General features: G+C 68.5%; 52 protein-coding genes and 1 pseudogene (1 of these 53 only partly in view). 36 read left to right on the forward strand and 17 right to left on the reverse strand.

Translation table 11 applies throughout. The annotated features are described in order from the left end of the window. The 8 genes and pseudogenes from ED92_RS32555 to ED92_RS32585 all read left to right on the forward strand — a co-directional run. Positions 1-1012: trans-acting enoyl reductase family protein (locus ED92_RS32555; protein ID WP_063777636.1), on the forward strand; the 1012-nt coding region annotated here is incomplete at its 5' end. A 32-nt stretch (positions 1013-1044) separates the two neighbouring features. Further along, a complete protein-coding gene (locus ED92_RS32560; RefSeq protein WP_052120990.1) occupies positions 1045-2004 on the forward strand; it encodes an NAD-dependent epimerase/dehydratase family protein in 960 nt (319 codons plus the stop codon). An 88-nt stretch (positions 2005-2092) separates the two neighbouring features. Further along, positions 2093-2494 (forward strand): RIP homotypic interaction motif-containing protein, encoded by a 402-nt coding sequence (locus tag ED92_RS32565; RefSeq protein ID WP_037345033.1) that lies wholly within the window; start codon positions 2093-2095, stop codon positions 2492-2494. Positions 2495-2550: 56 nt separating this feature from the next. Continuing rightward, a complete protein-coding gene (locus ED92_RS32570; protein ID WP_152611074.1) occupies positions 2551-4815 on the forward strand; it encodes a tetratricopeptide repeat protein in 2265 nt (754 codons plus the stop codon). Between the two features lie 278 nt (positions 4816-5093). Continuing rightward, a complete protein-coding gene (locus ED92_RS32575; protein ID WP_235213414.1) occupies positions 5094-6449 on the forward strand; it encodes a NucA/NucB deoxyribonuclease domain-containing protein in 1356 nt (451 codons plus the stop codon). A gap of 18 nt (positions 6450-6467) precedes the next feature. After that, positions 6468-7031, forward strand: coding sequence for a hypothetical protein (locus ED92_RS32580; protein ID WP_037345037.1), 564 nt, complete (start codon positions 6468-6470; stop codon positions 7029-7031). A gap of 205 nt (positions 7032-7236) precedes the next feature. Beyond that, positions 7237-7398, forward strand: a pseudogene (locus tag ED92_RS43460) (transposase); the annotation flags it as partial. A gap of 394 nt (positions 7399-7792) precedes the next feature. Further along, positions 7793-8392 (forward strand): dihydrofolate reductase family protein, encoded by a 600-nt coding sequence (locus ED92_RS32585; RefSeq protein WP_037345039.1) that lies wholly within the window; start codon positions 7793-7795, stop codon positions 8390-8392. Between the two features lie 6 nt (positions 8393-8398). Here the strand turns inward: ED92_RS32585 and ED92_RS32590 are convergent, their stop codons facing one another. The 3 genes from ED92_RS32590 to ED92_RS32600 are packed head-to-tail and all read right to left on the reverse strand — an operon-like array spanning position 8399 to position 9707. After that, positions 8399-9019 (reverse strand): hypothetical protein, encoded by a 621-nt coding sequence (locus tag ED92_RS32590; RefSeq protein ID WP_235213442.1) that lies wholly within the window; start codon positions 9017-9019, stop codon positions 8399-8401. A 37-nt stretch (positions 9020-9056) separates the two neighbouring features. Continuing rightward, positions 9057-9281, reverse strand: a complete 225-nt coding sequence (locus ED92_RS32595) for a hypothetical protein (protein ID WP_235213415.1) — start codon at positions 9279-9281, stop codon at positions 9057-9059. Positions 9282-9320: 39 nt separating this feature from the next. Then, positions 9321-9707, reverse strand: a complete 387-nt coding sequence (locus tag ED92_RS32600) for a Dabb family protein (protein WP_200882772.1) — start codon at positions 9705-9707, stop codon at positions 9321-9323. Positions 9708-9821: 114 nt separating this feature from the next. Between ED92_RS32600 and ED92_RS32605 the strand changes: the two genes are divergently transcribed. Next, positions 9822-10433 (forward strand): TetR/AcrR family transcriptional regulator, encoded by a 612-nt coding sequence (locus ED92_RS32605; protein WP_037345049.1) that lies wholly within the window; start codon positions 9822-9824, stop codon positions 10431-10433. A 12-nt stretch (positions 10434-10445) separates the two neighbouring features. Here the strand turns inward: ED92_RS32605 and ED92_RS32610 are convergent, their stop codons facing one another. Next, positions 10446-11429: an Lrp/AsnC family transcriptional regulator gene (locus ED92_RS32610; protein ID WP_037345050.1), complete on the reverse strand. Its 984-nt coding sequence runs from the start codon at positions 11427-11429 to the stop codon at positions 10446-10448. Between the two features lie 160 nt (positions 11430-11589). Between ED92_RS32610 and ED92_RS32615 the strand changes: the two genes are divergently transcribed. The 7 genes from ED92_RS32615 to ED92_RS41485 all read left to right on the forward strand — a co-directional run bounded on the left by ED92_RS32615 (position 11590) and on the right by ED92_RS41485 (position 22837). Continuing rightward, positions 11590-13098, forward strand: coding sequence for an AbgT family transporter (locus ED92_RS32615; protein ID WP_037345051.1), 1509 nt, complete (start codon positions 11590-11592; stop codon positions 13096-13098). 51 nt (positions 13099-13149) lie between these two features. After that, positions 13150-14244: a M20 family metallopeptidase gene (locus tag ED92_RS32620; RefSeq protein WP_052120994.1), complete on the forward strand. Its 1095-nt coding sequence runs from the start codon at positions 13150-13152 to the stop codon at positions 14242-14244. 83 nt (positions 14245-14327) lie between these two features. Continuing rightward, complete coding sequence (locus ED92_RS32625) at positions 14328-15278, forward strand: universal stress protein (protein ID WP_235213416.1); 951 nt, start codon at positions 14328-14330, stop codon at positions 15276-15278. A 96-nt stretch (positions 15279-15374) separates the two neighbouring features. Beyond that, positions 15375-16310, forward strand: coding sequence for a glycoside hydrolase family 43 protein (locus ED92_RS32630; RefSeq protein ID WP_037345053.1), 936 nt, complete (start codon positions 15375-15377; stop codon positions 16308-16310). A gap of 62 nt (positions 16311-16372) precedes the next feature. Further along, positions 16373-16606 carry a DUF6480 family protein gene (locus ED92_RS32635; RefSeq protein WP_037345055.1) on the forward strand — a complete coding sequence of 78 codons (234 nt, stop codon included), beginning with the start codon at positions 16373-16375 and terminating at the stop codon, positions 16604-16606. Positions 16607-17045: 439 nt separating this feature from the next. Then, entirely contained in the window at positions 17046-21902 is a 4857-nt protein-coding gene (locus ED92_RS32640; RefSeq protein WP_081975974.1) for a caspase family protein, read from the forward strand. Positions 21903-22243: 341 nt separating this feature from the next. Beyond that, positions 22244-22837, forward strand: a complete 594-nt coding sequence (locus ED92_RS41485; protein WP_152611075.1) for a hypothetical protein — start codon at positions 22244-22246, stop codon at positions 22835-22837. Between the two features lie 163 nt (positions 22838-23000). On the opposite strand, the gene ED92_RS32650 is transcribed toward ED92_RS41485, so the two are convergent. Continuing rightward, a complete protein-coding gene (locus ED92_RS32650) occupies positions 23001-24059 on the reverse strand; it encodes a M20 family metallopeptidase (RefSeq protein ID WP_037345057.1) in 1059 nt (352 codons plus the stop codon). Continuing rightward, a complete protein-coding gene (locus tag ED92_RS32655; RefSeq protein WP_037345058.1) occupies positions 24056-25045 on the reverse strand; it encodes a LacI family DNA-binding transcriptional regulator in 990 nt (329 codons plus the stop codon). The genes ED92_RS32650 and ED92_RS32655 overlap by 4 nt, the downstream gene beginning before the upstream one ends. A 111-nt stretch (positions 25046-25156) precedes the next feature. On the opposite strand from ED92_RS32655, the gene ED92_RS32660 reads away from it, so the two are divergent. From ED92_RS32660 to ED92_RS32690, 7 genes are all read left to right on the forward strand, one after another. Then, a complete protein-coding gene (locus ED92_RS32660; protein ID WP_037345059.1) occupies positions 25157-25909 on the forward strand; it encodes a glutamine amidotransferase in 753 nt (250 codons plus the stop codon). 31 nt (positions 25910-25940) lie between these two features. Then, positions 25941-26936: a DMT family transporter gene (locus ED92_RS32665; RefSeq protein ID WP_037345060.1), complete on the forward strand. Its 996-nt coding sequence runs from the start codon at positions 25941-25943 to the stop codon at positions 26934-26936. Continuing rightward, entirely contained in the window at positions 26929-27963 is a 1035-nt protein-coding gene (locus tag ED92_RS32670) for a phosphotriesterase (protein ID WP_037345062.1), read from the forward strand. Before ED92_RS32665 ends, ED92_RS32670 begins: the two co-directional genes overlap by 8 nt. Further along, entirely contained in the window at positions 27960-28907 is a 948-nt protein-coding gene (locus tag ED92_RS32675; protein ID WP_235213417.1) for a ribokinase, read from the forward strand. The genes ED92_RS32670 and ED92_RS32675 overlap by 4 nt, the downstream gene beginning before the upstream one ends. 323 nt (positions 28908-29230) lie before the next feature. Continuing rightward, positions 29231-29542, forward strand: coding sequence for a hypothetical protein (locus tag ED92_RS32680; protein ID WP_037345064.1), 312 nt, complete (start codon positions 29231-29233; stop codon positions 29540-29542). Between the two features lie 14 nt (positions 29543-29556). Then, complete coding sequence (locus ED92_RS32685; protein WP_037345752.1) at positions 29557-30804, forward strand: nucleotide sugar dehydrogenase; 1248 nt, start codon at positions 29557-29559, stop codon at positions 30802-30804. Between the two features lie 78 nt (positions 30805-30882). After that, positions 30883-31419, forward strand: coding sequence for an EF-hand domain-containing protein (locus tag ED92_RS32690; RefSeq protein ID WP_037345065.1), 537 nt, complete (start codon positions 30883-30885; stop codon positions 31417-31419). A 40-nt stretch (positions 31420-31459) separates the two neighbouring features. On the opposite strand, the gene ED92_RS32695 is transcribed toward ED92_RS32690, so the two are convergent. From ED92_RS32695 to ED92_RS32720, 6 genes are read right to left on the reverse strand one after another with little or no spacing between them, the layout of a single operon-like run. Continuing rightward, a complete protein-coding gene (locus ED92_RS32695; RefSeq protein ID WP_037345066.1) occupies positions 31460-31861 on the reverse strand; it encodes a hypothetical protein in 402 nt (133 codons plus the stop codon). After that, positions 31794-32738: a Gfo/Idh/MocA family protein gene (locus ED92_RS32700; RefSeq protein ID WP_037345067.1), complete on the reverse strand. Its 945-nt coding sequence runs from the start codon at positions 32736-32738 to the stop codon at positions 31794-31796. Before ED92_RS32700 ends, ED92_RS32695 begins: the two co-directional genes overlap by 68 nt. Further along, positions 32735-33784 (reverse strand): Ldh family oxidoreductase, encoded by a 1050-nt coding sequence (locus ED92_RS32705; protein WP_037345069.1) that lies wholly within the window; start codon positions 33782-33784, stop codon positions 32735-32737. The genes ED92_RS32700 and ED92_RS32705 overlap by 4 nt, the downstream gene beginning before the upstream one ends. Next, complete coding sequence (locus ED92_RS32710; protein ID WP_369797452.1) at positions 33781-34974, reverse strand: M20/M25/M40 family metallo-hydrolase; 1194 nt, start codon at positions 34972-34974, stop codon at positions 33781-33783. Before ED92_RS32710 ends, ED92_RS32705 begins: the two co-directional genes overlap by 4 nt. A gap of 23 nt (positions 34975-34997) precedes the next feature. Then, complete coding sequence (locus ED92_RS32715) at positions 34998-35816, reverse strand: sugar phosphate isomerase/epimerase (RefSeq protein ID WP_037345073.1); 819 nt, start codon at positions 35814-35816, stop codon at positions 34998-35000. Beyond that, complete coding sequence (locus ED92_RS32720; RefSeq protein ID WP_037345074.1) at positions 35806-36825, reverse strand: Gfo/Idh/MocA family oxidoreductase; 1020 nt, start codon at positions 36823-36825, stop codon at positions 35806-35808. Before ED92_RS32720 ends, ED92_RS32715 begins: the two co-directional genes overlap by 11 nt. A gap of 182 nt (positions 36826-37007) precedes the next feature. On the opposite strand from ED92_RS32720, the gene ED92_RS32725 reads away from it, so the two are divergent. The 9 genes from ED92_RS32725 to ED92_RS32765 are packed head-to-tail and all read left to right on the forward strand — an operon-like array spanning position 37008 to position 47235. Continuing rightward, positions 37008-38141, forward strand: coding sequence for a DegT/DnrJ/EryC1/StrS aminotransferase family protein (locus tag ED92_RS32725; RefSeq protein ID WP_037345754.1), 1134 nt, complete (start codon positions 37008-37010; stop codon positions 38139-38141). Further along, the gene (locus ED92_RS32730) at positions 38138-39259 is read left to right on the forward strand and encodes a DegT/DnrJ/EryC1/StrS aminotransferase family protein (RefSeq protein WP_037345075.1); all 1122 of its coding nucleotides are present in this window, start codon (positions 38138-38140) and stop codon (positions 39257-39259) included. The genes ED92_RS32725 and ED92_RS32730 overlap by 4 nt, the downstream gene beginning before the upstream one ends. Further along, positions 39259-39900 carry a class I SAM-dependent methyltransferase gene (locus ED92_RS32735; RefSeq protein WP_037345076.1) on the forward strand — a complete coding sequence of 214 codons (642 nt, stop codon included), beginning with the start codon at positions 39259-39261 and terminating at the stop codon, positions 39898-39900. The genes ED92_RS32730 and ED92_RS32735 overlap by 1 nt, the downstream gene beginning before the upstream one ends. Continuing rightward, the gene (locus tag ED92_RS32740) at positions 39897-40820 is read left to right on the forward strand and encodes a UbiA family prenyltransferase (RefSeq protein ID WP_037345077.1); all 924 of its coding nucleotides are present in this window, start codon (positions 39897-39899) and stop codon (positions 40818-40820) included. The genes ED92_RS32735 and ED92_RS32740 overlap by 4 nt, the downstream gene beginning before the upstream one ends. Continuing rightward, entirely contained in the window at positions 40817-42109 is a 1293-nt protein-coding gene (locus tag ED92_RS32745; RefSeq protein ID WP_037345078.1) for an NAD(P)/FAD-dependent oxidoreductase, read from the forward strand. Before ED92_RS32740 ends, ED92_RS32745 begins: the two co-directional genes overlap by 4 nt. Then, positions 42106-43599, forward strand: a complete 1494-nt coding sequence (locus tag ED92_RS32750; protein ID WP_200882773.1) for a class I adenylate-forming enzyme family protein — start codon at positions 42106-42108, stop codon at positions 43597-43599. The genes ED92_RS32745 and ED92_RS32750 overlap by 4 nt, the downstream gene beginning before the upstream one ends. Then, on the forward strand, positions 43590-44381 hold the full coding sequence (locus tag ED92_RS32755) for a class I SAM-dependent methyltransferase (protein ID WP_037345080.1): 792 nt from the start codon (positions 43590-43592) through the stop codon (positions 44379-44381). The genes ED92_RS32750 and ED92_RS32755 overlap by 10 nt, the downstream gene beginning before the upstream one ends. Next, positions 44378-45751, forward strand: coding sequence for a CoA transferase (locus tag ED92_RS32760; protein ID WP_037345082.1), 1374 nt, complete (start codon positions 44378-44380; stop codon positions 45749-45751). Before ED92_RS32755 ends, ED92_RS32760 begins: the two co-directional genes overlap by 4 nt. Then, positions 45748-47235 (forward strand): class I adenylate-forming enzyme family protein, encoded by a 1488-nt coding sequence (locus ED92_RS32765; RefSeq protein ID WP_037345083.1) that lies wholly within the window; start codon positions 45748-45750, stop codon positions 47233-47235. Before ED92_RS32760 ends, ED92_RS32765 begins: the two co-directional genes overlap by 4 nt. A 14-nt stretch (positions 47236-47249) precedes the next feature. Here ED92_RS32765 and ED92_RS32770 read toward each other — a convergent pair whose 3' ends face one another. Beyond that, positions 47250-48071 carry a trypsin-like serine protease gene (locus ED92_RS32770; protein ID WP_037345085.1) on the reverse strand — a complete coding sequence of 274 codons (822 nt, stop codon included), beginning with the start codon at positions 48069-48071 and terminating at the stop codon, positions 47250-47252. 210 nt (positions 48072-48281) lie between these two features. Here ED92_RS32770 and ED92_RS32775 point away from each other — a divergent pair, with 210 nt between their 5' ends. Genes ED92_RS32775 through ED92_RS32785 form a run of 3 tightly spaced genes read left to right on the forward strand, consistent with a single transcriptional unit; the run spans position 48282 to position 50403 of the window. Beyond that, positions 48282-48971: a helix-turn-helix domain-containing protein gene (locus ED92_RS32775; RefSeq protein ID WP_235213418.1), complete on the forward strand. Its 690-nt coding sequence runs from the start codon at positions 48282-48284 to the stop codon at positions 48969-48971. 38 nt (positions 48972-49009) lie between these two features. Continuing rightward, complete coding sequence (locus ED92_RS32780) at positions 49010-49420, forward strand: VOC family protein (RefSeq protein ID WP_037345088.1); 411 nt, start codon at positions 49010-49012, stop codon at positions 49418-49420. A gap of 5 nt (positions 49421-49425) precedes the next feature. Further along, positions 49426-50403, forward strand: a complete 978-nt coding sequence (locus ED92_RS32785) for an RNA polymerase subunit sigma-70 (protein WP_037345091.1) — start codon at positions 49426-49428, stop codon at positions 50401-50403. Between the two features lie 39 nt (positions 50404-50442). Here ED92_RS32785 and ED92_RS32790 read toward each other — a convergent pair whose 3' ends face one another. After that, positions 50443-51027, reverse strand: coding sequence for a dihydrofolate reductase family protein (locus ED92_RS32790; RefSeq protein ID WP_037345092.1), 585 nt, complete (start codon positions 51025-51027; stop codon positions 50443-50445). 168 nt (positions 51028-51195) lie between these two features. Next, positions 51196-53724 (reverse strand): tetratricopeptide repeat protein, encoded by a 2529-nt coding sequence (locus ED92_RS32795; RefSeq protein WP_037345094.1) that lies wholly within the window; start codon positions 53722-53724, stop codon positions 51196-51198. A gap of 144 nt (positions 53725-53868) precedes the next feature. Here ED92_RS32795 and ED92_RS32800 point away from each other — a divergent pair, with 144 nt between their 5' ends. Continuing rightward, positions 53869-56376, forward strand: a complete 2508-nt coding sequence (locus ED92_RS32800) for a tetratricopeptide repeat protein (RefSeq protein WP_161791128.1) — start codon at positions 53869-53871, stop codon at positions 56374-56376. Between the two features lie 101 nt (positions 56377-56477). On the opposite strand, the gene ED92_RS32805 is transcribed toward ED92_RS32800, so the two are convergent. Together ED92_RS32805 and ED92_RS32810 are read right to left on the reverse strand one after the other, a co-directional pair. Next, entirely contained in the window at positions 56478-56990 is a 513-nt protein-coding gene (locus ED92_RS32805) for a hypothetical protein (protein ID WP_037345096.1), read from the reverse strand. Positions 56991-57138: 148 nt separating this feature from the next. Further along, positions 57139-57671, reverse strand: the end of a protein-coding gene (locus tag ED92_RS32810) for a tetratricopeptide repeat protein (RefSeq protein ID WP_037345098.1). Its footprint extends 1915 nt past the window's final position; the window shows 533 of its 2448 coding nt (coding positions 1916-2448); its start codon lies beyond the right edge, outside the window; it ends in the stop codon at positions 57139-57141.

Consider the following 57671-nt stretch of genomic DNA (forward strand, 5'->3'; position numbering starts at 1 on the left):
GGGGGGGGGGGGGGGGGGGGAGGACATCGCGCTTCTCCACGCGGACTCCTCGGATCCTCTGTCACTGGCCCGCGTCGCGGAGTCCGCGCGGGTCGTGATCACCACGGTCGGCCCCTACCTGGAGTACGGCGCACCGCTCGTGGCCGCCTGTGCCGCGGCCGGCACGGACTACGTCGACCTCACCGGCGAGCCCGAGTTCGTCGACCGGATGTACGTCGAGCACCACGCGACGGCCGAGCGGACCGGCGCTCGTATCGTCCATGCGTGCGGCTTCGACTCGATCCCGCACGATCTCGGCGCGCTCTTCACCGTCCAGCAGCTGCCGTCCGGGGTGCCGGTGACCCTTCGGGGCGTGGTCCGCACGAACGCCACCATCTCCGGCGGCACGCTGCACTCCGGTCTCGGCCAGCTGTCGCGACCGCGCGCCATGCTGCTGGCCGCGGCCGGACGCCGCCGGCTCGAGCCGCGACCGCGGGGACGACAGGTTCGCGCCCGTGTCGGCCGCCCCCATCGCGACCGCGTGCTCGGGACCTGGCTGATCCCGCTGCCCACGATCGACCCCGACGTCGTCCGGCGGTCCGCGCTCGCTCGCCCGGACTACGGGCCCGACTTCACCTACTCCCACTACGCCGGGGTCCGACGCGCCACCACCGTCGCCGGCGCGGTCGCCGGCTTCGCCGCCGCCCTGGCAGCAGTGCAGATCCCGCCCCTGCGCCGCGCCATCGGCCGACGCATCCCGCAAGGCGAGGGGCCGTCGGCGGAGCGGCGCGACCGCACGTGGTTCACCGTCGACTTCGTCGGCGAGGGCGGCGGTGAGAGCGTGCACACCCAGGTCAGCGGCGGAGACCCCGGCTACACCGAGACAGCCAAGATGCTGGCCGAGTCGGCGCTGTGCCTGGCCTTCGACGACAACCCGCCCACCGCCGGCCAGGTCACCACCGCCGCCGCGATGGGCGAGAACCTGACGCGCCGGCTCCAGGACGCAGGCATCGGCTTCACCGTGATCACCTGAGCTGCCCCCCCGACACTTCAAAGGAGACCCGAATGCAGACCGTTCTCGGCGCCGGCGGACCGATCGCCGACGAGCTCGTGAACGAGCTCCACCGCAACCACACCACAGACATCCGGCTCGTCAGCCGCAAGCCGAAGCAGGTCAACGACACCGACGAGCTCGTGGCCGCGGACCTTACCGATGCCGCGGCCACCAGCCGTGCTGTCGCGGGCAGCGAAATCGCCTACCTCACCGTCGGGCTGCCCCTGGACTCGCAGCTGTGGGAGCGGCAGTTCCCCGTCATCATGCGCAACGTCATCGACGCCTGCGCCGAACACGGAACGAAGCTCGTCTTCTTCGACAACACCTACATGTATCCCGGAACGTCGGCGCCCCAGACCGAGTCCACGGCATTCGCGCCGGGCGGCCGCAAAGGACGTGTCCGCGGCGAACTCGCCACCATGCTGCTGGAGGCCATGCGAACGGGCCGGGTCCAGGGCCTCATCGGCCGCGCCCCCGAGTTCTACGGGCCCGGCCGGACCACGAGCTACACGAACTCGTTGGTGTTCGACCGGATCCGGGCGGGCAAGCGGCCGTTCGTCCCGGTCGACGCCCGCGCCAAGCGCTCCCTGATCTGGACTCCCGACGCGAGCCGGGCACTGGCCCTGCTCGGCAACACCCCGGACGCCTACGGCCAGACATGGCATCTGCCGGTCGACCCGAACCGGCGAACGTACGCCCAGCTCGTCGAGATCGCCGGCGAGGTCACCGGCCGCAAGATCGGCTACACGGTGCTGCCGATGTTCGCCTTCCGTCTCGGGCGCCGCTTCGTCAAGCCGCTCGACGAGATGTACGAGCTGCTCGCCCGCTACCGCGACGACAACATCTTCGACAGCTCGAAATTCGCGGCCCGTTTCCCGGACTTCCGGGTCACCACGTACCGGGAGGGCGTGGAGCGGATCCTCGCGCCGACGGCTTATGGGGATACGAGAGCACCCTGGCCTCCCTGCTGACCTCCGAAGTCCTGCCAGATCGCCGGTCTGGTCGAAGGGCGGTGGTGCGGGGCAGACTGGTCGTCTGGCTCGGGCGTAGGGAGGCGCGATGGTGGGGGATCTGGTGGATGTGGTGGCAGCCGCGCTGGTCGCGGGAGCGGCGGTCGGGGCCAAGGACACCGCCTCGCTCGCGGTCAAGGATGCTTACGGTGGCCTGGTCGGCGGGCTACGTCGGCGGCTGGGGAGGAAGGCGGCCGAGGAACTCGAAGAAGCGGCCCGCGACGATTCCGTACCCGACCGGGAACAGCGGATCCGGGCCGAGCTCGCTCGAGCACTGGACGGAGTGGACCTCGAACCCGATGACGAGTTGGTCGCCGCCGCGCGAGACCTGCTTGATCGACCCGGTTCGGCCGGCGGCAAGTTCGCCGTCGATGCCCGCGAGGCACAGGGCGTGCAGGTCGGCGACCACAACTCGATGACGCTGAACTTCGGCTCGCGATCGTCGCAGTGACCACGTCGGCCGACGAACCGAAGCCCACGGCGGTCGACGCCCGTTACGGGCAGGGTGTGCAGGTCGGCGACCACAACATGCTCTACCTCCAGGTTCAGGGCGCTGTCCCGGAAAGCGCCGCGGTGGTGACGGCGATTCACGCCGAGCCCGACGCCGAGGTGTTCGTGGGAAGGGCCCCGGATTTCGAGCGGCTGACCGGGCTTCTGGCGCCCACCGAACCCGGCGTCGCCCGCCCGGTGGCCGGCGTGGTGCAAGGTATGGGAGGGATCGGCAAGACCGCGCTGGTCCGACGGGTCGCCGCGGAGGCGGTGGCTTCGGGGTGGTTTCCCGGCGGTGCGGTTTTCGTGGATCTGCGCGGCTATGAACCCACTGTGGAGAACCGGATACGGCCCGGTCAGGTGTTCGCGTCGGCGTTGCGGGCGCTGGGCGTGCCGGCCGAGGGGATCCCGACCGACGTGGCGCAGCAGCCGACCGCTTATCACCGGCACCTCGATCTGCTGGCCGCTCGGGACCAGCGGGTGCTGGTGGTGCTGGACAACGCCGCGGATCCCGATCAAGTCCGCGATCTGCTGCCGACACCGTTCGCTGCCCGCGCTCACCGGGTGCTGATCACGTCGCGTGACACTCTGCCTCTGGCCGGCGCCGATCGAGTGGAGCTGGGTGTGCTGGCGCCCGATGAGGCAGCGGAGCTGCTGCGGGCCGTGCTGCACCAGCGGGCCCGGAGCCGCGGCCTGCCTGCTGATCCTCGGGTGGCCGATGCCGCCGCTGTGGCGGAGGTGCTGCGGTGGTGCGGGTGGCTGCCTCAAGCCGTGGCGATCGCCGCGGGCGTCTTGGCCGAGGAACCGGACTTCACCCTGGGGGAGCTCGCCACCGACCTGGCTGACACGCGAACCCGGTTGGACGTACTGGATGACGGTGTCGGCGGGATACACGCCGCGTTCGCGACGTCTTGGCACCGGCTGCGCACCCGAGATCCCGAGGCGGCCCGGTTGCTGTGCCTGCTGACGATCGCGCCCGGCCCGGACTCCGGTTCGGCGGCCGCGGCGGCGGTGCTGGGTGTGGACGAGGTGGTCGCGAGGGTGCGGTTGCGGGTGCTGACCCGCGCCCACCTGCTGTTGGGTGGCCCGCGGCGCTGGCAGTTCCACGACTTGCTGCGCCTCGCAGTCGCCCGGCACGCCGTGGCCGATCTCGGCATCAGCTCGGCGCAGCTCGCCGCCGCGACCGACCGGGTGCTCGACCACTACCTGGTGACGACGCGAGCCGCGCTGGACTGGATGGCGACGGTGCGCTCCCAGGCACCGCACCCTCACGGCGGGCCGTTCACCGGCTGGCAGGACGCACTGACCTGGCTGGACACGGAACAGGCGTGCCTGGTCGCCGCGGTGGCGACAGCCGAGGAGGCCGAACAACATCAGAAGGTGGTGGATCTGGCTTTCGCCCTGTCGAATCTCTGGTCCTGGCGGCGTCAGGTGGCCGACTGGGGCGCCGTCGCCCGGATCGCCGACCGATCGGCGCGCCGGTTGCGTGACCCGGTAGCGACGGTGCTGGCCATCGACAATCTGGCGGCCGCCCTGACCGAGGCCGGACGGTTCGAGGAGGCCCTCCACAATCTGAACACCGCGCTGCTGGCCGGCCGCGTACTCCTCGACGATCTGGCCATCGACGGCCGGATGATGGACGACATGGGCTTGGCGTTGCAGGGCGTGGGCGACGCCGGGAGAGCGGCAAGCTACCACCTCTATGCCGCTGACCTTTTCCAGGAACTCGGTGACCGCCGCAGCGAAGCCGCCGCGCGAAGCAACGCCGGTTCCGCGCTCCAGAAAAGGGGCGATCACATCCGCGCTCTCGACGAGCACACCGCGGCGGTGGCGATCTTCCACGAAATCGGCGACCGACCTCATGCGGCGATGGCGCGAGGCAACTTGGCGATCACCTTGTACGAGCTCCAGCAGCGTGGCGACGCGATCGATGTGTTCCTCGCTGCGGGAACTGCCTTCGAGGAAGTCGGCGACAGGCGCAGCGCGGCGCAGACGTGGCGCAACCTGGGTGTGGTGTTCCGCGAGGCGGGTTGGCTTGCCGACACCGTGCAGGCGTTCGTCGCCGCCGCCGTGACCTACGCGAAGATCGGTGACCGTCGCGCGGAAGTTCAGGTATGGCGCGAACTGGAACGCATCTTCACCGCCGCCGGCCGACCCGACGACGCCCGTGACGCCGCAGAACGGGCGGCCCCGGCCCCTGAGACCGCCGGCTGCGACGAGCCGGTTCAGGGTTTGCTCGGTTGGCGGCTCCGCCCGGATTTCGAAGACGAACCGACGCGGTAGCGCCAGGGCCCGACGCATCGAACGTCAGGTCCTGGGGCACGCGGAGCGAAATCCGGAATCGCGGACACGGGCGACTATCAAATCGTGTGGCGAATACCCCTTCACTCCGCGGAGGACGCAGGTTTCCAAAGAACAAGGACGCCCTGCGAATATGACGTTCGATACCGCAATCGGCCAAATGGCGGTTGCTTTCACTTCTGCGTCACGGAACCGTAGCCGCCGACGGTGAGAGATCGCCTCTCGCTGAAACTGGGTCAGCATTTCCAATCAGGTAATACGTGCCGAATCACGTTCACCGTGAATTCGATACACAGCCAGAGGGGAAATATATGCGATCGAAAGTGAGGAAACTTCTCGGCGCTTTGACGATGTCTGTCATCGCCGCGTTCGCAGTGCCCGCTCCGGTCACGGCGCAGGCGGACGCCATCGCGGACGAATATGCTGGGGGAACAGTCTCAGATCTGCTGCGCGCGGATGGCGCGGTCAGCACGCTCCGACCGGAAGCGCGGAACGGGACAGTCGAGGAGGCCCGGCGTTACGCCGCGAGGAACCACGACAATGTTGCGGACACGAACGCCGATGAGCTGAAGAACGTGGACGCACTGCAGGCCCAGCTCGCCACCGCGGCGGTAGAACCGCCGCCCGAGTGGCTGCTCAACGAATGCCTGAGCCGTCCTGGAGCGGACGGAATCGGTGGCCATGTCCTGTTCCGTGGTTACTGGTGTCAGAAGAACAAGGTCCATGGCGAGTACATCTACAACGGGAAGAAGGAAGGCGAGTTCACCGTCGAGTACCGGGCGCAGGCGGTGGCCAATCCCTTCACCCGCCAGGTCCATTACTGGTTCCATGGCGACGACTACGACACCAGCGGCAGCTTCTCCGGCTGGTCCACCCTGAGCCTCAAAGTCGAGTGCGTCGACTTGACTGTGGGCTGCTCCGCCGATCGAAAGTATGTGACGATGGACGTCGGTGACTGGGACGACGGGGAATGGGTCAACTGGAACCTCAGCTCCGACGAAGCCGCCGCGACCCAGCAACCCGAGAAGGTGCTCCGGAACCTTTTCGTCCTGCGAGGAAGCGCTCTCGATGACTTCAACCGGCCCGTGGAACTGGACTCCCTCACCAGACCGGGGTTCCGCTGCGACTCCGCGGACTATTTCGCCGGAGCCCCGAAGGCCTGCGTGTTCACCGACGTGATCCCTCGTCTCAACTACGAATACGGCCAGGGCTACAACGAGGTCGTCGACCACATCAAACTGGCACACCTCAACCCCGGGGCCACGCATCCGCCCAGGCCGGGGAAACTGATTCCCGGCCACTGGGGCGGCATCCCGAACTCGGCAGGGCTGAACAGGGTTCCCTACGGTCTCGACACTTGGACGAAGAACCGCAACGCCAAGGACGCGGCCTGTAGAACGCTGCCACCGAAACAACCTGGGCAGGAATGCGACGAGTACCCGTTCGCGACCACTGTGCAGGGCGACGGGAACTTCTCCGTCAAATACGTCAACGGAGGCCAGAACGGGCTCGCGGGCAACGCTCTGCAAACCTACCTGCGCTGGGACCGGATCCTCTACGACGAGGACCCCGTCGCCGACGGAACCCTCGATGAGTACTGGGTGAAGGCCGGCTAACCGCTACAGTTACCGGCCATGGCGACACTCCTGACCCAGCCAGTCCACGGCCTGGTCGGTATCGACTACAAACACTTCACCATCCAATCGCGGGGGCTCACCGAGCCGCCGCGATTCCCCTTCGACCAGCCGCACAACCTGACATTGCCGATACGAGACGCCCTCGCGATCTTCGTCGCCGGCGACTACACCGCCTACGCCCTGGTCCACCTCGAAGCCTGGGACAGCGAACCCACAGCCGGTGCCCCGGCCCACAGCGACACCGAAACACAGACCGTCAGATTCACCGCCGCGGACATCTCCGCCCAGGGCGCCATGGCCACAGCGCCCGACACCGGCGCACTCCGGCTCTCCGCTCCCGGCCCGCACCACGTCCGCGTCCACCGCTGGGGTGTCGAAGACGTGAACAGCGTTTTCGACGCCGACCCGAACGCGATCATCCACCGCAGCGAACGCTTCATCGTGCAGTTCTGGCCGGCCGACGACCGCAATACCGTGCGGCACCACGAACCACCCGCTCTCAGCCACGACCAGCAACTGCATACCGCGATACGTACCTGGGCAACCGGGCACCAGTCCTGAACCGAGCCAAGTTCCGCACTCCCCATCACCCCGATCTCGAACAAGAGACGGAACTGTAAAACGAGCGGTGGAGAACGCCGAGGATTCGAAGTCCGAGACCGGCTTGGATGCGCTGGATGAGCAGCTCGTCGAGCAGCTGCTGAGCCGTGCCAAGGCCGGGGCTGAAGCTGATCGGTGATCCATGTCGCGTTGACGGGTGACCTGCGAGGGCGCCAAATACCGGTTGCATGTGCTCACCGAGCTGAACAACCGGTGCGCGGCCGACGTGCTCATGGCCGTCTGCGACGGCCTGATCGGCCTGCCCGACGCGATCACCACCGTCTGGCCGCAGACGATCACCCAGACCTGCGTGGTTCACCTGCTGCGCACTGACTGTCGTGCGAGTCGTGGCTGCTGCGGAAGAGACCGGGTTTCTGGCGTTGCGCGACTCCCAGCAGGAAGGAACGCCGGTATGGCCTTACCTTCGCGAGTTCGCGCTGATCGCGCGATCCCGGTCGCACTTGTACCTGAATCCATTGCGTGTAGCCGGCTTCCGGAGAAGACCGCGGTTCAAGGCGCAGCTCGCTCCGGTTGCCGACCACGATCACGAGGTGGTCTTCCGGCCGCCTGCTGCACGTGATGTATTCGCGGACGTCCGACCGGTACGCGGCGAAAGACCGATCGCGTGGTCGCGGTGTTGTCGAGCACGGGAGAAGTGGACAACGACCGGTGACGCTGCCAGGGTCGCAAGTCTCGATTCCTCGTGCTGGAAGGGATTTCTCATGCCAAAAGTGGCGACTCAGGCGTCCGTCTCGCTGGACGGTTTCATCGCCGGTCCGGAGAACGGGGGGTTCGAGTACCTTTTCGCGTGGTGCCGTGCCGGCGATGTCGAGGTGCCCACCGCGTCGGGCCGGTCGTACCTGGTCTCCGAGGCGTCCGCCGACTATGTCCGCGACATGATCGAGGGCTACGGGGCTCTGGTGGTCGGGCGAAACCAGTTCGACGGCATGGACGGCTGGGGCGGACAGCACCCCATGCGCGTGCAGGTCTTCGTGGTCACTCATTCGGTGCCTGAAGGCTGGGCTCCCGAAAGCGCCGAGTTCGTCTTCGTGACCGAGGGCGGCGTCAAGGCCGCCATCGAGCAGGCCAAGGCGGTCGCCGGGGACAAGAACGTCGGCGTGGGCCCGGGCGTCGTAGCCCGCGAAGCGCTGGAAGAGGGGTTGCTCGACGAGATCCGCATCGACCTCGTGCCGTTCATGCTCGGCGACGGAGTCCGTTTCGTGGACACACTCGGCACCGCTCCCCGGAAATTCGGCGAGCCCCGGGTCATCCAGGGCAAGAAGGTCACGCACCTCGTCTATCCCGTGGAGCCCGGCGAATAGTGCCGATCACCAGCTGCCGACTCGGAGGTCCAGTGCGCGGGCGAGGGCGGCGATGACCGGGCCGTCGTGGCGGGGCAGGTTACTCTCGGCCCAATCTGTTGCCAGCGCCAGGAAACCGGTGAGGTCGTGCTCGGCTCCGGCGAGGAGATGCCGGAGATCGGCGGCAGGCAACTCGATCGTCGGGCTGTCGTTTCGCTCGGCGTCGACGGTCAGCCGCACGGCATCACCGTGGCGTTCGGCGAGGGGATCGGGATCGTGCCCGAAGCCGACCTGGCCGCTGCCCTCGACGACTTGGTGCCATTCGCGCCAGTCCTCCAGACCGTTGCAACAGCCCGGCATGAACTTCACGCCTGTGGAGCTGTCCGTCACCTTAAACCCGCCGGCCGCGAAGAGGGTGTCAAGCGTGAGCAGGCCGTGCAGGAACGACCCCAGCGGGTCGGTGGGACGCGGGGGGCGGACGCCGTCCTCAGGGTCGATGTCGTTGCAGGCGGCGATGTTCATCACCGCTGTTCCGACCTCGAGAGACGCGAGTTCGCCGTTGAGCGGCATGTACCCGAACGATTCGGTCTCGGCGACAGGCCAGAGAGCGAAGCCGTCCGTCGCGCGGACCTCCAGAACGGGCTGCATCGTGATCACCCGGGGAGTATCTCGCATTTCTTCCGGACTACGCGTCGTCGTCCGGACGGTCTTCGAGAATCCGATCGTCCTGGTGCGCGCCGTAGAACCGGGCCTGTCGCGACATGATCTCGCGCATCGTGGTCCCTCTCGGGACGCCGTACACGACCTCCGGGAATTCCAAGGTGCGTTGTAGTTCCCAGAGCTCGTCGTGCCGGTCCGGCGAGAACAGCGTGGCCGGGTCCCCGGCGGCGATCCAGCCGATGGGGAGCACCGCGCCGGGGAACAGCGACGCGCCGGTCGCGGCCGCGGGTCAGCCGAACCGGACTTCGGGGATCGCCGCCATCAGCCGTTCCCACTCGGGGTATTCGGCGAGTTTTCCTTGGTAGACGGAGGTGATCTTCGCGGCCAGCTCCGGATCGGGGTCGTCGGAAACGGCGAGTCCGACGTGCAGTTTGGCGTAGTGCGGGAGGATCTCCGGGTCGCCGGCCAGATGGACGGGGTCGTACATGTACCGCTCGAACGCGCCGAGATCGGCGAGGCCGAAGGAATAGCCGTGGGTGTAGCCCTCGGCCGCATCGCCGAGAAGCCTGCCGACCGTGGAAAACGCCACCGACTCCACCGCCGCGGTCCGGCGGATCAATTCCAAGGCGCGGGCCTTCTGCTCCTCGGTGCTGTCTTCGTGGAACGCGAAGCGCATGAACTGGACGATCAAGACTGCCTCCCGTAGATTGAACCGGCGAGTTCAAAGTAGTGAACGGGCGGGTTCATGCGCAATGCCGGACGCCGAAAGTCCGGTGGATAGGATCGTGTCGTGACGAAGGCGAGGGTCGACAAGCGCCAAACGATCTTGGACGCGGCCTTCACGGTCTTCGCGCGCCACGGGTACGCCCGGGCATCCGTCCAGGAGATCGCGGACGAGGCGAAGGCCGCGAAACCCACTGTCTACAACCATTTCGGCGACAAGGAAGCGTTGTTCCGCGGTGCCATGGCGGCGACGGCCGACAGCGTCGCCGCCGACACGCTCGACGCCATCGAGCCGCTCCGCGAGGCGGGGGCCGATGTTCGCGCGACACTGCGGACCGCGGCTTCCCGGCTGCTGCGCATCTGCTCCGGCGAGCGTTCGCGCGCGCTCCGGTCGCTGGCTTACGCCGAGCTCGCCGCGTTCCCCGAGCTGGCGGTCACCATGCAGGACCGCACGTCGGTGCACCTGACGGAGGCCTTGGCCGACCGGTTCGCCCGCCTCGCCCTTTCCGGCGCTCTTCGCTCCTGCGATCCGGCCAGGGCCGCCGAGCAGTTCCTCGCTCTGCTGATCGGGCCGCTGGAGTCCCGCTCGCGGCTGGGCACTCGCGCTGTCCCGGCGGCCGAACTCGAAGGTATCGCGGAGTCGGCGGTCGATACCTTCGAGCGCGCGTACGGCCCGTAGTGCCGGTGAGTCTCAGGGGCGGTCCGGGGCGAATCTGCCGTCCTCCCGGTACAGCCAGTACCGGCGCAGCATGCGCAACACCACGGAGACCTGCAGTGCGGTGATGCCGGGCAGGGGAGCGAGGTCCCTGGTAAGGAAGTCGGCCATCTCGTCCTCGTTGCGGAACACGCCCTGGTGGATGACCGAAGCGGTGCCGGCGACGATCGACACGTACCGCGCCGACGGATGCCGCGCCAGTTCCCCGGCCACGGCCTGGATGGCGCCCGGGGTGATGGTCAGCGCGATGACCGCCTCCAGTTCGTAGCCGAGCTGCGCGGGTTCCACCTCGACACGGGGCCGGACGATGCCGCGCCGCAACGTCGACTGGATCAGCCGGTAGGCGGTGGACTGGCTGAGGCCGAGGCTCCGGCCCGCTTCGGCCGCGGTGATCCGGCCGTTCCCGGCCAGCAGCCCGATGAGCCGCCGCTCGTCCGGGCCCACGTCGTCGGCGTCGAAACCGTCCGGGACGACCTGTTCGCGGGACAGGATCTTCTGCTGGTCTTCGCTCAGCCGGTGCAGGCGCCAGGAGTCGGCCCTGGTCAGCGCCCGCAGCACCAGCTCCGAATGGGTTCCCGCCACACCCGGCACGCCGGGGATGCGCTCGGCGAGCAGTTCGCGCGCCTCGGCCCGGTCCGGTACGTGCACGGCCAGGTAGACATCCGACCGGCCCGCCGTCTCCGCCGCCAGCTGGACCTCGGGAAACCGGGCGAGCGCCTGCGCCGCCGAACCGGACGCGCCGGGTTCGGTGGTGACCCAGACGTGGCGCGGGTTCCCGCGAGCCCTCGCCGTCCACTCGACCTGACCGATCACGCGGAGGATCCGCTGTTCCTCGAGGCGCACCAGCCGCCGTCCCACCGTGCTGGCGGAGACGTCGAGCGCTTCGGCGAGCGTGGCGACCGACGCGCGCGGGGCGATCTGCAGCGCCGCGATCAGGTCGAGGTCGGGTTCGGTCAGCACTTGGTGAATGTATCAGTCATCGCAGCGTCACACCTGACTGATCCGTGCAGAATTCGATTCAAGGTTGCACTATTCAGTCGTTTGAGTTTGTAATGGGCCTCCGATCAGGAAAGGAGCCGCGCCGGTGAGTTCCAGCCAGGCCAGAACGACCTCACGTCCGATGAACCTCCTGCTGCGCGCGCTCGACGGCGTCGAGCGGCTCGGCAACAAGCTGCCGCATCCGTTCTGGCTCTTCGTCATCCTGAGCGGAGTGCTGGCACTGGCCAGCTGGGCGCTCAGCGCGGCCGGCGTGTCGGCGGTGAACCCGGCGACGGGCAAGACGGTCGAGGCGAAGAACCTGTTGTCCGCCGACGGTGTGCGGATGATGGTGACCGACGCGGTCAAGAGCTACACGTCGTTCCCGCCGCTGGGCACGATCCTCGTGGTGATGCTCGGCGTGGCGGTCGCCGAGCGGTCCGGCCTCCTCGCGGCCGTGCTCCGGTCCGGTGTTTCGAAGGTCTCACCGCGGTGGGTGACCTTCGCGCTGGCGTTCACCGGAATGGTGTCCCACGTCGCGTCCGACGCGGCCTATGTGGTGCTGATCCCGTTGGGAGCCTTGGCTTTCCGCGCGGTGGGGCGGAGCCCGATCCTGGGTATCGTGGTCGCGTTCGTGTCCATCTCCGCCGGGTACGACGCGAGCCCGCTGATCACGCCGACCGACGCCATCCTGTCCGGGCTGACCACGGCGGCGGCGCAGACGATCGATCCGGCCTACTCGGTCACCCCGCTGGCCAACTACTTCTTCTCGCTCGCCTCGTCGGTCGTGCTGGCCGCCGTGATCACGCTCGTGACCGAGAAGGTCCTCGCGCGGCGCGCCGAAGCGATGCCCGTCGACGACGACGCGGAGGAGGACGACCTCGGCTCGCTCAAGCTCAGCCGCGAGGAACGACGGGGCCTGCTCGCCGCGCTCATCGCGCTGGCCGTCTTCGTAGTCGCTCTGGTGCTGGCGGTGCTGCCCGCGTCGTCGCCCTTGCGCGGCAAGGGCGGAAGCATCATCGAGTCGCCGTTGCTGACGTCCATCTCGATCTTCCTTGCGCTCGGCTTCCTGGCCGCGGGCTGGGCGTACGGCAAGGTCGCCGGGACGGTGACCAGCAGTCGCGACATCCCCGGGTTCATGGCGCACGGATTCCGTGAGATGGCGCCGATCCTGGTGCTGTTCTTCGCCATCTCCCAGTTCCTGGCCTATTTCAAATGGACCGGCATCGGGGAGATCACCGCGATCAACGGCGCCGGCCTGCTCAAAACCGCCGGCGTCTCCGGACCGGTCGTCATGCTGGGCATCCTCGTCGTGGTGACGCTGGTCAACCTGATCGTCACCAGCGGCTCCGCCCAGTGGGCGCTGATCGGCCCGGTGTTCGTGCCGATGCTGATGTTGCTGGACATCCCGCCGGAGACCACGCAGGCGCTGTACCGCATCGCGGACTCGTGCACGAACGCGATCACCCCGATGAGCCCGTATTTCGTGATGGCGCTGGGTTTCCTGCAGCGTTACCGGCGTTCGGCGGGGATCGGCACGCTGTTCTCGATGACGGTCCCGCTCTCGTTCGCCCTGCTGGTGGTGTGGACGTTGCTGTTCTTCGTGTTCTGGGTGTTCGGCATCCCGCTCGGCCCCGGCGCCCCCGTTCGCTAGGAAGGGATTCTCTTGTCACACACGGATTGGTCCCGGCAGGCACTGCCCGCCATGCTCGACGATCTCCGGCGCGTCGTCGAACTGGAGACGCACAGCTACGACAAACCGATGCTGGACACAGGCCTCGACACCATCCGGGCGTGGGTCTTCGACCGTCTCGGCTCACCCGACACCGAGGCCCGCCACACCGACACGGTCCGCGGCGACGTGCTCGAACTGGGCTACGCGGGGACGGCGCCGGGCACGGTACTGCTGCTGAGTCACTACGACACCGTCTGGCCGACGGGCACGCTCGCCGGATGGCCGTACACCGACGAGGACGGCCGCGTCACCGGGCCGGGCGCGTTCGACATGAAACTCGGCCTGGTGCAATCGGTCTGGGCTCTGCGAGGGCTCCGCGAACTCGGCCTTCCTCATCCGTCGGTCAAGTTCCTCTTCAACGGCGACGAGGAGATCGGCAGCCCCCACTCGCGGCCGTACATCGAAGCGGCCAGTGAGGGCGCGCTGGCCACCCTCGTCTTCGAGGCGTCGTTGGACGGCAAGCTGAAGACTGCGCGCAAGGGGGTCGGCCTGTTCGACGTGACCGCCACCGGCGTCGAAGCGCACGCGGGCCTGGACCCGTACGCGGGAGCGAGCGCGATCCACGCCCTCGCTGAGATCGTCGGACAGCTGGCGTCCGCGGGCTCGCGCGAACTCGGGACCACCGTCAACGTCGGCACGATTTCCGGTGGTACCGGTCGTAACGTCACCGCGGGCGGCGCCGGCTGCGGCGTCGACGTCCGGGTCGCCGAACCGTCCGAGATGGACCGGATCGACAAGGTGTTCGCCGGTCTGGAAGCCGCCGATCCCCGCGTGGGCATCTCGGTCGAAGGGGAGTGGAACCGGCCGCCGATGACCCCGAACGACCCGTCGCGGGCGCTGTTCGCGACCGCGCGGAAGGTGGCCGCCGAAGCGGGCTGGGAGCTGGAGGAGACCGCGGTGGGAGGGGCGAGCGACGGCAACTTCGTGTCGGCGCTGGGCCGCCCGGTGCTCGACGGTCTCGGTGCTGTCGGCGGCGGTGCCCACGCACGCGACGAGCACATCCTCGTGAAGCACATCCCGGAACGGACGGCGCTGGTGATCGGGCTGATCGCGGCACTCGTCTGACGAGCGGGGCGATTCGACGTTTCGACGACCGCCGGACGTGGTAGCCCATCTGGTGTCAATGCCCGCGGTTGGGGAGTGACGCCATGTCGTCCACGGAATCCACAATGGACAAGGGAGCCGTCGTCGCAGGTTATGACGGCTCCGAAGAAGCGCGGAAGGCCGTGCGCTGGGCCGCGGGGGAGGCAGCCGCCCGCGGTCGCGGGTTGGTCGTCGCCCACGTCGTCGGATTCCCGCCCGTGCCCGAAGCCGTTCCCGGTGGCGGGGCTTGGCCGCGGCCTGGATTCCTCGAAGCAGGGCAGGAAACAGCGCAGCGGCACGCCGAGGCCATGCTCGGCGACATCGCGCAGGAATGTCGCCGGGCATGGCCGGAGCTGACCGTTTCGACGCGGTTGCTGTCCGGCCGCGCGCCCGACGAGCTCGCCCACGCCGCGGAGAACGCGGATCTGCTGGTCATCGGTTCGTCGGGGCTCACCGCGCTGCCCAGGCTCCTGGTCGGCTCGACGGCCAACGAACTCCTGCACGTCTACCACCGGCCCATCGTGGTCGTGCGCACCGGCGAGGAACCGTCGTCGGACGGTGACGGGAAGGTCGTGGTGGGCGTCGACGGATCCGAGACCAGCAGGGAAGCCATCGGATTCGCCTACGACTTCGCCGCCCGGCACGGCCGCGCGCTGGTGGCCTTGCACGTGTGGTCCGATCTGCCGCTCGAAGCGATGGCGGTGACGCCCACCGAGCACGACAGGGAGCTCATCGAGGAACGGGGAAAGCCCCTGCTCGACGAAGCGCTGGCCGGATATCGCGAACGGTATCCGGAGGTTCCCGTCCAGCGCGTGATCGCGGTCGACCGGCCCGCCCACGCGCTGGCGGAGCAAGCCGAGGGTGCCGCGCTGCTCGTCGTCGGCAGTCACGGACGCGGGCCGTTACGCCGCGCTCTTCTGGGCTCGGTCAGTCGCGCCATGGTGCACCACGCGCCTTGTCCGGTCGCCGTGGTCCGTCACCACAAGGAGCGCCACTACCCGAAGTCTCGCGGTTGAATCCCGCAGGACCGGGTGAACGGCCAAATCCACGCTTCCCGGTGGCAAGGCCCGCGTTACGCTGCCGACCGCGTCGTCCCGTCCACAGAATCGGTCATGAAGTTCCTGCGCCGGCTCGTGATCCTCGCCTTGGCCCTGACACTCGTCTCCTCGCCGCCCGCCTTCGCGATCGGCACGCCGAAGCTGCTCATCGGGCAGGATTTCCCGGACCCCGACATCGTCAAGACCGACTCCGGCTTCTTCGCCTTCTCCACGAGCACCGGTGCGGTGAAAGTGCCGTACGCACACGCCCCGGCGGCGGAGGGGCCCTGGCGGGTGGCCGGTGACGCTCTCGCGGCCGTGCCGAAGTGGGCGAAACCCGACGGCGGGTTCTGGGCTCCCGACGTGGCCCGCCTTTCCGACGGAACGTTCGTGCTCTACTTCTCCGCGGCGGTGGCTCCCGGAGGGGAGATGTGCATCGGCGTCGCGACCGCCGCGAAGGCCGAAGGGCCGTACACACCCGCCGGAGACGGGCCGCTGATCTGTGTCCCCGGCGACGGCGGTGACATCGACCCGCAGACCTTCGTGGACTCGGACGGCTCGCGATACTTGCTGTACAAGAGCGACGGCGCGGCGGTCGGGCCTCCGGCCGCGATCTGGTCCCAGAAACTGCGCGCCGACGGACGGACACCCGACGGCCCGCGGATCGAGCTCCTGCGCGCCGATCTCGCGTCGGAGAACGCGGTGGTCGAGGCACCGGCGGTGGTGAAAACGCCGAGCCGGTACCTGCTGTTCTACTCCGCCGACACGTTCCAGAGTTCCGGTTACCACACGGGATATGCCTCCGCGCCCTCGCTGAGCGGGCCGTTCGTGAAGGCGGGCACGCCGTTCCTGTCCACCGATCTGCTCGGTGGCAAGGTCGACGCGCCGGGAGGCGCCGACGTCGTCGACGGATACATCCACTTCCACGGCTGGCTCGGGGGCGGCCGCACCGCCCGCGGGATGTACCAGCTGCCCATCGGCTTCCCGGGCGATGTACCCCAACTTGGCTGACAGGGTTTCGTCGCCGTCGTTCGGGTATCCGAAGGGGAAGACCGACCGAAGGAGCACCGGCGATGACAGCCCAGCCGCCCGACCCGGAACCCGAGAAGACCCGCCGCGAACCAGGTGGTGGCGTCCGGCCGGGTGACACACCGCCCGACTCCGCTCAGACGTCCGGACTCTCGCATCCGCAACCGATGCCGTCCAAGGCGATGCCTGTGGCATGGCTGATCCTCATCGGTGTGATCGTCGTCTTGGCGAGCGGGTTCGTCGTGGCGTTGGCGCTGGGGTGGCTCAAGCTGGGCTGACCACGTCAAGAGCCGCTTCCGGCACCCTCACCACCGCGGAGCAAGTGATTCACCCGCGCAAGCCGACGTCGAACTCATCGACGCCTCACCATGGACCGTATTCAAACGGCAGTTCGAGTTCCTTTCCTCGGGCTCCGGCTTGTCAGGCTGGTGCAGGGAAGACCGGGATGCACATTCTATACGAATCACGTGATGGATCTCGCCCCGTCACAGCCCAGCGAGAAGGATTGGCTTTGCCAGGGCCATCGTCGAGATCGAAGCTCTGGCTGTCGATGTCAGCCCCCGTTGAACAAGTGCCAAACCCGAATGCTTCCCGGCGTGGTCTGCGTGGCGCCTGCCCGACATCCAGACCCCACGAAGCAGTCGCGCACTGTAACGAACCCTTCGCTGTCTCCGACGTTCGTATGTTCGTATGAGCGACCTAAGCTAGGAGACGGCCTTGGCGGATCGGCTCGCGCTTCTGATCGGTGTCCCTTCTTGTGATCACGATCTTTTTGAAGCGCTGCATGAGGTCGTGGCTGCCGACATCGGGCGTATGGCAGGTGTGCTGGCCCAGTCGAACTACGAGGTTCAGCACTGCGGCGTCGGTGACAAATTAGGCCGAGAACCCACCGGAAACCGGATCCGTTCAGCCACGATGAGAGCCTTCCGGGACATCTCCCCTGGCGGTACTCTGCTGCTTTACTTCTCCGGACACGGTGTCACGATCGACGGCAAGGGCTATCTGGTTCCTCAAGATGCCTACGCCGGATCCGAAGGGCCAGATCCGGAAAGCCTGGTCTCGCTGATTCCCAGCCGTCTCGGCGAATGCCGGGCTGGCCTAATCATCTTCGCCGTGGACGCCTGCCGCGACGATCGAGCCGGTTCACTGGATCGATTGCCTGGCGGTGGCGAGCTGCCGTATCCATCGGACGGCGCCTTCGTACTGTTCAACAGCTGCAGGCCCGGTGAGCGTAGTCAGCACGGCGACGACGGTAGCTACTTCACCCAAGCGCTTGCAGAAGTGCTGGACCGGCGTAACTCTGCCCGTACCGTGAACGAGGTATACGCCGAGGTCACGCGACGGATGACGCGCAAAGCGGCGAGAATCGAAGGATTGGAACAGACACCGGAGCTGGTTGTCGCGCACCGTTCCGATGGCGTCACGAAGCCCGGGGATTCTGTGATCTGCGCAGGTGATCAGGTAGGTGAAGCCTGGCGGCGAGTGATCGAGAACACCCCCTTGTGGAATCGCTGTGTCCAGGACGCCACTTCTGGGCAGGCACGAGAGGCGGTTCTTCGTGTCGTCGATCAATGCGCCAAACAATGGTTAGAAGCGCAGGAGTTCCTCACCGCCCGTGCCCAGATCGTCGATCCCTGGACGGCGCAGGACTATCCAGTTCGGGTACTAGCCGCCGTCGATCAATGCCTCCCGTGCGAGGCTCAGATGACTGCGGTCGAGCTGGCGGCGCTGATCTCGGCGCCGTTCCTCCGCGAGGCCGCGCTGAGTGCTGGCATTCGGCTCGCCGCGACCATCGCGCCCACTGATTTCACCCGAACCTTCCACGACGGTGCCAGAAGCGACCTCGAGACCACACACGCCATCTATGAGCACGTGTGCCGCCGCGCGGAAGGGCTGGCCCGCCGTAAGCGTACGGAGCCCAGGGACGCGCTGGGGATGTGGTTGGTCCACCAATGGCTCGCGGTCCGGCCCTCGTTGTCGGCCGAGCCGAGTGTCGATCAGCTATGCGGGCAGCTGGCGCGGGCGGCGACCGGATGGGGAACCGTGTCACTGACCGAGAACGAACTCTGCTCGACGATCCACACCCTCATCGAGTGTGTGGACGCCTCGGCGGACGACCAGCGCCTTGTTGAGCTCGTGCGGCAACGGCTGTTCGACCACCGCATGCGCGCCCTGGCTGCCGCGTTGTGGCTTGGTGGGGTGATGGCCGCCGATCCCCGGCGCGTATCGACCGTCGTGGTCGATCACCTGGGTATCGGTGCCGAGGTTCAGCTGTCCGCACTGCACGCGGCGACCGTCAACGCGCACTGGGAGCACAACGGCGCCGATCTCGAATTGCATGCGGTCTGTGAGCATCCCGCCTTGCACGCGGCGTTCACTGACCTCGCGCACCGCGCCGATGTAGTACTCAAGACCATCTCAGCCTTCGACCCGGCAGAGGAGCTGATCGGCCAGCTCCCTTCCAGGGCGAATTGCGCGGGGCTCCGGCCTGAGAATCAGGATGGGTTGCCGGTGTTCGACACCCCGCTGCTTCGCTTTCGACTTTCCGATGACAAGGTGCGCGAACTGCTGATGGGACGCCAACTCTACGGCGAGCCCGACCTGGCTATCCGCGAGCTTTACCAGAACGCGCTGGACGCATGCCGCTACCGGGATGTCCGACGGCGCTACCTGACCAGACGCGATCGCTCCATCGTGGAATGGTCGGGGCGAATCTCGTTCCGGCAGGGAACCGATGCCGAGGGGCGAGAATTCATCGAGTGTACTGACAATGGCGTCGGGATGAGTAAGGACACGATGATGAGCACGTTCGCCAACGCTGGCGAACGGTTCGTGTACCGGTCAGGGTTCCGCTCGGAACAGATGCGTTGGCAGGAACTCGATCCGCCACTGCGACTTATCCCTAACAGCCAGTTCGGCGTGGGAGTTTTCAGCTACTTCATGATCGCCGAGGAAATTCATATCACGACTCGCCCGGTTGGTGAAGACGACGTTGTCGGTTCTCAGGCATTCAGTGTTCGTATTGCCAGCAGTGGCAGCCTGTTTCAAATCACCCAATCAAACGAAATGCCCGCAGGTGGGACCCGGATTCGGCTGTACCTGACCGGCGAAGACTCGCTGTCGGTGCTACGCACCTTACGCCGTTTGCTCTGGATCGCCGAGTACACGGTCGATGTGGCCGAGGCAAACGGCCCACGCGAGACCTGGCAGCCTGAATTGCTGCGGTTTCCCGATGCCATCGTGGAACCGCTCAAACATGGCGACGACCTCTGGTGGGTGCCGGGAGAAGGCGGTTTCGCCGCAGATGGTGTCCGGACGAACGAGGAAAGCCACGGTCTCATCGTCAACCTACGTGGACCACATCGGCCGCAGTTCACCGTTGACCGCAACCGGTTGCGGAAATGGGACAAGAAATGGATCCGGCAGCAAATACTTGAATCGCTGCCGTCCCTGCAGGAGTGGGCTGGGTTGACCCTGCCCTGGCTATGGGACGTGTCGGACAAGACGCCAGCCATCGCAGAAGACATCTTCACCTATCTGCTCGCTCAGGGTCACGACGTTTCTGTACAGGGCGCATGGGGGCGGACCAGTGCACCCTTGAGTCAAGTCGGCTGCCTGCCGATCGATCGTGAACTGTTCACTGGCGAGATGATCCCGTGGAGCGGAACGGCGAGGAACCGGTGGATATCCGCTTGGCGAGTGGGTGCTTGGAAAGGGGGTCCTGCCTTCGCCGGCTCGGAGCACGTGGCCGAACCTGCGACTACTGCCGGCTTTCCGGTTGTAAGCCCTATGGACGCGAACGTGCTCGGAACGATCTACTCGTCCGGCCGTCTATATCGGACTACGGGTCAGTTTGGTCGGCCGTCGCTCGCTGAGATTCTCGAGGCTGCAGCGGACAGGGACGAGTCGCCCGCAGAACGGATCAAGCGACTCCGTCGCTATGCGATCACCGGGATCGATCTCTCCGCAGCACGTGGCATCCCTTCGATCGACTACCGGTTCATTGACAAGGACGAGGTCCTGCCGGAATCTACGGAAGAAAAGGCTCTGCTCGATGCGGTCGCTGCTCTCGTGCCAGCGGACGAGGGCGGCCCTGCGGTGTGCTGCAGTCTGGCGAAGGCGTCGGCTGACCTTCGTGTTCCGCTTGGAGAGGTGATTCGGCGAATAGCGGCCTTTATCCCGTCTGATCGGACTAGCATACTTGCTGACCGCCTCGGCGAGCTAGGTGACCATGTCTTCACTCGCGGCGAGGTGGAGTTGTTTACCGAGGACCTTTTCGTCTGGTCTCCATGGGTGAGTTCTACCATCTCCCCCGCTCACGTACTCCGGGCGAGCTCGAAGCTCGGCCAGCCGGTGGACTACGTGCTCAACTTGCTGGATCGTTTCGTTGCGCTCGGTTACCAGATTGCGGGCAGGCAGTCCTATCCGCAAGATCTAACTCTTATTGAGCAGGAAGCGCTGAGGTGTGCCGAGACACTGGGTTTCGAGCTCTCTTGGTTGCATCTCCTTCAGATTGCCAGTAAGACCGGTGAAACTGTCGAAAATGTACTCATTTGCCTGGAACGTCTTGCGGGCATTGGAATGATTAAGCTGCCAGCTATCAGCTCAGTCCCCGAATCGCTCACCGAGGACGAGCTTACTATCATCAATGATGAGCTGTATGAATTCGACTGGTATGCGCACCGTCGTGTGCTTTGTCCGGGATGGCTTGCCGTGCTCGAACTACTCCGCGGCGTAGGAGCTCGTGAGTTTCACGACTACGAGGGGCGGCTCCGTCGTCGTCGGCGTCTGCTCGATATCGTTGACCTTCGGCGGCCGGTTAGCATGCCGGAGATCATTCAGCTAGCATGGTTCCTCGACTACGATATAGCGAGGTCAGTCGAGTATTTCAGGAGTATCTACTTCGATACCGCCGATCTTGCTGCCCTTCCGTCGACTGCGTTCGAAGCAAAGGGCTTGGCTCCTCGACGAGAGGAATGTATCGCGCTGCTAGGTTCCAACTATTGGAGACTGGACAGGGAAGGTAAATTCGAGGTGGATTGGTCGCTGCATCCTGGCGACATAGTCCACGCGGCGGCAAGCGGGCGACAACCGGTCGAAGCTCTCCTCGAACGGCTGGAGCCATATCGTGCCCTTGGTGCTCCTCTTCCCAAGGTCGATTCGGCTGCCCGAAAGTCGCTGCCTGGAAGGCCCGCGGACCGGTATGACCTAGCAATGCTGACATCGGTGGACGACGTAGGGAGAACCTCTTACGTCGCCGCTGTGACGCCGCTATGGCTCGTGCAGACTGCGGGGCGTCTAGGCTGGACGCTGGCGGAGGCGCACAAGCGTTTCGCTGCGTTTGAGTCGATCGGCGTGTCTTGGACCTATGATCCGGCTGCGTGTTTCGCGGAGATCGTTTCCTGGCAGGACCTCCTTATCCTCACGGAGCATCTCGACGGTCAAGAGCCCGGGATTTCCGGCGTGGTCACTGACGAGCATGTCACCGCGAGTGCCCGCGAAATCGATGAGACCGAAGAGATGGTTCGTGACCGCTTGCATCGCTATGCACCACTGTTCGGATACGAACTCTGACGGAGGATTCCATTGACTGAAGCCACTCCGATCGAACACCACCGGTCGACCTCCTATCAGGTCAAGGACTATGCACTACAATCCGGATTCAGTATCGAACCCTTGGCTGAAGGGCGAGGAATATGCGTCGCCGGGATCTGTCCCGGGTGTGGCGGCCGAACGACAACGAACTGGTACTACGGCACAGGGAACGGCTATAAGGCGTTCCGGCGCAAAAAGGAACCGATGGCTGAGCCTGTCGATGGTCGGACGGTATGCTGCGACTGCGGCCATGGCCATGCGGACCGCCCGGTCGACGAGCCATTTCTGGGTTGCGGTGCCCACTGGCGGGTGAGAACCTCGTGAGCACTGAGCGGCTGTTGTGGGCGCGGCGCGCACAGGAACTTCGCTTCCATCAACTCGATGCAGTGCGTAAGCAGGCTGAATCCTGGCGGACTGGTCTGGCCAGTCTGACCGGCCTGTTCAGCGCTGTCCTGGTGATCAAGGGCCGCGACAACCTGACCAGTCTCTCTGCGCCTTTCGCTCAACTGGTGGCAGCCCTGTTCGCCCTGGCGCTCATCATGTTCGTCGTCGCTACCTTGTCGGCAGTCCGGGCGGCGTCGGGAGTGCCCGGTGACACGTGCTTGCTCGCCGGCGAGGATTTGGAAGCCTGGACCCGTAATGAGACGGCCGAAGCCAGTCGGAAGATCGTATTCGCCCGTCGGATCTCGCTAGTCGGAGTTTTCCTGGTTGCCACAACGACCGGGCTGGCTTGGTTTGCGCCGGCCCGGAGCGCTTCGGAACCCACCGTCGTTGTCGAGTCGATAAACGCGCGGTACTGCGGAGGCTTGGCCGGAGTGTCCGGTGGCTCGGTCATCGTCCATACACGCGACTCCTATCAGGTCATCCCATCGAACGCCGTCACTTCGATTCGCGTCAGTAAGTCCTGTCCGTGACGGTCGACGCGCTGGGTATCGAATATGGTCGACGTCACCTGCGCTGCGCCCCTCGCCATTCATCAATAAGCCTGAATCGCACATTGAAGCAGCGGCGCCGATGTCCGCCGGCGAGCGGATCAGGTCCAAAGCCCACATTGGACTATCGGCGTCAAGGAATGGCTCAGCGCGCGGCGGCCAAGACCAGCTCGAGATAGTCGCGCGAGGCCTGCAGCCACGACTCCAGATCCAGCTTCTCGTTCGCCGCGTGCATTTCCCCGGGATCGCCAGGGCCCCAGATCACGATCGGCGCGCCGCCCACCGACCCGGCCAAAGCCGAGGCGTCCGTGAAATAACTGGCCGCGGGCGCGGGCGTCTGGCCGGAGAGAAGCTCGGGCAGCCGCGCCGTCCGGACGGCGGGCAGGTCGAGATCCACCTCCGCGGTGATGGCCGGATCGAGCGCGGAAGCCCAAGCGATCGACGGCGCTCCACCGTCCACAGTGCGCACATCCAGCGTCAGAACCGCCGACGCGGGCACGATGTTCGTCGCCGTCCCGCCTTTGAAGGTGCCGACGTTGACGGTTTCCTCGCCCAGGTAGTCGTCGGCGGCCAACGGGAGGGAATCGAGCGCGCCGAGGGCCCGGTCGGCGAGCAGCCGGATCGCGTTGCGGCCCAGTTGTGGCGTGGAGCCGTGGGCCGCCTTCCCCTCCGCGGCGAGCCGCAGCCAGGTGGCGCCGCGGTGGCCGAGCGAGACCCGGTTCCGAGTCGCTTCCGGCACCACGACGATCCGCGGCGTCAGCTCCAGCGACGCCGAGGCCTCGGTCGCGCCCCGGCAGCCGATCTCTTCGTCGCTGGTGATGAGGACCTGCGCGTGCGCACCGGCTTCCGCTGCGTTGCGCAACGCGGCCAAGGCGGCGACCAGCCCGCCCTTCATGTCGACGCTGCCGCGGCCGTGCAGGTATTCGTCGTCGACTTCAGCGGAGAACGGGGCGCGGTCCCACAGCGCGGGGGAGCCGACGGGAACGGTGTCGATATGGCACACGAACAACGGCCCGTCGCCGGATCCGGTGCCGACCAGTACCCACGGCCGCCCGGCGGTGGAGCGTCGCAACACGCGTACGCCCGGAGTGGCGGTGGCGTACGAGACGGCCAGTTCCTGCGCGGCGGCCTGTGCGGCGCTGTCGCCGGAAGTGGTGTCCTGGCCCACCAGATCGCGCAGCAACGCGAGGGTTTCGTCGGTCATGCGGGGTACTCCTGAGTCGATTCGCGGACGACGAGCCGCATGGAGAGCACGTGGTCGGCCGGGTCGCGGCCGGCCGCGAGACGGGTGATCTCGTCGACCGCCTTGCGGGCCATCTGCTCCGTCGGCTGCGCGACGGTGGTCAGCCGCGGCGACGTCCATTCGCCGAGGGTGATCCCGTCACAGCCGATCACCGAAAGGTCTTCCGGCACCGAGACCCCGGCGCGGCGGGCCGCTTCGAGCAGACCGACCGCGGCGATGTCGCTGGCGGTGAACACGGCCGTCGGCGCCGCACCGGTCCGCGCCATATGCGCGAAGAAGTTCATGCCGAACGCCGAGCTGAACGCGCCGCGCACGATCATCGCTTCGTCCGCCTCGATCCCGTGCGATTTCAGCGCGGCCCGGTAGCCCGCCTCGCGCTGGTCGGCCGTGCGCAGCCCGGCGGGCCCGCCGACATGGGCGATCCGCCGGTGGCCCTGGGAGAGCAGGTGGGTGGTCGCCTGGTAGGCGCCGCCGAAACTGTTCGCGGTGACATGCGCGATCCGCGGACCGGCCGCTTCGACGTACTCGTCGAGGAAGACCACCGGGAAATCGCCTGCCAAGCGGCTCGTGAAGGCTTCGTTGGTGGTGTTCATCCCCAGGTAGATCAGCCCGCCCACGTCCGGCACCCGCATCAGGCGCTCGACGGCGGCGCGCTCCCGTGACGGCGAGGATCCGGTGAGCGCGGTGAGCATGTCGACGCCGTCCGTCGCGGCGGCGTCGACCACCGCGTCCGCCAGCGTGGAGAAGTACGGGTTGTCCAGCGACGGGACCACCAAACCAAGGCTGAGGCCGGTCACTTGTTTCCGTACGGGCGGATGCCCTTCGGCCGCCAGCGCGGCGTCGATGCGCCGGGCCGTCTCGGAGGCGACGTTGAGCTCCCCCTTGACGTACCTCGACACCGTCGACACGGCCACTCCGGCCTCTCGGGCCACCTTCGCCAGCGACATCCGGCTCCTCCCCGTTGAGCGTTGACGGCGACTGCGAACGCATCTTATATTGGCCGCGTTGCGCTACGTTGCGCAAATTACGCTAAGGCTTTTCGCTCGAAGGAGTCGTCGATGGTCAAGGTCCTGCTAGCCGGGGAGTCGTGGGTCAGTGCGACCATCGATCACAAGGGATACGACCCGTTCGCGCACACCCAGGTGGAGATCGGGTGCGAGCGGCTGCTGGCGGCGCTGGCGGCGGAAGGGGTCGAGGTGACTCACCTGCGTTCGCACGACGTGGCCGAGAAATTCCCGCAGACGCTGGAGGAACTCGACGCCTACGACGTCGTCCTGCTCTCCGACATCGGCTCCAACACGCTGCTGCTGCATCCGGACACGTTCACCCGCGGCCGTCCGACGCCCAACCGGCTCAAACTGCTGCGCGAGTGGGTCACGAACGGCGGCGGCCTGATGATGGCCGGCGGTTACCTGAGCTTCCAGGGCTTCGAGGGCAAGGCGAACTACCACCGGACGCCGATCGAGGAGATCCTCCCGGTCGACATCGACCCGTACGACGACCGCGTCGAGACGCCGGAGGGCGTGCGTGCCCAGGTCGTCCAGCCCGGGCACCCGGTGGTCTCCGGTCTCGACCAGGAGTGGCCGATCCTGCTGGGCTACCAGCACACCACGCTGAAGCCGGACGCGGAGCTGCTCGCCACCGTCGAGGGCGACGTCATGCTGGCCGCGCGCCGGGTCGGCCGCGGCCGCACCCTCGCGTTCACCTCGGACATCTCCCCGCACTGGGCTCCCGAGGAGTTCATGAGCTGGGACGGCTACGGCAAGCTCTTCGCGCAGGCGACGACCTGGCTCGCCGGTCGCGAAAACTGAGCCGCGCGCACTCGGGATCAAGGAGGATTCGATGAGTACGTCACCCACCGGCCGCGCGGCTTCGGTCGTCGTCTTGACGATCGCGACCGTCTTCGCCGGAATGCTCGGCCCGTTGCAGTCGCTCGTCAACGGACACCTCGGTACCGCGCTCGCCGACGGGCACGCCGCCGCGCTGGTGTCCTTCGGCACCGGCCTGGTGCTGATGCTGATCATCGTGCTGGCGCGCACCCGGACGCGCGACGCGTTCTTCCGGCTGCCCGGTCAGCTGGTGCGCGGGGAGATCCCGCGATGGAACTTCTTCGCCGGTCTGTGCGGCGCGGTGATCGTGCTCTCCGAGGGGGTCACGGTCGGTTTCCTCGGGGTGGCGATCTTCCAGACCTCGCTGATCTCCGGCATGGTCATCTCCGGCGTGGTGTGCGACCGCCTCGGCATCGGCGTGCCGTTCAAGCAGGCGATGAGCGCGCCGCGCGTGGCGGGGGCGATGCTCGCCATCTGCGCCACCGTGCTGGTGGTGTCCCCGAACTGGTCGGCCCCGCACATGATCGCGCTGGCGATCATGCCGTTCGTCGGTGGCCTGCTCGCCGGCTGGCAGCCCGCCGGCAACTCCGAGGTCGGCCTGCTGTCCGGTTCGATGTTCGTTTCCATCACCTGGAACTTCCTCATCGGCTTCGTGGCACTCGGTCTCGTGTACGTGGTGCGGATGGCGGTCTCGGGCGCGCACTTCGCGTTGCCGGGCACCTGGTGGATGTACTTCGGCGGGCCTCTCGGCCTCCTGTCGATCGCGTTGATGGCCTTGCTGGTGCGCGGTCTCGGGCTTTTGCTGCTGGGGCTGGCCTCCACGGCCGGTCAACTCATCGGCTCGCTGCTGCTCGAACTCGTCGCCCCCGCGGCGGGGTCCAGCCTCCACCTGGTCACCGTCATCGGCGCGTTCGTGGCCTTGGCGGCCGCGGCGATCGCGATGATCCCGTCCCGGCACACGGCCGAACCGGCGGTCCTCGCCCAGCCCGCCGAGGTGCGCCGTGGCTGAGGTGCGCGGCGTTCTCGGACCGGTCGACGCGGCGGTGCTCGGGCTGGTGTTGCCACACGAGCACCTCTTCAACGACCTGTCCTCCGCGGTCGCCGAACCCTCGTACACCTCCACGCGGCCACTCGCCGAGGCGGAAGTGGGGCCAGGATGGCAGTTCCTGCTCCGCCAGGATCCCTACTGCTGCGCCGACAACGTGGCGGCGAAGGACCGGGCGAGCGTCGTGCGCGAGGTGACCGCCTTCGCCGCGGCGGGCGGCGGCACGCTGGTCGACGCGACGGGCAGCGCCGCGATCGGCCGGGATCCGCTCGCCCTGGCGGCGGTGGCCGAGGCCACCGGGGTCACCATCGTCATGGGCACCGGTGCGTACCTGGAGAAGTTCGAGGGGGAGCGCATCACCGCGGTCACCGTCGACGCACAGACCGAGCGCATCCTCGCCGAGCTGGACGAGGGAGTCGGCGAGACGGGGATCCGGGCCGGTGTCATCGGCGAGGTCGGTGTTTCGCCGTTCTTCACCGACGGGGAGCGGGCTTCCCTGCGGGCGGCGGCGCTCGCGCAGGCGGAGCGGCCCTCCGTGGGGCTGAACATCCACATGCCGGGCTGGCAGCGCCGCGGGCACGAGGTGCTCGACCTCGTACTGGAGGAATGCGGTGCGCTGCCGGGCAAAGTCGCGCTGGCGCACAGTGATCCGTCCGGTGAGGACCCGGGATATCAACGCGAGCTGCTCGAACGCGGTGTGCTGCTGGAGTTCGACATGATCGGCCTCGACATCTCGTTTCCCGGCGAGGGTGTCGCCCCGACGGTTTCCCAGACCGCTCGCGCCGTGGCGAGGTGGGTGCACGAGGGCTTCGGTGACCAGATCATGCTCTCGCACGACCTGTTCTTGAAGCAGATGTGGACGCACAACGGCGGGAACGGGCTCGTGTTCGTGCCGACGATCTTCGCCGACCTGCTCGAAGCCGAAGGCGTGCCTGCCGAAGCCGTGGCCCGGCTGATGCGAGACGTCCCGGCCCGATGGCTGACCGCATGACCCGCGCGATCGCGGTGGTCGCGTCGCTCAACGTCGATCACATCGTCCACGCGCCGCGTATCCCGGAGCCGGGGGAGACCCTGATGGGCTTTTCGGCGAGCCGGGAGCTGGGCGGGAAGGGCGGCAACCAAGCGGTCGCCGCCGCCCGGCTCGGCGCGGAAGTGGCCGTGATCGGCTGTGTCGGCCAGGACGAAGACGGCGACGAATACCTGGCAGCCCTGCTCGCCGAGGGCGCCGACGTGACCCACGTCCGCAGATCCGCGCTCCCTACCGGGCGGGCGGCGATCACCGTCGACGCTGAGGGCGTCAACTCGATCGTCGTCGTGTCCGGGGCGAACGCCGACATCCCGGCGGCCGCGGCCGAAGCGGCGATCGATGAACTGCCGGGGCTTCGCGTCGTCGCGGGCCAGCTGGAGGCGGCGGCCGAAGCGACGGAACGCGCTTTCGCGGCCGCTCGCTCACGTGGCGTGCTGACCGTGCTCAACACCGCGCCCGCCGCGGACGTGGCCGGGAAACTGCTGCCGCTCAGCGACGTGGTGGTGGCGAACGAAATCGAGTTCCGGCAGCTCACTGGTCAGGATCCCTTCGACGCCAACGGTTTGCGGCGCGGTGGCGCCGAACTGATCGCCGCGGGATGCCGGTGGGTGATCGTGACGCTGGGCGCCGCGGGCTGTGCCGTCCTCGACGCGTCGTCGTCCACGCACGTCCCGGCCGTCGCGGTACGGGCGGTGGACACCACCGCCGCGGGCGATTCGTTCGTCGGAGCGCTCGCCGCCCGGCTCGCGGGAATCCCCGGTGAGCCGGCGACCGCGGACGTGGTGACCGCTTGCGGTTTCGCGGCGAAAGTGGCCGCTGTCGTCGTGACGCGGCACGGAGCGCATCCTTCTCTGCCGACTTCGGCCGAGGTCGGCGAAAGTGGCGTTTCGGATTCTCTTCAGGGGTAAGGCCGCTGACGTCGCGAAAGCCACTTTCGAGACATCAGACGTCGCGAAAGTGGCTTTCGCGACACGTCACGTTTGACATACCCCGTCAATGAGCGCGAGGCGGAGTAGTCCCCGTTCGTCCGGACGACCACCCGCGCCACTCCTTCATGTGAACCGCCCCTTCTCGAACATCACGCAGGGAGCGCTTGACGCCACCATCCGGATGACCCTGTCCGAGCCGCCGCAACCTGCGCGCGTGAAGATCCGCCGTGAGTAAAAGTTTGACACGGAGTGACTGTTAGCGTGCGGAGAGAAGTCGTGATCTTGGATGTGGGAGGCATGCGATGAACCGTCTTGTCGCCGCGGTGTCGAGCGCGGCATCCGTGGGAGCACTGCTGATCGTGCCGAGTCCGCCCGCACAGGCGGCAGCGGGCGAGGTGGTGGTCTTTTCCACCGAATTCCAGCGCCTGGACACCTACCGGAACCCCGAGGGCTGTAACAAACTTCCTATCGCCGCACACGTTCTGCTCAATCAGAGCTCGTCGGAAGTGGTCGTCCACGCGGATCCGTTCTGCCTGACACCGGGCGTTCCGGTCGAGCCAGGGTTCGGCTCGCATGTGCCGGCGGGCAGCGGCGCCTTCTCGGTCAACCGTTGACCGAGAAGAACCACGTGTCTGTCGACGTCGTCGTGGTGGGAGTCGGCTACGTCGGGCTACCGCTGGCGGAAGCCGTTGCCGGGGCGGGGTTGTCGGTGATCGGATACGACACCTCGCCCCGTGTGGCCGCCGAGATCGCCGCGGGCAGGCCACATGTGCCCGATGTGTCCGCGAGCCGGTTGCGGGCCATGCGCGCCAACGGCTTCACGGTGACGACCGACCCCGACGTCCTCGGTGGCGCCGAGACGATCGTGCTGTGCGTGCCGACCGGGTTGACCACGGCGGGCGGACCGGATCTGGCCGCCGTGCGCCGCGCGGTGGAGACGGTCGCCGAACGCCTGTCGCCGGGCATGATGGTGATCATCGAGTCGACGAGTTTTCCCGGTACCACCGACGAGATCGTCCGGCCGATCCTCGAAAAACGCGGTCTCACAGCGGGAACCGACTTCTCGCTCGCGTACTCACCCGAGCGGGTCGACCCAGGGAACAGACGGTTCGGCATCGGGAACACGCCGAAGGTGATCAGCGGGCACACCCCGTCCTGCGCGAAACGTTGTGCGGAGTTCTACGAGCGTTTCGTCGACACGGTGGTGATCGCGCGGGGCACCAGGGAAGCGGAGATGGCCAAGCTGCTGGAGAACACCTACCGGTACGTGAACATCGCACTGGTCAACGAGATCGCCATCTTCTGTGACCAGATCGGCGTCGACGTCTGGGACGTGATGCATTGCGCGGCGACCAAACCGTTCGGTTTCACGCCGTTCGCGCCGGGGCCGGGCGTCGGCGGCCATTGCATCCCGGTCGATCCCAAGTACCTGCTGGACAAGGCCGAGCGGGAAGGCGCACTGCTCGGTGTGGTGCACGCCGCCCGGCTCGTGGACGACCGGATGCCGGAGCACGTGGTCGACCGCGTGACCAGGTTGCTCGCCGAACACGGAAAGCCGTTGCGAGACGCGAAAGTGCTGCTGCTCGGTGTCTCGTACAAGGCCGACGTGCCGGACACCCGCGAGTCCGCCGCCATCCGGATCGCCCTTCGCTTGCGAGCGCTCGGGGCGGAGTTGTCCTACCACGATCCGGTGGCGGAGACCGTGCCCGAACTGGGCCCGCCGGTGGCCGATCTCGACGCGACGCTGCGCACCGCGGACGTCGCCGTCCTGCTGGTGGCACATCGCGCCTACGACCACGGCCGCCTGGCCTCGACGGCCAGGTTGCTGTTCGACGTGACGGGACGGGTTCCCGGGAAGGAGGTCGTCCGGCTCTGAACGTTCTGCCTGGTCGAGAGCAGGGCAGGCACGCGTATCGCAATTCTTCCGATCTTTCGCGAAAAGGAGAGTGCACGAATGACCACGGCGATCAAGAACGACCGGCTCCAGAAGCGTTTCCAGAAGTGGGACGTCAACGGCAACGGCAGGATCGAGAAATCCGACTTCGAGGCCGAGGCCACGAGGATCATCGGTGCGTTCGGCGAGGATCCGACCTCACCACAGGCGCGAGCGGTGAAGGACTCGTTCGTGACGATGTTCGAGTTCCTGGCCGACAAGGCGGGTGTCGGCCCGAACGGCTCGTTGAACGAGCGGCAGTTCACCGAGGTGATCGAAGCGCAGATCTTCCAGGAAGGCGACGCGGGATTCGCCAGGGTGGTCCGCCCGACCATTTCGGCGATCGTCGGCCTGTGCGACACCGACGGCGACGGCGAGGTCGACCAGCGGGAGTTCGCCAAGTGGCTGGAGGCCATCGGGGTCGAAGCCTCGGCCGTGGCCCCGGCGTTCCGGGCCATCGACGTGAATGGCAACGGGAAGCTGACCGTCGACGAACTCGTGCACGCGGTACGCGATTACCACCTCGGCAAGAGCGACGTGCCGCTGCTGGGCAAGTGACCGCGCGGTGGTGAGTGGCCCACCCGCGCCGGGGAGCCACTCACCACCGCCCCCGGAAGCAGACCTCCCGCTCCGGCTTCAACCCGATCCCTTCGCCGGTGACCGGCAGCGCGGTGTGGATGAGGATGTTGTAGTGGTTGGGGAAATGGCAGCCGTCGAAGCCGAGCACAGTGCCGACGAGCTCGCCACCGATCCACACTTCGTCGCCTCTGTCGATCACGCCGGCACGGTCGATCTCGGCGAACCCGAGGAAGCCGACGTGGTCGATGCGGGCGCCCGGCTCCGTGTCGTCGTGGCTGGTCGTCACGAGTTCGTGGACCTCACCGGCGCGGACGCACCGGCTGGCGAAGGGTTCGAGACTCATGCCCCGGTCGTCACGCCGATGTACCAGCACCTTCACCACCGTGCCGACGATCTCCCGCTTCGGCCCGTCTTCCCGCATCGTTCTCCCTCCGGTAACAATCATCCACTATGGACAGTGCAGCCAGGCCGTTGTCGCGCCAGGACCCGCCCTTGCGTACCGCTTCCTCGAACTCGCGCAGCAACCCGTCGTATTCGTGCCACAGCGATCCCTTGAACTCCGGGTAGCCGTCGAGCAGGTCGGCACGCAGGATCGTGCCGTCCGTCAGCCGGACCTCGACGTCCTTGACCTCTCCGGGAAACGACCAGTCGAGTTCGACGACCGCGCCTTCGAGTATCAGCGTGGCCCGCCGGTCGATGCCGTCGGCGTCTCGGCTGATCCGGGCGTCTCGCAACTTCAGCGTGCCGAGGAAAAACTGGACGAGGTCGAGGGCGTTCGGTCCGTTGTCCGCCACGCATCCGCCGCCGCATCGTGTCGCGTCGAGGTACCAGCGATCACCGCCGACGTGCTCTTCGATCCGTTCCAGGTAGCGCACGGTCAGGGAGGCGATCGGCGGCCCGCCCGCGATCCTCTCGCGTAACGCGCGCACGTTGCGGTTGTACCGCCGGTGGAAAGCCGTGAACAGGGCGACATCCCGCCGCGCCGCTCTTTCCACGAGGTCCTCGCCGTCGCGGATACTCGTGGCGATCGGCTTTTCCACGCATACGGGCAGACCCGCGTCCAGCACGTCCCGGCACACGGTGGCGTGGACGTCGTTCGGCGCCGTGACGATCACCGCGTCGAGCCCTCCGGCGGCGAGCATCTCCCGATGGTCGCCGTAACCGAGCACGGGGATTTTCGCGAGTACCGCCGGATCGAGATCGCAGACCGCCGCGAGGGTGAAAGCCGGCGACCTTTCCACCGCGGAAAGGTAGAACCGCGAGATGACACCGAGCCCCACGACACCGACGCGGATCACCTCGCCATCCTCTCCGCCGCGGTGCGCAGTTCCCGGTAGACCGCGTCGGCCACCGGCACGCCGTGCTGACGGTGGCGGGCCGCGCGCTCGCCCTCGTGCCAGCCGGGATAGACGACCGGGACCGCGGGATCGCGGGCGGGCCACTCCCGCACCGCGGTGAAGAGCGCGGACGCGTCGGCGGCGAATCCGGTGCGCAGGACGTCCGGAGCGATCGCGAGCGCGAGTACCCCGATGTCGTCGTCGCGGTTCCCGTCGGCCGACGTCGCGCCGAGCATGGCGCCGGGCACCAAGGCGCCGAGCACCTCGACGAGCAGGCCGAGCCCGAATCCCTTGTAGGCGCCCGTTTCGGGACCACCGCCCAGCCATTGCAGATGAGCCTCGCCCCGGTCGAACGCGGCGGGATCGGTCACCGGTGCGCCGTCGTCATCGGCGAGCCAGCCCGGCGGGATCTCCCTGCCTTCCCGCGCCGCGGCACGGATCCGGCCGGTCGGCACCACGGTGGTGCTCATGTCGAGGACGAACGGATGCGCCCCGCCGGCGGGACAGGCCAGCGCGAGCGGGTTCGTGCCGAGCATCGCGGCCGTGCCGCCGGGTGGCGGGGCGATACGCTGCCCGCCGCAGTTCGAAGCGACGAGGCCGATCATGCCGTGCGTGACGGCCCGCGCGGCGTGGTGCCCGGCGCAGCCGATGTGCGTCGCCCCGCGCAGCGAGACCATGCCGATACCGTGCCGGGAAGCCCTGGCACACGCCAATTCCATCGCCTGCGAAGCCGACCACAACCCGAGTGTGCGACGGGCGTCGGCGAGGACGCAGGCGCCGAGATCGGTCTCGACGGTCATGTCCGCCTTCGGCTCGGCGCGCCCTTGATCGAGCAGAGGCAGGTACAGCCTGGTCAGGTTCACGAGGCCGTGCGAGGTCACCCCGGTCAGGTCGCCGTGGCACAACGCGGTCGCGGCGATCGCCGCCCGGTCCTCGGGCATCCCGCGGTCGACGAAGACCCCGACCACCAAGGAAAGAAGAACGGGATAGGGCACCAGCACGGTCATGCTCCTCCCTCGCGGGCGAACCGCACGACGATCTCGCGGACGAGATCGCCGAACCGGTCGAGTTCTTCGACATCGGCGTACTCCCCGCGCGAGTGCGCGTTGTTCGCTCCCAAGGAACCGGGACCGAGAACCGCCGTCTTCGTGCCGGGAACTCCCGTGAGCCACAAGGCGTCACACGTGAACGCGGGCTCGTCGTCCGGCCACCGGGGAACGAACGCGTCCAGCAGCGGGATGTCCTGCGCCGGTAGCGCGGGCAGGTCGCGTTTCAGCCAGCGCAGGCCGGTGATCCTCGCCGCGTCCGTCGCGGTGCGGGCGAACGCGAGGGACCGCCGGAACCGATCCTCGAACGCGGCGATGCCGCTCCTGAGTCCGTCCTCCAGCGCCGAGATCATCTTCGCCGCCGCTTCCCCCGAGTCGTAGGGAATGTTGAGCAGAAGTTCGCCGCTGCCGTACACCCGGTTGTGCATTCGGCCCGTGTGCAGGCCCGCGACGCAGACCTGACCGTGTTTCGGGAGGTCGTCCGCGAGGTGCTGGGCGAGGAACCCGAGGAGGACCGTCGCGTTGTGTCCTCGATGTGGCTCGTCGTCGATGGCGTCTTCACCGTCCACGCTCACGCACGCGGTCATCGACGCCGAGCACCGGGGGAGGTACCGCAGTCCGGTCGGCTCGCAGAAGATGTTGAGCTCGCCGTGGAATCCGGCTTCGACGAGCGGCCGTGTCCCGAAGCTGCCCATCGCCCCACCCTCCTCGCCGGAGACCGCCTGGATGAGCACACCGATGCTCCGGCCGACCGCCGGTTCCGCCGCCAAGGCGGACCGGACACCGGCCAGCAGGGCCACCGCCGGCCCCTTGGCGTCGATCGCGCCGCGGCCGACGAATCTGGTCCCGTCGAAACCCGCCGGTTCGAACGGGGCCACCGTGTCGAGGTGCACGTTGAACATGACGGCGGGAGCGGCGGGGCCGATCCGCAGCACGAGACTCGGCTGGCAGGTGAGGAACTCGGGCGCGGTGTCGCGGAGCAGGAGGGGAACACCCGGACGGTCCAGCACCGACGGGTCCGGGGCGGCGAACCGCAGGACATCGAAACCGATGTCGACGGCCGCGTCGGCGTAGGCGCGCATCACGTCCCACAGGCGGACTTCACCCGTCGTTTCGAGTGGCCCGGCCGTCGGGAGGTCGAGCAGCTTCATGAGCAGGTTTCGATCCCCGGGCCTCATCGGAGGAGCTCGGCCATCGCCCGGCCCGCGGCGACGAACGCGGCTGCCGCGCCATCGGCCAGTACCCCTTGTTCGTGCGGTACGAGCGCGAGATGCGGCTCCAGCGACCAGGCGCCCTGATATCCGTTGGCTCGCAAGAGTTTCACGCAGTCGGCGACCCGCGCGGCGCCTTGTCCGGGGAGCGTGAAGCCACGTTCGTCGGCGTCCTTGACGTGCACGTGCTCGACGTGACCGACGATATCGGCGAGCAGATCGAACCCGTCGTAGCCGTGGGCGACGCCGTTGCCGGTGTCGAACAACAGCTTCAGCGCCGGGCTCGCGACTTCGTCCAGCAGGTCGAGCATGCGCTCGGCCCGCCTGCCCGCCCAGCCCGAACAGTTCTCGTGGAGCAGCGTCACCCCCTGCCTCTCGGCCCGCTCGGCGAGCACGGCGATCCGCTCGATGGCCAGCGCGCGCCAGGAGCGATCGCTCAGCCCGTCGTGGGGATAGGACATGATCCTCACGTAGCCGGTGCCGATCGCCCGCGCCCGCCGGGCGAGCACGTCGAGTTCTTCGAGGTCGTGCCTGAAATCGGTACCGGCGGGACGGGCCCAGCCACCGATCCGGGAGGCCAGGCAGACCACGCGCACGCCGCTGTCCGACAGAGCGGTCGCGACGGCGTCGAACCGCTCGTCGGTGAGGTCTGCGACGGCCTCCCGGTCGACCGTGCGCAGTTCGATCGCCTTCCAGCCCAGTTCGTCGAGCACCGAGAGCTGGCCACCGATGTCGTACGCCGCCTCGTCCGTGATGCCGGCGAGCACCGGGTCAGCCGGCATGGGACGCCACCGCGTCGGGTTCGGGGCTGGTGACCGGTTCCGCGCAGATGTTCTTGGCCACCGACAGCAGCCGCACCACCTCGGTGGCGAAGATGAAGCCCTGCGTCTGCTCCCCGCCCAGCTGGAACTTCCGGTAGGCCTCGAACATCCACTCCGTCATCGCGTCGTCCCGGAGGACGACGTGCTCGGACCGGCCGTTCGAACGCAGCGTCAACTGCGAGTGATGGTCGTCGCCGCTCACCGCGAAATGCCCGACCGCGCTGCCCTGCTCGAACTCGACGGTGACCCGTCGCTCGCGGACCGGGGAGGTGAGATCCGAGCGGATCTCCGTGTGGACACCCGAGTTGTGCCGGAGGCCGACGGCGGCCCCGCCCATCCGCGGGCCGACGTTGCCCTCGACCTCGAGATCGGTTCCGGACGCGTGGGTGACCCGGGCGGCGCCCGCGAGCCGCAGCGCGAGCGCGACACCATGCGGCAGCTCGACGTCGAAGGCGGTCGGGTGCCCGGGCCGCACGAGCGACCGGCGGAATCTCGGCTTGTTCTGCACGACGTCGATCGACTTCGCGGCGCCGAACCGGCCACCGCGGAGCAGCTCGACCAGCCGCTTCGTGAGGCTGCTGGCGAGCCAGGGTTCGACCACCTCGATGTGCAGTTTGTACTTGCGGCGCAAGCGGACGATCCGGGCGAGGTCATCGATGTCGGTCGTGAGGGGCTTCTCCACGATCATCTTGCGAAAGCCCAGTGCGGCGAGATCGGAGAGCACCGCCAGACGCTGGGTCGGTGGCGTGCAGATGTGCACGATCGTGTCGGCGGGGCAGAGCCCGTCGGCCGCCTCGTGGAGGGTCGGCGCGACCACCAGACCCGGCCGGGAGACGACGGTCTCCCTCGGTTCGCAGGCCACGACGGGATGGTCGTCGAAGAGCTTCGGGGTCCGTTCACGGAGTTTGGCCAAGACGGGGAGATGCAGACCCGCGCCTGCCCGGCCGAGTCCCACGACGAATGATCGCACTGGCGAGCTCGCTCCTCGAGTTCCGCAATCAGGAAATCCATTTCGAAACTGACATCGTCAAGATCAACTGTCAACAGTTCGGCCACGGGTTGACCAGGAAGTGCGAACGTGGGCGGACGGCCGGATTGCCTGTCCTACGCTCGGAAACGGTTCCTACGCCACCGGAGGTGGGTACGCTGTCGGTGTCTTTCTTCAATCAATCGGCCACATTCGAGCGGACGTGGGCCGGCACCAGGCGACATATTCTCGACGTCGTCGAAAATGGCAAGTATTCGCACGGTGCCAAGGTGGCCGAACTCGAGTCCGCGCTGGCGGAGTACACCGGCGCGAGGTTCGTCGTCGGGGTGAACAGCGGAACGGACGCGCTCGTCCTCCTGCTGAGGGCGGCGGGTCTGAAGCCCGGCGAGGAGGTGGTCGTCCCCGCCTTCTCCTTCGGGGCGTCGGCGACCTCGGTCGTGCTCGCGGGCGGCACGCCGGTCTTCGCCGACATCGAGGCGGACGGGTACGGCATCGACCCCGCCGCGGTGGCGGACGCCGCCGGGGAGCGCACCCGGTTCGTCATGCCGACGCATTTGTTCTCGCGGCTCGCGGACATCGACGGCGTGCTTCGCGTCGCGCGACGCCTCGACCTCACGGTGATTGAGGACAGCGCGGAGGCCATCGGCATGCGTCACCGCGGCACGCACGCCGGCCTGTTCGGCGCGGGCGGGGTGCTGTCGTTCTTCCCGACGAAGACACTGGGCGCGCTCGGAGACGCCGGCGCCGTGCTCACCGACGACGCCCGGATCGCCGCGACCGCCGACGCGCTCCGCCACCACGGCCGCTTCGGCGTCACGATCGCCGACTTCCCCGCGATCTCGACGGCGACCGGCCTGCCCGGTGTGAACAGCAAGATGGACGACATCCAGGCCGCCATACTCCTCTCGAAGCTCACCACGCTCGACAGTGACATCGCCCGGCGCGCGGAACTGGCGTCCCGGTACAGCGAAGCGCTCGCGGGAGTGGCGGGTGTGCGCAAGCTGCCGGAGCACCGGCCGGGCGGCGTGTTCTACGTCTACGTGGTCGAGGTCGACGCGCGGGACGACCTGGCGGCGTATCTGTCGGCGGTGGGGGTGGAGACCGAGATCTACTACCCGACCCCGCTTCATCTGCAACCCTGCTTCGACGGCCTCGGCTATCGGAAGGGTGAATTCCCGAACGCCGAGCGCGCCTGCCGTCACACGCTCGCGCTACCGCTGTATCCGGACATGCCCGCCGGGGACTGCTACCGGGTCTGCGAAGCGATCCGCGACTTCTACCACGGGCGGCGAGGATGACCCTCCCGTTCTTCCCGACGGATCTGTTCGACGACGACCGTGCCGAACTGCTGGACATCGTCCATCGCGTCGGTCTCGCACCCGAGCAGAAATTCATCCTCGGCGAGCGCACGGCCCGGTTCGAAGCGGCCATCCGTGACTCGGTCGGCGCCGAGGACGCGGTCGCTTGCGGCAGCGGAACCTCGGCGCTGACGCTGGTCCTGCGCGCGATGGACGTCGGCGCCGGGGACGAGGTGATCGTGCCCGCCTTCGGCTGCGCTCCGCTCGCGGCCGCGCCGGCCCTGCTCGGCGCGACGCCGGTGTTCGCCGACATCGACCCGTGGACGATGGTCGCCGATCCCGCCGCGGTCGCCCGGCTGGTCACGCCGCGCACCAAGGTGATCATGCCGGCGCACATGTTCTCGGTCATGGCGGATATGCCGGAGTTGCGCCGGATCGCCACCGAAGCGGGTGCCCGGTTGCTGGAGGACTCCGCGGTCGCCCAGGGCGGGATGCTCGCGGGCACCCCCGCCGGGATGTGGGGCGACGCCGGTGTGTACTCGTTCGTGCAGGTCAAGACGTTCGGTATGCCGGGCGAAGGCGGAATGGTCGTCACCCGCGACGCCGGGCTCGGCTCGACGGTGCGGATGCTGCGCAACCACGGCCAGGACGGCAAGTCCAGGTTCGTGTATCACCGGATCGGCTACAACAGCCGGTTCGACGAGATCATGGCGGAATTCCAGCTGTACCGGCTCCCGACGTTGCCCCGGCGGCTGAGGCGCCGGGCACGGATCGGCGAGTACTACACCGAACGCTTCACCGAACTGGCGGGCTGCGGTGTGCTCGCGCCGCCTCCCGCCCGTGATGGACGGTGCTACTACGTCTATTCGCTCCTCTGCGAGCGCAGGGACGAACTCCGTGAGCACCTCGCGGAGCGAGGCATCGGCTCACACGTCTACTACCCGGCGCCGTTGCCGAGGCAACCCGCGTTCGCTCCCTACACCCGGCCGGGCGATGCCTGGCCCGCGGCGGAACTGGCCGCGCGGCGGACGCTGGCCATCCCGATCTACCCGCATCTGACGGACGGGCAGGTGGAACGCATCGCGGACGCGGTGTGCCGATTCGCGAAGGAGTCGTGATGCAGCAGGTTACCCGCACCCCCGCGCCGAGCGAGGTCGCCGACGAATGGCGCAAACGCGCGGAGCGGGCCGGGCTGACCCGGGTCATGCGCGCCTCCCAGCCCGCCGAACTCGCGGCGGGGACGACCGCCCGCACCATCCGGCTCGTCACGGGGTTCCTGGAGTCGCTCGGCGACGTGGGATCCGCGCTGGAGATCGGCTGCGGGATGGGCAGGCTCACGCCGTCGATCGCGGCGCACGCGCGTGCGGTGACGGCGATCGACATGACCCCGCGCATGCTCGCGCTGGCCAGGGAGAACTGCGCGCATCTGTCCACAGTGGACTTCGTGCGCACGACCGTCCAGCGGCTTCCCTGGCAGGACAAGCGGTTCGACGTCGCCGTTTGCGTGTGGGTGCTGATGCACGTCCTGGACGACGACGAGATCGCCGACGCCTGCCGGGCGATCGCCGCGGCGGCACGGCATCTCGTCCTGATCGAATACGAGGAAGCGGAAATCCCGGTCGGCCGGTTCTCCAGATTGCGGACCGTGGAGGAGTACTTGGCCCTGCTCCCCGGTGCCCGTCTGCTCGACCGACGTGAGCTGGACTACGGCGGCGACCGGTCGTTCGTCGCGTCGATCGCCTTGGACGACCCGCGATGACCACCCTCGCCGTCACTCGCGGCAAAGCGTATTTCAGGCTCGCGAAGCTCGACATCGTCGACTACTACCTCGGCGTGGTCGTGGTGTGGACGTTGCTGGCGCCGATGTCGAGGTTCGACCCGGGGGTCTTGGCGACCGTCGGGGTGTTCCTGCTCGGCGAAGTGTTCGTGATCGCGGCGATGGTCGCGCTGGACGATCTCACGGGTTACCGGGACGGCAGCGACATCACGAACTACTCGCCGGACGACGCGCGGCGCAAGCGATACCGGAAGCCACTGGTCGCCGGAACGCTGAACGAGAACCAGGTGCTGCGGTTCGCGTGGGCGACCGGTGTCGTCGGCGCGGCACTGTGGCTCGCGGCCATCGCGATCGCGCCCTATCGTCCTCTGTGGACGGTCGTGCTGATCGTGGTCACCTACTTCTTCTCGTTGCAGTACTCGTGGGGAGTGAAGCTCAGCTACCACGGCTTCCAGGAGTTCTTCATCGCCGCTCTCGGCTGGGCGCTGGTCCTCGCGCCGTACGGCCTCGCGACCGGCGAGTTCACCGGGTTCGCGCTCGCCCAGGCACTGCTCTTCGGCCTGGGGCCGCTGCTGTTCGGCGTCTACTCCAACACCAACGACGTCGACGGCGACCGCCGGGTCGGCAGGCCGACGGTGGCCGCCTTGACCTCGGTGCGGGGCAACATGTTCTTCGTGATCGGCGTGTCGGCGGCCGAACTCGCGCTGATCCTCGCCGTCCCCGCTCTCGGCGGCCCGTGGTGGTTCCCTCTCGCGCTCGTACCCACGATCGTGTCCCGCGGGTGGCAGCTGTGGCTCGGGTTCGCGCTGGGGGACATCCTGCGGGCGCGGATGCTCGGCATCCGGATCCACCGGCTCACCGTGCTGACGCTCGTCCTGGTGAACCTGGTGGTGATCACGTGACCGACGTCGACGTGGCGGTGGTGGGCGCGGGTGTCGCCGGGCTCACCACGGCGTACCAGCTGGGCAAGGCGGGGCGTGAGGCGCGGGTTTTCGAGGCGGCCGATGTGGTCGGCGGCCGGATGACGACCCTGCGCGAGGATGGCTACCTGATCGACACCTGTGCCGAGCAGATGGCCGAGCGGGGTTACGACGAGACCTGGCGGCTGCTGGCGGAGCTGGGGGTCGGGCCCAGCGCGGCGCCCCCGATCGGACGCGGCATCGCGATGTGGCGCGGCAAGGCCAGGTCCGGCGTCGCGCAGACGCGGGGGTTGGTCACCGGAGCCGGGTTGTCCCTCCGGGCGCGTTGGGACGCGGCGCGGCTGATCAGGGGCACGTTCGACACCGAACGTCCGGAGAGTTCGAGGCTGGGCGGGGCGACCGTCGCGGAGTTCGCCGCACCGCATCACCCGGACCTGATGCGGTACCTGCTGCAGCCCATCGTCTCCGGTTTCTTCGGCTGGGATCCGGCCCGGTCCGCGGCGGCGCCCTTGCTCGCGCTGCTCACGGCGGTGGGGCCACCGCCGACCTGGCGGGCGTATCGCGACGGCATGGACACCTTCGCCCGTGCCCTCGCCGCGGAAACGGACGTCACCACGGGGTTCCCCGTCGATGAGGTCGTGGACGACGGTTCCTCGGCGCGCCTTTTGAGCGGTACGCGGGAGATCAGCGCGCGAGCGGTCGTGCTGGCCGTCCCCGCCCCGGTGGCGGCCAGGCTCCACCAGGGGCACGGCTCGGCCTTTCTCCGCGAGTGTTCGTTCACGCCGGTGGTCAAGGCGCACCTGCTTCTCGATCGCCCGCTCGGTGGTCCCGACTACGCCTTGGTGGTGCCGACCGCCGAGAACGGCACGGTGTCCACGGTCATCTTCGACCATTTGAAGCATCCCGGCCGCGCGCCGGAGGGCCGGGGGCTGGTCACGCTCATGGCCCATCCGGCCGTGGTGCCGGAGCTGCTGGACGCCTCCGACGAGGACGTCGCGAGCCGGTTGACCGCCACCGCCGAACCGCTCGTTCCCGGTCTGCGGTCGGCGACCCGCCGCGCGATCGTCCGGCGGGTACGCCACGCGTTGCCCGAAGCGACGCCTCGGGCGCTGGCCCTGCGTGCCGGGTTCGAGTCGGGGCTCGGTCGTGGAGTCGTCGACTACGCGGGTGACTGGGTGTTCCTGAGCCCGTGCAGCGAGTCGGCCGTCCGCTCCGGTCTGCGGGCGGCGCGACGGCTGGCCCCTCGCCCGGCGAAGGAAAGGGTCCGATGAAGCCGCACGACATGGGCACGTTGTTCGACGAGTGCGCGAACAACCGGACGTGGGTGTATCTCGACCGGCCGTTCGACATCGCTCCGGAGCGCGGGACGGCGTACCAGGTCGCCGGGCTCGCCCGCCTGGTGCGGGACGCCGCGGGATGGTTGTCCGAATCCGGGGTGAAGTCGGGGGACCGCGTGGCCATCGTCAAACGCGGCCACTGGGACTACGACCTGCTCGCCTGCGCCGCGGTCCGGATCGGAGCCGTGCCGGCGAAGGTGTCCGGACTGCTGCCGGACGACACCGTGCAGCTCCTGCTGCGCCGTCTCGGCCCGGCGGTGCTGGTCACCGACCGGCCTTCCCTGCGGGCGGACCGGATCCTGCGCGTCGAGGACTTCGCCGCCGCGCCACCGCCCGCGGTGCACCGGAGGCACGCCGACGAGCCGCTGCTCATCTGTCACACCTCGGGGACGACCGGGACGCCGAAGCTGGTGGTCCACACGACCCGGACGATCATCGACCGGCTGGCGCGTCCGGAGGCGATCCGCTGGCCCGTCCTCGGTCTCCGGCGCGACGACGTGCTGGCCAACGCCAGCGCGTACGCGCACGGCCGGACCTTCTGCTGGACGGCGTCGGCATTGTGCCTCGCGCCGCGGGAGATCGTGATCCTGAGCGATCCCTCCTCGGCGCCGTCGATGTTCGGGCGTCATCGGCCGACCGTCATCGAAGCCCTTCCGTCGGCGTACGCGCGCTGGCGGCCACTCGCGAACTCGCCGGAGAACCCGTTCCTCCGGGTGCGGAGGTTCGTCAGCACCTACGACGCCGTGCACCCACCGGTGATCCGGACGATGCTCCACGCCAGTGGCCGGAAGTGTCCACTGTGGATGCAAGGTTGGGGCCAGTCGGAGACGGGACCGCTGTCGTTCCGGTTCTTCACCAGACGTACCGCGCACACCACCCGTGATCTCGGCAGGCCGTTTCCGGGTCTCGCTCGGCTGCGGGTCGTCGACCCGGAGACCGCCGAACCGGTGCCGCGGGGCACCGCCGGGCTGTTGCTGGCCCGCACGCGTGCGCGATGCGTGGCGTACGTGGGGGAGCAGGACCGATGGGAGGCCAAGGTGCACGGGCGGTGGTGGAACACCGGCGATCTCGGCGTGGTGGACCGCGGCGGCGCGGTGACGCTGCTCGATCGCGAGGTCGACAGCGTGCCGGGGATGAGCTGCCTCGCGGTGGAGGACGCGATCGAAGACCGCCTCCCGGCCATCTCCGAATGCGTGCTGCTCTCCGCGGCCGGGTGCGCGCCGATCCCGGTCGTCGTGACCGACGACGGGCTGGACGCGGAGGAGTGGCGGAAGGCGGTGCTCGACCTGCCGCCGCTGGGGGAGCCCGTGGTGCTCTCGTGGGACGAAGTGCCGAGAACCGGGACAGGCAAGGTACGGCGCCTGGAACTGCTGGCACGGCTGACCGGCACGGCCGCGACGCACGGTTCGGGAAGGTGGACGTGAGCACGGCCTACGCGTTCGACAACGACAGCGGGCACGCCGTCGAGCAGCATCGCTGTCTCTCCGCGGCGTACGACCCGGTCACCTTCACGCGGCTGGCGGGGACCGGTGTCGGGGCCGGCTGGTCTTGTCTCGAGGTCGGCGCGGGTGGCAGCGGTGTGGCCCAGTGGCTCGCCGCCAGAGTGGCGCCGACCGGCACGGTGCTGGCGACCGACATCAAACCCCACCACATCGCGCCCGCGCCGGGGCTGACCGTCCTCCGGCACGACGTCGTCCACGATCCCTTGCCCCAGGCGGAGTTCGACCTCGTCCACACCCGGTTGGTGTTGCAGCATCTGCCCGAGCGGGAGGCCGTACTCCGTAAGCTCGTCCGCGCGCTGAAACCGGGTGGGTGGATGCAGATCGACGAGTTCGACATCTCCTACGGCCCGGTCCTGCTGGCGCCCGACGCGAGGGCCGCGAATCTTTACGAGACTTTCCTGTCGGCCAAGGAAAAAGCGTTCTTCACGGCGGGCGGGGACGGCACGTGGGGACGTCGCGCGGCCGCGTCCATGGTCGCGGCCGGGCTGGTCGACGTCGATCCGGTGCCGTCGGTCTTCCCGTGGCGGGCCGGATCACCCGGTCTGGAGTTGCTGATCCACCACACACATCACCTGCGGGACCGGCTGGTCGCCGCGGGCATGACCGACGCCGAACTCGCCGAAGTGCGGGCGGTCATGCGGGATCCGGGATTCCGGGCGTCGTCGTGTGTCGTGTACTCGGTGCGGGGCAGGCGGCCCGCATGATCACCGCGCTGGACACGGTGACGGTGGCCGGGCCGGTCGATCTGCCGCTGGCCGGCGAGCTCGACGTCCAAGCCGCCTGCGGCATCATGCATGTGCACGGCCGGAGCCTCGGCGAACCGACCCGGCTCGGTCTCGACTACGCGTCCATCCTCGCGGCCGAGCTCTCCGCGCTGGGCGCCGTCTCCCTGAAGCTGGCGCGTGGCCGGGGGATCCCGTTGCGCGGTGTGTCGACTTCCTTGGCACAGGCGGCGTTGCTGGCGATATCGCAGTATCTCGCGGCGGCGACCACCGAGGACGAGCATCGGGAGCCGTTCGTTCCCGGCGGGCCGCCCTTCCACTCGGCCGACGGTGTTGCGTTCGAGATCGAAACCCTCGAACCGGCGGTCTGGCAACGGTTCTGGACGACGCTCGAGGTCGATACGCGAGCGATTTCGAGTGGCTGGCATCCGTTCCTGCACCGCTTCGCGACCGCGACTTGCCCTCTGCCGCCGCGGCTGTGGGAGGCCCTTGCCGCACGACCGATCGGAGAGCTCGAGCGGGTCGCCCTTCTGACGGGCATGACGCTGGTGCGGATGGCGAAGGAGCCGCTCGACCGGGCTCCCGCGTTCGTCGTGAGCGGGGAGGGCCGCGGCTACCGTCCGGTGCGGGCGGTGGAGCCGCTTCCGTTGTCCGGCTTGGTCGTACTCGAATCCTGCCGCCGGGTCCAGGGCCCGCTCGCGGGTCATCTGTTGCGTCTCCTCGGCGCGACGGTGCTGAGGATCGAGCCGCCGGGCGGTGATCCGCTGCGGTGGGTACCGCCGATCGCCGGCCACACCTCGGCCCGGTTCCGCGCGCTCAACGACGGCAAGGAGGTCGTCGAAATCGACCTGAACACCCCGGACGGGAGGCGGCACCTGCTCGAACTCGCCGCCGGGGCCGACGTGTTCCTGCACAACTGGGCACCGGGCAAGGCGGAGCGGTGGTCGTTGAGCGCACTCGATCTCGCGCGGGCGCGGCCGGGGATCCTGTACGCGCACGCGTCGGGCTGGGGGACGGAACTGGGGCCGGAACCACCGGTGGGCACGGATTTCGTCGTCCAGGCTTACGCCGGGGTTCCGCCGTCGCTGATGACGATCGTCGACGTCTTCGGCGGAATCGTGTGCGCGCATGGGATCGTGACGGGCCTGGCGCAAGGTGCGACGCGGGTCGCGTCGTCACTCCTTTCCGCGGCGTACCGGCTCAACGCGGGCGCCGGCCGTCGATGTGACCGCCTGCTGTCGGTGCCGGTGTGCGACGACCTGTCCGCACTCGCCGCGGATCCACGCTTCTCCCGCGCCCTCATCCAGGCCGATTGCGCGCTGGTCGCGTCGCCGTGGGAATTCACATCATGATCTGGGTGTCGGAGACCGGGGTCGTTCTGCGTGACCTCGTGCCCGCCGGGGTTCGCCGCGAATGGGTCCGATGTGGACACTGTCCCGACCGCGATCTGTATTCGCTGTTCCGCGACCGGGTGCGCGAACATCCGCTTCGCACGGCCGTGATCGACGACGAGGGCGCGCTCGACTACACGACGCTGGATGTCGCGGTGCGGGCGATGGCCGCCCGGTTGGCGGCCGCCGGATGCGGCTCGGCGGACATCGTCGGAGTGCGGGAACCCGACGGACGGGACGCGGTGGTCGCGGAACTGGCGATCCTCGCGCTCGGCGCCGTGGTCTTGCCCCTGCCGCGCGGGGCGGACGGCTTGCTCGAACGCGCGGGCGTCCGGTTCGTCATCGAGGGCGGAAGGGTGTCGGGTTCGTCGAAGCCGGGCCACATCGCCGACGTCCATCCGGATGCTCCGGCCCGGATCCTGGTGTCGTCCGGCTCGGAATCGGAACCGAAAATGGTCGCGTACTCGCACAACGCCTTCGCCGGCGGCCGGGCCAACTACGTCCGTGCCGTCCACGGCGAGACCGCGGTGCCGCGAGACCTGGTCCTCGTCTCATCGACTTCGGGCTTCGGCTCATTCGGTGTCGCTGTGACCCTGTGCCGCCTCGGCGGCACGCTGATCTTGACCCGCCGGTTCGACGCCGGTGTGGCCCTCCGGCTGATCGCCGAGCACCGGCCGACCCACGTGTTCGGTGTGCCCGCGATGTGGCGGCGCATGGTCGAGCACCCCGCGGATGTGGACGCCTCCGGGCTCGTGGCCATCGTGTCGAGCGGCGACACCCTGCCGGCTTCGACGCGCGCCGCCTGTCTCCGGCGGTTCGGCGTGGAGATGATCGACATCTACGGCTCTTCGGACGGGGTCAACTGCCATACGACGATGCCGGAAAACGGTGTCGGGGTCCCGGATCCCGCCGTATGCGAAATACGTCTCGTCGACGGCGAGATCTGCGCGCGAGGCCCGATGACACCGCTGTGCTACGTGGGCGCGCCCGAACTGGACGCGGCGTACCGGCTCGACGGGGGCTGGGTGCGGACGGGGGACAACGGCCGGTTCGACGACCAGGGCAGGCTCCACGTCACCGGCAGGCGGAAACGGGTGGTGATCCGCGGCGGGTACACCATCAGCCCGGCCGAGGTGGAACTCGCGCTGGGGGAGCATCCCGCGATCAGCGAGGTCGCCTGTGTTCCGGTACCGGACAGCGTTCTGGGGGAAAGGCTTTGTGCGTGTGTGTCTGTCCGTAATGGACACTCGCCGGGGTTGCCCGAGTTGAAGACGTTCCTTGCCGCCAGGGGGCTCGCCGGTGCGAAGATGCCGGAGTTCTTGATCGCGCTTCCTGAGTTGCCGCTGGGGCGTACGGGGAAGGTCTGTCATCGCACGTTGACCGAGATCGCGGGGAGGATTGGGGACGTTCGACGTTCCCAATCCTCCCCACTCAGCCCACCATAGGACCCGACGAACGGTCAGCGCTGCCCGTGGATGGTCCGGTGGATCCACCCGGCGTAGGCGGGCACGCTGGTGTAGAGACCGGGACCGTTGGCGCACGGCACGTCATCGTCACCGGGGCCGGAGGTGACGCCGATCAGCTCCCATCGGCCACCCCAGCCGCGCTGGACCTGCGGTCCGCCGGAGTCGCCCATGCACGCCATCGCGCCGCGCTTGCGGCTCACCGTGCACAGCCGGGTCGAGTCCGCGTAACCGGGCGAGCATTCGGACACGGCGCCGATGCGGGTGTCGAGTTGCTGGAGCCGTTCGGGGAACACGACCTTTTCCAAGTCGGCGGTGTCGACCGTGGTGCCGAAGCCCATCAAGCGGGTCGGCGTGCCAGGACGGCCGGGACGGTCGGCGATGCGGATGGGCCGTTCGGAGACCGGGCGGTCCAGGCGCACCAGCGCGATGTCGTTCTTGTTCGGCGCGCCCGGCTGGTAGCCCGGGTGGCGGACCCAGCGGTCGATCGTGCGGACGGTACCGCCGGACGTCCGCCGCTCGCTGCCGATGCGTACGGTGCCCTCCGGCCTGGCCGGGTTGTTGTCCGGGTCGACGCAGTGTGCCGCGGTCACCACCCACTGTGGATGCACCAGCACCGCCCCGCAGACGCCCTTGGCGTTGTTCATTTCGGGCACGACCTCCGGGATCGAGGCCATGAATTCGTAGCGCTCGGTGGAGTTCTTGCCGTTCACCACGGCGCCGGCGCTGCCGGGCACCGCGATCGCGCAGAACACTCCCGCCAGCGTGACAGCGGCGGCACGGACCAGGTTGCGGCGTAGGGTCGCCACCTTCGACATGCTTTTCCTTTGTTCGAGGACTTCGGATCGATCAAGTCCAGCTTCGTCGTCCGTCGCGCCAGGGACCATCGGGCCAGCCCCCCGAACCGCGGTGGTGGCGGCGTGACGCCGGCCGGTAGCGCTGGTACCACCTGTGGCTCGGAACGCGGTGCTAGCTTCTTGCCCGTGAGCCTTGATGGCGTCGAGCAGCGACCGTCCGATTCTCCCTACGTGGAGCGGATTTACCGTGCCGGTCAGGCCGCCGCGGGGCCGTCGCGGATGCGGTCCATCGCGAACTCGAACTGGGAGCTCGTGGTGTGGCGCGACCGGGGTGAGACGCACGTGGCGGTGCGCGGCCCCGAGACGGGTCCCACGGTGCTGGACCTGGGCCCGGGACAGGGCGAAACGCTCGGGATCATCTTCCGCCACGGTGCGTACCTCGCGCCGATGCCGGTTTCGGAACTGGTCGACACCGCCGTGACGAGTTCGCACACCACGGCCCGTTCGTTCGTCCTGCAGGGCGAGGAGTGGGAAACCCCGGGCTACGACAACGCCGACGTCTTCGTCGATCGCCTGGTCCGTGCCGGATTGCTGATCCGCGACCCACTGGTCACCGACGTGCTCCGCGGCGAAGTGCCCACTTTGGTCACCCCGCGGTCGGTGCAGCGGAGGGTGGCCGCGGCGACCGGGCTGACCCAGGGCGCGATCCGGCAGATCGAGCGGGCGAGGCAGGCCGTGATGCTGCTGGGGCAGGGGATGGCCGCGATCGAGGTCGTGCAGCGGGTCGGGTATCACGACCAGCCGCATCTGGCCCGCTCGCTGACACGGTTCACCGGTCGCACGGCCACCCAGCTCAAGCGCGCGAGCGAAGACGAGGTGCTGTCGCTTCTGTACAAGACCGAGGTCGCGGTGCACCCGTAGGTTTCGTGGTGACACACGGACCTACTGGAGGACAAGTCATGGCCATCACGCAGATCTACGTCAACCTGCCGGTCGCCGACCTCGAAGCGAGCACGAAGATGTACACGGCGATGGGCGGCACGGTGAACCCAGATTTCAGCGGTGACACCTCGGTCCAGGTGGCGCTCGCCGACACGATCCTGGTGCAGCTGATGACGCGCGAGACGTTCGCGTCGTTCACCAAGCGACCCCTGACGGACGGTCCGATCGAGGTGATCAACGCGTTGGCCGCCGGGTCGCGCGAAGAGGTCGACGGTCTGGTCGAGGCGGCACTGGCCGCGGGCGCCACCGAACCGCGCGCGGCCCAGGACATGGGCTGGCTGTACAACCGAGCCATCGACGACCTGGACGGCCACAGCTGGGAACTGCTGGCTTACGACCCGGCCGCCATGGACGACGGGCAGAATTGACGACCATGACCGACGCCCGGCCGCTCGACACGGACGCGGCCACGTTCCTCGAGGTGGTCCGCTCCGGCGATCCCGCGCGGTTCGCGCTCGTCACGGAGCGCCACCGGCGTGAGCTGCAGGTGCACTGCTACCGGATGCTCGCGAACTACGAGGACGCCCAGGACCTGACGCAGGAGACGTTCCTGCGGGCGTGGCACAAGCGGGAGTCGTTCAAGGGCCACGCCGCGCTGCGGACCTGGCTCTACCGGATCGCGACGAACGCCTGCCTCGATTTCCTGGAGAAGCGCAAGGACCGCACCTTGGAGGACTCCGAGGTGCTGTACCTGCAGCCGTATCCCGACCGGATGCTCCCCGAGGATCCGCAGGAATCGGTGGTGGCGCGGGAGACGATCGAGCTGGCGTTCATCGTCGCCGTCCAGCACCTGCCGCCTCGGCAACGGGCGGTGTTCGTCCTTCGGGACGTCCTCGGTTGGCCGGCGTCGAAGACGGCCGACACCCTCGAACTGACCGTCGCGTCGGTGACGAGCGCCTTGCAGCGGGCGCGCGTGACGATGCGCGGGCGGCTGCCCGACCGCCGTCTCGACTGGCGGGGCGCGGAGCTGTCGAAGGACGAACGTGGCGTGGTGAAGGCGTACATCGAGGCTCATGAGCGCAACGACCTCGACGGGCTGGCGGCCTTGCTGCGCGAAGACCTGCGCTTCGTGATGCTGCCCGAGGCGGGCACCACGACCACGACGGCCAAGGACGCGGTGGACGGCTGGGTCTCCGGCGGGCTCTTCCGGCGCGGCCACGACGACTGGCGCGGTATCGCCACGACGGTCAACCGCATGCCGGCCGCCGCGCTGTACCTGCGCACCCCCGAAGACCCGGAACACCGGCTGTTCGCCATCGCGGTCCTGCGTGTCGCCGACGGGAAGATCGCCGAGCTCACCGGCTTCGACGCCACCGGCAAGCCCTGGCTGGGCCTGCCGCCGACCCTGTGATCGTCCAGGCGCGACACATCGGGCCCGACCCAGGTTCCCTTAGCGCCTCGTCTCGTAGCGGGTCAGCACCACGCCGCCGGGAAACGTCCGGGTCTCCATCAGGGTCAGGTTCACCCAGCCGTCCAGCGCGGTGAAGAACGGCGTGCCGCCGCCGACCATGACCGGTGCGGTGACCAGCACGTACTCGTCGATCAGCCCGGCCCGCATGGCCGCCCCGGCGAGGGTCGCGCCGCCGATGTCCATCGGGCCGCCGTCCCCGGCCTTGAGCCGGGTGATCTCGGTGACCGCGTCGCCGGTGACCAGTCGGGTGTTCCAGTCGACCGCGTCTGTGGTCGAGGAGAACACCACCTTCGGCATGTCGCGCCAGCGGCGGGCGTACTCGATTACCGCCGGGGTGGCGCCGGGCTGCCGGTCGGCGGTCGGCCAGTGGGAACTCATCGCGGTCCACAGCTTGCGCCCGTACAGCGCCAGGGTCGTCGCGGCGACCCGGTCGGACCACCACCGGAACAGCTCGTCGCCCGGCGACGAATCCGGTCCGTCGCCTCCGCTCCAGCCGAGGTCGTCGCCGGGCGCGGCGATGTAGCCGTCCAGGGTCACGTTCATGGCAAAGGTCAGTTTCCGCACGTCAGCCTCCAGTGAGTCGATCTCACCCGTACAGACGGTCGCGGTGCGGGAAACTGATCGGTCCGGTCGCGCTGAGCCGCGTTGTACCCGCTGAGGTACATGAAGGCCCCCTTCCTGTACGTAGGCGCAAGGAAGGGGGCCTTCAGGTACTTGGCACCTGGGCCGCCGTCAAAGGACGGCCGAACCCGCGACCCGCTCACGGACCTCGGCGGCCTCCGGCACCCCCATCTCGGTGAACGCGGCGTGCGCGGTCTTTCGGTGCCGCCGCGCGGCGACCGGATCACCGTCGGCGAACAGCGCGTCGGCGAGTCCGCTTTGGGCCCTGGCCAGTTCGTAGCGGCTGTCCGCCGCGGTCGCCGATTCGATCGCCTGCCGCAGGCATCGCACCGCTTCGCCTGCCCGCCCGGCGGAAAGCAGAGTGGCCGCCATGTCGGTGCTCGCGGCCAGGAATCCTTCCCGGCTGCCGAGCTCCGTGGCCAGCTCGATGGCCTGCCGGTGATGCGCCAGCGCCTCGTCGGTCCGCCCCGCGGCGACCAGCAGGACACCGAGGTGGTTGAGCACCTTGCCCTCGTCGGCCCGGTTGTGCGTCTGCCTCGCCACGTCGAGAGCCTGTTCGTAACAGGCCCAGGCGTCGGCGTCCTTTCCCAGATACCAGAACGTGGTGCCGAGACCGTCGAGCGTGCGGCATTCACAGAGGCGGTCACCGCCCGCCCTGGTCGCATCGAGGGCCTGGGACAGATGATCGACCGCGGCGGAATGATTTCCCAGCCGCATTTCGGCGATGCCGATATTGCACAACTGCCGTGCCCGGAACGACTCGTTGTTCTTCGCGACGGCGAATTCCATGGCGCGCCGGAAACAGGGCAGCGCGGCGCGGAAATCACCGAGACCGGCCAACAACAGGCCGACGTTGCCCGAGAGGTTGACGACGTAATCGGATTCACCGGCGGCGTCGAACTCTTCGATCGCCTCCTGCAGGACGGCGAGTGATTCGGCGGTGTCCCCCCGTTGCCAATGGGTCATGGCGAGCCCGTTCAGCACGTGCCCCCGGGTGACCCCGGTGGCGACCCGCGCGGCGTCGCCGAACAGGGCGAGCGCGTCGCTCACGTGCACGCGGGCCTCGAAATAGCTCGTCATCACGCACGCGAGGCGCGTCACGTGCTCGTCACGTCCTTCGCTCAACGCCCAGCCGGACGCGACGATCAGGTTGACCCGTTCGGCGTCCAGCCATGCCATCGCCTCGTCCGCCCCGTCGAACACGAGGGCCTGCGCCGCGGGGGTGGGCAGGTCCTGCCACCGCTCCGCTTCATGCGGGTAACACGTGACGAGCGCGGCGCGGGTGGTGGCCAGCTGGAAGTCGAGCAGCCGTCCCACCGCGGCCCGGCGAACGCGGGCCTGGACGCTCTCCCGGACGCGTTTCTCGGCGAACACCCGGACCAGGTCGTGCAGTTCGAACCGGGACCCGCGGGCGGTGACCACGTTGGCCGCCACCAGATCGTCGAGTTGCCGCCGGACGACGTCGATCCCGGCGCCTGCCAGCGCCGCCGCCGCGTGGTCGTCGAAATCGCGTCCCGGGTACATCGCGAGCAGGCCGAGCAACGCCCGGTCCGGCTCGGCCAGCTCGTCGTACGACGTGCGCAACGCGACTTCGACGCCGTCGTCCAGCCGCAGCATGGTCCGCAGATCGGCGAGGCGGTCCCGATGGTCGGCCATCGTCCACTCGTCCGAGGCGGCCAGCCGCCGGGTCACCAGCGCGAGGGCCAGCGGTAACCGGCCGACCAGTTCGATGATGTCGGCCGCTTCGCCCCGCTCCGCGTCGACACGTTCGTCGCCGATTCCGTCGCGGAGCAACTCGACCGATTCTTCCGGTGTGAACACGTCGAGTGCCACGTGCCGGGCCTCGGTCAGCTCGACCAGGCGGCGCCTGCTGGTGACCAGCACCAGACAGGACGGAACGGCGGGCAGCAACGGCAGCACCTGGTCGACCGACGCCGCGTTGTCCAGCAGGATCAGCGCGCGCCGTCCGTCGAGCAGCCGCCGGAACAGCGCGCTCCGGCCGGCGAGGGTGAGACAGCCGATCTCGCTGCCGGACGCCCCGAGCCGGCGCAGGAAACCTTCGAGCACCGCGGCCGGGTCGGCGGCCGGACGATCCGCGTCGAAGCCGCGCAGATTCACCACCAGCCGCACGTCGGCGAACCGGCCCTGCTCGCCCCAGAGCCGCGCGACCTCGACGGCGAACCGGGTCTTGCCGACCCCGGCCATTCCGGAGATCGCACACACACCGGCGTCCTCCGGCTCGGCCTCCAGCACCTGGCGCAGCTGTGCTTGCCTGCCGACGAACCGGCCGGTCCCGGCGGGAAGGTGATCGGCCACGCTGATCACGGCCGCCTCGGTGGCGTCTCCGGTGATCACCCGGTGCGCCTGCCGCCATTCCGCGGCGACGTCCATGCCGAGCAACACGGCCGCGATGTCGACGACCAGTTCGACGTCCAGCCGTTTGCGCCCGGGCAGCAAGCACCGATAGACGGTGTTGTAGGCGGGAAGGTCGGCCGTCCCGCGGGCCGTGCGCAGGCGCCGCACCCGCCGGTGCAGTTCCCGGTGGGTCAGCCCCGCCCAGGCCAAGGCCTGCCTCAGCCGCTGGGAGAGCTCGTCGTACGACCGAGCTCCGACCGGACTCGGGCGCTGTTCCTCCGTCACGGGAACCCCCTGGACACGCGAACCGAATGCCGGTCGACCCTAGTCGAGGAGCAACGGCGATGGGCCGGATCGGCGAACTCGATGGCCGGCGATCTCTTCCATTCGGACAGTGCCGATCGACCATACGGACTACCCTTCCCGACCGTGAATCCCGACCGGACGGACGTGGGCGAAGTGCCGCCGGAGCCGCTGGGCGCCGGTTCGTTCGACGAGCTGGCGGCCCGGCTGAACACGCTGCGCGGCTGGTACGGCGTGTCCTACCGCGAGCTGCACCGGCGGGTCGTGCGAGGGCGGCGGGCGGCGGGCAACCCCGATCTGCCGGTGTTCAACACGGTCTACCGCTGCCTGCGGCCGGGGAGACGGCGGGTCGACGCGGACCTCGTCGCGGACATCGTGCGCGCGCTCACCGCCGATGAGGCGGTGGTGGCCAGGTGGCGGCAGGTCTGTCAGGTGATCGCGGGGCTGACGGCGGACTCGTCATGGGTGACCGTCGCAGGTGAGCTGCCTGCCGACAGCACGGACTTCGTCGGCAGGCACGCCGAGCTGGCCGCGATCACCTGCCCCGGCGGAGACGAGCGATGCTCGACGGTCGTGATCGACGGCATGGCCGGAGTCGGCAAGACCAGCCTCGCCGTCCGTGCCGCGCACCGGCTGGCGCACCGGGACGGCGTCGCGGTCCGGTTGTGGGCGGACCTGCGCGGCTACGACGCCGATCGCGCGCCCGCCGACCCTCTCGCGGTGCTGGACGAGTTCCTGCGGCGGCTCGGCGTGCCGGGCGGGGAGATCCACCGTCTCGGTCCGGCGGACAGGCAGGCGACCTACCGGCGGCTGCTCGCGGACCGGCATCCGATCGTGGTGCTGGACAACGCGGCGGACGCCGACCAGGTGCGCCCACTGCTGCCGGACCGGCCGGGCGGCGTCGTGCTGATCACCAGCAGACGGCGGTTGACCGGCTTGGCCGGTGCGCGGTCCGTGCACCTGGAAGCGTTGCCGGGGACCGAATCGCTCGACGTGTTGCGCAGGCTGGTCGGCGCGGCGGAGGTCGCCGAGGACACCGAGGCCGCCGCGCGGATCGCCGAACTGGTCGGCCATCTGCCGCTCGCGTTGACGGTGGTGGCGGGCCGGATCCGGAACCGCCGCGACTGGACGTTGCGCGACCACGCCGCCCGGCTCGCGGAACGCCGGGACACCCTGCGGGTCGAGGACGAGCTGGAGAACGCGATCGGTCTGTCCTATGCGGACCTGCCCGCCGAGGCCGCGCTGCTGCTGCGGCTCCTCGCGATCCATCCCGGCCGCGACGTCGACACGCGCGCGGCGGCCGCGCTCGCCGGGGTGGACCTGGGTACGGCGGAGGAACTTCTGGGCGAACTCGTCGCCGGCAGCCTGGTGCAGCGGCACGTCCAGGACCGGTTCGGCCTGCACGACGTGGTCCGTCTCTACGCGGCGGGGCTGGCGCGGGACGTGGACGCCGCTTCCGCGCGGCAGGCCGCGCTCGGGCGGTTGTTCGACTACTACCGGCACACCGCCTGCCGCGCCATGGACCGCTACGCCCCGCATGAACGCGACCGCAGGCCCGTAGTGTCCACTTCGGACGTTCCGGCACCGGACTTCGCCGACCTCGCGGCGGCGACCGAGTGGCTGGACGTCGAACGGCACAACCTGGTGGGCATCACCGCGCTGGCCGGGGAACAGGGCCGGAGCGAGGACGCGGCGATGATGTCGCCGATCCTGAACCGGTACCTGTACAACGCGTTGCTGTTCGCCGACGCGGAGATCGTGCACGGCATCGCGATCCGCGCCGCCGACCCGCTGATCCAGGCGAGCGCGCATATGAGCCTCGGTGCGGTCTACCTGCGTTCCAACCGCTACCAGGAGAGCATCGAGCAGCTCAAGCAGGCGCTCGAGCGATACGACGCGGCCGGTGACCGGACCAGCTGGGCCCGGGCACTGAACAACCTCGGCAACGCGTTCGACCGGCTCAGTGACTTCGCGGCGGCCGAGGACTGCTACCGGCGGGCGTTGCTCGTGCACCGGGCGACCGGCAACCGCACCAGCGAGAGCCGTGCGCTGGGCAACCTCGGGAACAGCGCGATGCGTGTCGGCGACTGGGACAAGGCGGCGACGTACCTCGACGAGGCGCTGGCGATCATGCTGGAGGTCGGGGACCGGGTCGGGGAATGCCTGACCTACGGCAACCTCGGCACGGTGCGCGAGCAGCAGGGGCACTCCGCCGAGGCGCTCGGCCACTACCGGCGGGCGCTCGTCACCGCACGCGAATTCGGCTACCGGTTCCCGGAAACCGAGGCCTTGCTCCACATCGGAGTGTTGCTCGCGCGGCTGGGCGAGCACGACGACGCCTTGACACACCTGAGCGAGGCACTGGACCTCGCACGCCGGAACAGTTTGGGCGAGTTCGAGGTCAAGGCGCTCAACGGAATCGGCATCGCGCTCGACGGCAAGGGGGACGCCGCGGGCTCGATCGCCAGGCATCGCGAAGCGCTCGCGGTCGCCGAGAAACTGGGCGATCGCTATGCGCAGGCACAGGCGCACAAGGGGATCGAACGCGGTGCGGCCGTCACCGGCGACACCGGCACGGCCGACGAGCACGGGCGGAAGGCGCGGGCCCTGCTCACCGAGATCGGCCTGCGTTAGCCGGTGCGACCGCACGGCGCAGTGACGGTTGCGAAAGCCACTTTCGTAACGTCGAAGGTTGTGAAAGTGGCTTTCGCAACGTCAAAGGGCGAATGGCCGGCTCACGCCCACTTGTACCCGACGCCGAGGAAACCCGGCTGAACCTTCGCCCGCACCTTGGGGGTGGCGGCGAGGCCGAGGTAGCCGCCGCCCTTCTTCGGCGGTCCCGACCACCGCACGACGACGGTGCCGGAGGTGCCACATCCCGCCGTCGTCCAGGTCGCGACGCTCTTCTTTTTCTTGGTGCTCCAGTAGTGGCCTTGGACCTGGACGCAGATCCTGGTGTTGCTTCCGGACTGCGCGGCCCACTTGTAGCGGCGGTGCTGCGGATTCTTCTTCGACGCCGGGCTGATCCAGGCACAGTCCGAAGTGGACACCTTCCAGCCGCTGTACCCGGCTGTGGCGCCACGCCATCCGCCGCAGTCGGTGGTACCGACTTCCGGAGCCTCTTCGGTCAACGTGACCTCGGCCGTGCTGTCATCGGCCTCCTCGGCCATGGCCGGCGCGCTCTGCATGGCGAGCGCCATACCCGCGACCATGAGGCCGGTCGTGACCCGTGTCGTCCATTTCTTCAAAATGCGTCTCTTTCTCGATTTCGCGCGCTCGGATATTTTCCATCGGCCGTTAATTCGGCTACGTCAGACATTAACGGCGACGCGGGGAGCCGGACAATGATCTTGAGCGACGACCTTGATCGAGGTTGATCGAGAGTTCCGAAGTCGGCTATGAGCGCACCATCGCGATACCCATCGCGTCGTACAGCGACTGCGCGCGTTCGCGATACGGCTTGGCCTTGTCCGGCGCGCCGACGCCGTCGTGGGTCGCCGCGATACCGGTCAGCGCGCGGGCCTCCTCATGTGGTTCGCGGGTCAGCCGGGCGAGTTCGGCGGCCCGCGTGTAGTGCGCGAGCGCCGAAGGCCGGTCACCGCGGGCCAGCGCGCTGTCCGCGAGCCCGTTGTGCACGAGGGTCTCCAGCGGCCGGATGCCCGTCGCCACCGCGATGTCGAGCGCGGCCTCCTGGTGCACGCGGGCCGCCGCCGCGTCGCCCTGCCGTAGGTGCACCAGCCCGAGGTAGGCCAGTGCGTACCCTTCGGCCTCCCGGTGGCCCTCGGCCCTGCTGACCGTCAGCGATCGGCCGAGGTGGTCGTGGGCCTCCGTCCACCGGCCCAGCGCGCGGTACACGTCTCCGAGGTTGTGCAGCGCGATCGCTTCGCTCAGCCGGTCACCGATGCGTTGGGCGTTGGTCAGGCAGTGCC

This window comes from Amycolatopsis sp. MJM2582 (genome assembly GCF_000754115.1).
GTDB lineage: Bacteria > Actinomycetota > Actinomycetes > Mycobacteriales > Pseudonocardiaceae > Amycolatopsis > Amycolatopsis japonica.

What these genes read in the sequence shown, in the direction of transcription:
- ED92_RS32620 (WP_052120994.1), top strand. Translation starts at nt 13,150, where the DNA reads ATGCTCGACGATCTCCGGCGCGTCGTCGAACTGGAGACGCACAGCTAC.
- ED92_RS32735 (WP_037345076.1), top strand. Translation starts at nt 39,259, where the DNA reads ATGCAGCAGGTTACCCGCACCCCCGCGCCGAGCGAGGTCGCCGACGAA.
- ED92_RS32760 (WP_037345082.1), top strand. Translation starts at nt 44,378, where the DNA reads ATGATCACCGCGCTGGACACGGTGACGGTGGCCGGGCCGGTCGATCTG.
- ED92_RS32660 (WP_037345059.1), top strand. Translation starts at nt 25,157, where the DNA reads ATGGTCAAGGTCCTGCTAGCCGGGGAGTCGTGGGTCAGTGCGACCATC.
- ED92_RS32770 (WP_037345085.1), bottom strand. Translation starts at nt 48,071, where the DNA reads ATGTCGAAGGTGGCGACCCTACGCCGCAACCTGGTCCGTGCCGCCGCT.
- ED92_RS32690 (WP_037345065.1), top strand. Translation starts at nt 30,883, where the DNA reads ATGACCACGGCGATCAAGAACGACCGGCTCCAGAAGCGTTTCCAGAAG.
- ED92_RS32615 (WP_037345051.1), top strand. Translation starts at nt 11,590, where the DNA reads ATGAACCTCCTGCTGCGCGCGCTCGACGGCGTCGAGCGGCTCGGCAAC.
- ED92_RS32765 (WP_037345083.1), top strand. Translation starts at nt 45,748, where the DNA reads ATGATCTGGGTGTCGGAGACCGGGGTCGTTCTGCGTGACCTCGTGCCC.
- ED92_RS32625 (WP_235213416.1), top strand. Translation starts at nt 14,328, where the DNA reads ATGTCGTCCACGGAATCCACAATGGACAAGGGAGCCGTCGTCGCAGGT.
- ED92_RS32750 (WP_200882773.1), top strand. Translation starts at nt 42,106, where the DNA reads ATGAAGCCGCACGACATGGGCACGTTGTTCGACGAGTGCGCGAACAAC.
- ED92_RS32590 (WP_235213442.1), bottom strand. Translation starts at nt 9,019, where the DNA reads ATGCAGCCCGTTCTGGAGGTCCGCGCGACGGACGGCTTCGCTCTCTGG.
- ED92_RS32565 (WP_037345033.1), top strand. Translation starts at nt 2,093, where the DNA reads ATGGTGGGGGATCTGGTGGATGTGGTGGCAGCCGCGCTGGTCGCGGGA.
- ED92_RS32580 (WP_037345037.1), top strand. Translation starts at nt 6,468, where the DNA reads ATGGCGACACTCCTGACCCAGCCAGTCCACGGCCTGGTCGGTATCGAC.
- ED92_RS32635 (WP_037345055.1), top strand. Translation starts at nt 16,373, where the DNA reads ATGACAGCCCAGCCGCCCGACCCGGAACCCGAGAAGACCCGCCGCGAA.
- ED92_RS32650 (WP_037345057.1), bottom strand. Translation starts at nt 24,059, where the DNA reads ATGACCGACGAAACCCTCGCGTTGCTGCGCGATCTGGTGGGCCAGGAC.
- ED92_RS32655 (WP_037345058.1), bottom strand. Translation starts at nt 25,045, where the DNA reads ATGTCGCTGGCGAAGGTGGCCCGAGAGGCCGGAGTGGCCGTGTCGACG.
- ED92_RS32710 (WP_369797452.1), bottom strand. Translation starts at nt 34,974, where the DNA reads ATGAAGCTGCTCGACCTCCCGACGGCCGGGCCACTCGAAACGACGGGT.
- ED92_RS32665 (WP_037345060.1), top strand. Translation starts at nt 25,941, where the DNA reads ATGAGTACGTCACCCACCGGCCGCGCGGCTTCGGTCGTCGTCTTGACG.
- ED92_RS32715 (WP_037345073.1), bottom strand. Translation starts at nt 35,816, where the DNA reads ATGCCGGCTGACCCGGTGCTCGCCGGCATCACGGACGAGGCGGCGTAC.
- ED92_RS32675 (WP_235213417.1), top strand. Translation starts at nt 27,960, where the DNA reads ATGACCCGCGCGATCGCGGTGGTCGCGTCGCTCAACGTCGATCACATC.
- ED92_RS32680 (WP_037345064.1), top strand. Translation starts at nt 29,231, where the DNA reads ATGAACCGTCTTGTCGCCGCGGTGTCGAGCGCGGCATCCGTGGGAGCA.
- ED92_RS32785 (WP_037345091.1), top strand. Translation starts at nt 49,426, where the DNA reads ATGACCGACGCCCGGCCGCTCGACACGGACGCGGCCACGTTCCTCGAG.
- ED92_RS32730 (WP_037345075.1), top strand. Translation starts at nt 38,138, where the DNA reads ATGACCCTCCCGTTCTTCCCGACGGATCTGTTCGACGACGACCGTGCC.
- ED92_RS32740 (WP_037345077.1), top strand. Translation starts at nt 39,897, where the DNA reads ATGACCACCCTCGCCGTCACTCGCGGCAAAGCGTATTTCAGGCTCGCG.
- ED92_RS32630 (WP_037345053.1), top strand. Translation starts at nt 15,375, where the DNA reads ATGAAGTTCCTGCGCCGGCTCGTGATCCTCGCCTTGGCCCTGACACTC.
- ED92_RS32585 (WP_037345039.1), top strand. Translation starts at nt 7,793, where the DNA reads ATGCCAAAAGTGGCGACTCAGGCGTCCGTCTCGCTGGACGGTTTCATC.
- ED92_RS32600 (WP_200882772.1), bottom strand. Translation starts at nt 9,707, where the DNA reads ATGCGCTTCGCGTTCCACGAAGACAGCACCGAGGAGCAGAAGGCCCGC.
- ED92_RS32780 (WP_037345088.1), top strand. Translation starts at nt 49,010, where the DNA reads ATGGCCATCACGCAGATCTACGTCAACCTGCCGGTCGCCGACCTCGAA.
- ED92_RS32705 (WP_037345069.1), bottom strand. Translation starts at nt 33,784, where the DNA reads ATGACCGTGCTGGTGCCCTATCCCGTTCTTCTTTCCTTGGTGGTCGGG.
- ED92_RS32560 (WP_052120990.1), top strand. Translation starts at nt 1,045, where the DNA reads ATGCAGACCGTTCTCGGCGCCGGCGGACCGATCGCCGACGAGCTCGTG.
- ED92_RS32695 (WP_037345066.1), bottom strand. Translation starts at nt 31,861, where the DNA reads ATGCGGGAAGACGGGCCGAAGCGGGAGATCGTCGGCACGGTGGTGAAG.